The organism is Rhodococcus sp. NPDC047139 (assembly GCF_040643435.1).
Lineage (GTDB): Bacteria > Actinomycetota > Actinomycetes > Mycobacteriales > Mycobacteriaceae > Rhodococcus.
Genome location: NZ_JBEYUH010000003.1, coordinates 171,997 through 229,667, shown reverse-complemented (window position 1 = coordinate 229,667; position 57,671 = coordinate 171,997). Strand labels below are relative to the sequence as shown.

Annotated in this window: 48 protein-coding genes (2 of these 48 only partly in view); 18 read left to right on the top strand and 30 right to left on the bottom strand. The window is 66.4% G+C overall.

Translation table 11 applies throughout. The features are described 5' to 3' along the window. The 5 genes from ABZ789_RS05010 to crtI form a co-directional block, all read right to left on the bottom strand. Nucleotides 1-2,421, bottom strand: partial view of a carboxyl transferase domain-containing protein gene (locus tag ABZ789_RS05010; RefSeq protein WP_358419819.1) — the 5' portion only. It extends 780 nt beyond the left edge of the window; only the first 2,421 of its 3,201 coding nucleotides appear in the window; the start codon lies at nucleotides 2,419-2,421; its stop codon lies beyond the left edge, outside the window. 72 nt (nucleotides 2,422-2,493) lie between these two features. Then, a complete protein-coding gene (locus ABZ789_RS05005; RefSeq protein ID WP_358419816.1) occupies nucleotides 2,494-3,249 on the bottom strand; it encodes an ABC transporter permease in 756 nt (251 codons plus the stop codon). 39 nt (nucleotides 3,250-3,288) lie between these two features. Further along, the gene (gene idi / locus ABZ789_RS05000) at nucleotides 3,289-3,873 is read right to left on the bottom strand and encodes an isopentenyl-diphosphate Delta-isomerase (RefSeq protein ID WP_358419813.1); all 585 of its coding nucleotides are present in this window, start codon (nucleotides 3,871-3,873) and stop codon (nucleotides 3,289-3,291) included. 61 nt (nucleotides 3,874-3,934) lie between these two features. Then, a complete protein-coding gene (locus ABZ789_RS04995; protein ID WP_358419810.1) occupies nucleotides 3,935-4,903 on the bottom strand; it encodes a phytoene/squalene synthase family protein in 969 nt (322 codons plus the stop codon). Beyond that, nucleotides 4,896-6,530 carry a phytoene desaturase family protein gene (gene crtI, locus ABZ789_RS04990; protein WP_358419807.1) on the bottom strand — a complete coding sequence of 545 codons (1,635 nt, stop codon included), beginning with the start codon at nucleotides 6,528-6,530 and terminating at the stop codon, nucleotides 4,896-4,898. The genes ABZ789_RS04995 and crtI overlap by 8 nt, the downstream gene beginning before the upstream one ends. A 319-nt stretch (nucleotides 6,531-6,849) precedes the next feature. Here crtI and ABZ789_RS04985 point away from each other — a divergent pair, with 319 nt between their 5' ends. Next, a complete protein-coding gene (locus tag ABZ789_RS04985) occupies nucleotides 6,850-7,623 on the top strand; it encodes a DUF427 domain-containing protein (RefSeq protein WP_358419804.1) in 774 nt (257 codons plus the stop codon). A gap of 30 nt (nucleotides 7,624-7,653) precedes the next feature. Here ABZ789_RS04985 and ABZ789_RS04980 read toward each other — a convergent pair whose 3' ends face one another. Continuing rightward, on the bottom strand, nucleotides 7,654-10,173 hold the full coding sequence (locus ABZ789_RS04980) for a DUF2156 domain-containing protein (RefSeq protein WP_358419801.1): 2,520 nt from the start codon (nucleotides 10,171-10,173) through the stop codon (nucleotides 7,654-7,656). Further along, complete coding sequence (locus ABZ789_RS04975) at nucleotides 10,140-11,459, bottom strand: alpha/beta hydrolase-fold protein (protein WP_358419798.1); 1,320 nt, start codon at nucleotides 11,457-11,459, stop codon at nucleotides 10,140-10,142. The genes ABZ789_RS04980 and ABZ789_RS04975 overlap by 34 nt, the downstream gene beginning before the upstream one ends. A gap of 139 nt (nucleotides 11,460-11,598) precedes the next feature. On the opposite strand from ABZ789_RS04975, the gene ABZ789_RS04970 reads away from it, so the two are divergent. Then, nucleotides 11,599-12,228, top strand: a complete 630-nt coding sequence (locus ABZ789_RS04970; protein WP_358419795.1) for a TetR/AcrR family transcriptional regulator — start codon at nucleotides 11,599-11,601, stop codon at nucleotides 12,226-12,228. Then, nucleotides 12,225-13,784, top strand: a complete 1,560-nt coding sequence (locus ABZ789_RS04965) for an MDR family MFS transporter (protein ID WP_358419792.1) — start codon at nucleotides 12,225-12,227, stop codon at nucleotides 13,782-13,784. Before ABZ789_RS04970 ends, ABZ789_RS04965 begins: the two co-directional genes overlap by 4 nt. Here ABZ789_RS04965 and ABZ789_RS04960 read toward each other — a convergent pair. Both ABZ789_RS04960 and ABZ789_RS04955 read right to left on the bottom strand, forming a co-directional pair. Then, entirely contained in the window at nucleotides 13,753-15,306 is a 1,554-nt protein-coding gene (locus tag ABZ789_RS04960) for a succinic semialdehyde dehydrogenase (RefSeq protein WP_358419789.1), read from the bottom strand. The genes ABZ789_RS04965 and ABZ789_RS04960 overlap by 32 nt on opposite strands. Before the next feature lie 86 nt (nucleotides 15,307-15,392). After that, nucleotides 15,393-16,103, bottom strand: a complete 711-nt coding sequence (locus tag ABZ789_RS04955) for a GAF and ANTAR domain-containing protein (RefSeq protein WP_358419786.1) — start codon at nucleotides 16,101-16,103, stop codon at nucleotides 15,393-15,395. 142 nt (nucleotides 16,104-16,245) lie between these two features. On the opposite strand from ABZ789_RS04955, the gene ABZ789_RS04950 reads away from it, so the two are divergent. Next, nucleotides 16,246-17,727 carry an adenylate/guanylate cyclase domain-containing protein gene (locus ABZ789_RS04950; RefSeq protein ID WP_358419784.1) on the top strand — a complete coding sequence of 494 codons (1,482 nt, stop codon included), beginning with the start codon at nucleotides 16,246-16,248 and terminating at the stop codon, nucleotides 17,725-17,727. 64 nt (nucleotides 17,728-17,791) lie between these two features. Here the strand turns inward: ABZ789_RS04950 and ABZ789_RS04945 are convergent, their stop codons facing one another. Beyond that, on the bottom strand, nucleotides 17,792-18,418 hold the full coding sequence (locus ABZ789_RS04945; protein ID WP_358419781.1) for an SRPBCC family protein: 627 nt from the start codon (nucleotides 18,416-18,418) through the stop codon (nucleotides 17,792-17,794). Continuing rightward, the gene (locus tag ABZ789_RS04940; RefSeq protein WP_358419778.1) at nucleotides 18,415-18,798 is read right to left on the bottom strand and encodes a metalloregulator ArsR/SmtB family transcription factor; all 384 of its coding nucleotides are present in this window, start codon (nucleotides 18,796-18,798) and stop codon (nucleotides 18,415-18,417) included. Before ABZ789_RS04940 ends, ABZ789_RS04945 begins: the two co-directional genes overlap by 4 nt. A gap of 66 nt (nucleotides 18,799-18,864) precedes the next feature. Between ABZ789_RS04940 and ABZ789_RS04935 the strand changes: the two genes are divergently transcribed. Both ABZ789_RS04935 and ABZ789_RS04930 read left to right on the top strand, forming a co-directional pair. Further along, nucleotides 18,865-20,709, top strand: coding sequence for a long-chain fatty acid--CoA ligase (locus ABZ789_RS04935; protein ID WP_358419775.1), 1,845 nt, complete (start codon nucleotides 18,865-18,867; stop codon nucleotides 20,707-20,709). 18 nt (nucleotides 20,710-20,727) lie between these two features. After that, entirely contained in the window at nucleotides 20,728-21,111 is a 384-nt protein-coding gene (locus ABZ789_RS04930) for a DUF5313 family protein (protein WP_358419772.1), read from the top strand. Between the two features lie 13 nt (nucleotides 21,112-21,124). Here ABZ789_RS04930 and ABZ789_RS04925 read toward each other — a convergent pair whose 3' ends face one another. After that, nucleotides 21,125-21,874, bottom strand: a complete 750-nt coding sequence (locus ABZ789_RS04925) for a GntR family transcriptional regulator (RefSeq protein ID WP_358419769.1) — start codon at nucleotides 21,872-21,874, stop codon at nucleotides 21,125-21,127. A gap of 151 nt (nucleotides 21,875-22,025) precedes the next feature. On the opposite strand from ABZ789_RS04925, the gene rraA reads away from it, so the two are divergent. Then, nucleotides 22,026-22,514, top strand: a complete 489-nt coding sequence (gene rraA, locus ABZ789_RS04920) for a ribonuclease E activity regulator RraA (RefSeq protein ID WP_358419766.1) — start codon at nucleotides 22,026-22,028, stop codon at nucleotides 22,512-22,514. 30 nt (nucleotides 22,515-22,544) lie between these two features. On the opposite strand, the gene ABZ789_RS04915 is transcribed toward rraA, so the two are convergent. Continuing rightward, entirely contained in the window at nucleotides 22,545-22,769 is a 225-nt protein-coding gene (locus ABZ789_RS04915) for an RNA-binding S4 domain-containing protein (protein WP_358419763.1), read from the bottom strand. 28 nt (nucleotides 22,770-22,797) lie between these two features. Between ABZ789_RS04915 and ABZ789_RS04910 the strand changes: the two genes are divergently transcribed. The 3 genes from ABZ789_RS04910 to ABZ789_RS04900 all read left to right on the top strand — a co-directional run bounded on the left by ABZ789_RS04910 (nucleotide 22,798) and on the right by ABZ789_RS04900 (nucleotide 27,238). Continuing rightward, entirely contained in the window at nucleotides 22,798-24,153 is a 1,356-nt protein-coding gene (locus ABZ789_RS04910; protein ID WP_358419761.1) for a deoxyribodipyrimidine photo-lyase, read from the top strand. Between the two features lie 260 nt (nucleotides 24,154-24,413). Continuing rightward, nucleotides 24,414-25,778 (top strand): TIGR01777 family oxidoreductase, encoded by a 1,365-nt coding sequence (locus ABZ789_RS04905; RefSeq protein ID WP_358419758.1) that lies wholly within the window; start codon nucleotides 24,414-24,416, stop codon nucleotides 25,776-25,778. Then, the gene (locus tag ABZ789_RS04900) at nucleotides 25,775-27,238 is read left to right on the top strand and encodes an SDR family oxidoreductase (RefSeq protein WP_358419755.1); all 1,464 of its coding nucleotides are present in this window, start codon (nucleotides 25,775-25,777) and stop codon (nucleotides 27,236-27,238) included. Before ABZ789_RS04905 ends, ABZ789_RS04900 begins: the two co-directional genes overlap by 4 nt. A 122-nt stretch (nucleotides 27,239-27,360) precedes the next feature. Here ABZ789_RS04900 and ABZ789_RS04895 read toward each other — a convergent pair whose 3' ends face one another. After that, nucleotides 27,361-27,951 (bottom strand): lipocalin family protein, encoded by a 591-nt coding sequence (locus ABZ789_RS04895; protein WP_358419752.1) that lies wholly within the window; start codon nucleotides 27,949-27,951, stop codon nucleotides 27,361-27,363. A gap of 62 nt (nucleotides 27,952-28,013) precedes the next feature. Next, a complete protein-coding gene (locus ABZ789_RS04890; RefSeq protein ID WP_358419749.1) occupies nucleotides 28,014-28,706 on the bottom strand; it encodes a fasciclin domain-containing protein in 693 nt (230 codons plus the stop codon). Between the two features lie 162 nt (nucleotides 28,707-28,868). Here ABZ789_RS04890 and ABZ789_RS04885 point away from each other — a divergent pair, with 162 nt between their 5' ends. From ABZ789_RS04885 to ABZ789_RS04870, 4 genes are all read left to right on the top strand, one after another. Next, the gene (locus ABZ789_RS04885) at nucleotides 28,869-29,513 is read left to right on the top strand and encodes an alpha/beta hydrolase (protein WP_358419746.1); all 645 of its coding nucleotides are present in this window, start codon (nucleotides 28,869-28,871) and stop codon (nucleotides 29,511-29,513) included. Continuing rightward, nucleotides 29,503-30,126 (top strand): DUF1365 family protein, encoded by a 624-nt coding sequence (locus tag ABZ789_RS04880; RefSeq protein ID WP_358419743.1) that lies wholly within the window; start codon nucleotides 29,503-29,505, stop codon nucleotides 30,124-30,126. Before ABZ789_RS04885 ends, ABZ789_RS04880 begins: the two co-directional genes overlap by 11 nt. Nucleotides 30,127-30,203: 77 nt before the next feature. Beyond that, complete coding sequence (locus ABZ789_RS04875) at nucleotides 30,204-30,779, top strand: sigma-70 family RNA polymerase sigma factor (RefSeq protein WP_358419740.1); 576 nt, start codon at nucleotides 30,204-30,206, stop codon at nucleotides 30,777-30,779. Between the two features lies 1 nt (nucleotide 30,780). After that, nucleotides 30,781-31,566: an anti-sigma factor gene (locus ABZ789_RS04870; protein WP_358419737.1), complete on the top strand. Its 786-nt coding sequence runs from the start codon at nucleotides 30,781-30,783 to the stop codon at nucleotides 31,564-31,566. A 25-nt stretch (nucleotides 31,567-31,591) separates the two neighbouring features. Here the strand turns inward: ABZ789_RS04870 and ABZ789_RS04865 are convergent, their stop codons facing one another. Together ABZ789_RS04865 and ABZ789_RS04860 are read right to left on the bottom strand one after the other, a co-directional pair. Continuing rightward, the gene (locus ABZ789_RS04865; RefSeq protein WP_358419734.1) at nucleotides 31,592-32,365 is read right to left on the bottom strand and encodes a putative protein N(5)-glutamine methyltransferase; all 774 of its coding nucleotides are present in this window, start codon (nucleotides 32,363-32,365) and stop codon (nucleotides 31,592-31,594) included. Nucleotides 32,366-32,404: 39 nt separating this feature from the next. Continuing rightward, nucleotides 32,405-32,893 carry a MarR family transcriptional regulator gene (locus tag ABZ789_RS04860; RefSeq protein ID WP_358419731.1) on the bottom strand — a complete coding sequence of 163 codons (489 nt, stop codon included), beginning with the start codon at nucleotides 32,891-32,893 and terminating at the stop codon, nucleotides 32,405-32,407. A 109-nt stretch (nucleotides 32,894-33,002) separates the two neighbouring features. On the opposite strand from ABZ789_RS04860, the gene ABZ789_RS04855 reads away from it, so the two are divergent. From ABZ789_RS04855 to ABZ789_RS04845, 3 genes are all read left to right on the top strand, one after another. Continuing rightward, complete coding sequence (locus ABZ789_RS04855; RefSeq protein WP_358420201.1) at nucleotides 33,003-35,054, top strand: MMPL family transporter; 2,052 nt, start codon at nucleotides 33,003-33,005, stop codon at nucleotides 35,052-35,054. Between the two features lie 169 nt (nucleotides 35,055-35,223). Next, complete coding sequence (gene lysX, locus ABZ789_RS04850; protein WP_358420198.1) at nucleotides 35,224-38,481, top strand: bifunctional lysylphosphatidylglycerol synthetase/lysine--tRNA ligase LysX; 3,258 nt, start codon at nucleotides 35,224-35,226, stop codon at nucleotides 38,479-38,481. A 44-nt stretch (nucleotides 38,482-38,525) separates the two neighbouring features. After that, the gene (locus ABZ789_RS04845) at nucleotides 38,526-39,125 is read left to right on the top strand and encodes a histidine phosphatase family protein (protein WP_358419728.1); all 600 of its coding nucleotides are present in this window, start codon (nucleotides 38,526-38,528) and stop codon (nucleotides 39,123-39,125) included. Between the two features lie 24 nt (nucleotides 39,126-39,149). Here ABZ789_RS04845 and ABZ789_RS04840 read toward each other — a convergent pair whose 3' ends face one another. From ABZ789_RS04840 to ABZ789_RS04815, 6 genes are all read right to left on the bottom strand, one after another. Continuing rightward, nucleotides 39,150-40,190 carry an NAD(P)-dependent alcohol dehydrogenase gene (locus ABZ789_RS04840; RefSeq protein ID WP_358420195.1) on the bottom strand — a complete coding sequence of 347 codons (1,041 nt, stop codon included), beginning with the start codon at nucleotides 40,188-40,190 and terminating at the stop codon, nucleotides 39,150-39,152. A gap of 188 nt (nucleotides 40,191-40,378) precedes the next feature. Beyond that, complete coding sequence (locus tag ABZ789_RS04835) at nucleotides 40,379-41,233, bottom strand: cutinase family protein (RefSeq protein ID WP_358419725.1); 855 nt, start codon at nucleotides 41,231-41,233, stop codon at nucleotides 40,379-40,381. A 173-nt stretch (nucleotides 41,234-41,406) separates the two neighbouring features. Beyond that, the gene (locus ABZ789_RS04830; RefSeq protein ID WP_358419722.1) at nucleotides 41,407-42,177 is read right to left on the bottom strand and encodes a hypothetical protein; all 771 of its coding nucleotides are present in this window, start codon (nucleotides 42,175-42,177) and stop codon (nucleotides 41,407-41,409) included. Between the two features lie 119 nt (nucleotides 42,178-42,296). Next, nucleotides 42,297-43,748, bottom strand: coding sequence for a glutamate synthase subunit beta (locus ABZ789_RS04825; RefSeq protein WP_358419719.1), 1,452 nt, complete (start codon nucleotides 43,746-43,748; stop codon nucleotides 42,297-42,299). Beyond that, nucleotides 43,741-48,336, bottom strand: a complete 4,596-nt coding sequence (gltB, locus tag ABZ789_RS04820; RefSeq protein WP_358419716.1) for a glutamate synthase large subunit — start codon at nucleotides 48,334-48,336, stop codon at nucleotides 43,741-43,743. The genes ABZ789_RS04825 and gltB overlap by 8 nt, the downstream gene beginning before the upstream one ends. 303 nt (nucleotides 48,337-48,639) lie before the next feature. Beyond that, complete coding sequence (locus tag ABZ789_RS04815; protein ID WP_358419713.1) at nucleotides 48,640-49,200, bottom strand: TetR family transcriptional regulator C-terminal domain-containing protein; 561 nt, start codon at nucleotides 49,198-49,200, stop codon at nucleotides 48,640-48,642. A 68-nt stretch (nucleotides 49,201-49,268) separates the two neighbouring features. On the opposite strand from ABZ789_RS04815, the gene ABZ789_RS04810 reads away from it, so the two are divergent. Continuing rightward, nucleotides 49,269-50,309, top strand: coding sequence for an FAD-dependent monooxygenase (locus ABZ789_RS04810; RefSeq protein WP_358419710.1), 1,041 nt, complete (start codon nucleotides 49,269-49,271; stop codon nucleotides 50,307-50,309). A gap of 131 nt (nucleotides 50,310-50,440) precedes the next feature. Here the strand turns inward: ABZ789_RS04810 and ABZ789_RS04805 are convergent, their stop codons facing one another. From ABZ789_RS04805 to ABZ789_RS04775, 7 genes are all read right to left on the bottom strand, one after another. Beyond that, on the bottom strand, nucleotides 50,441-52,558 hold the full coding sequence (locus ABZ789_RS04805; protein WP_358419707.1) for a catalase: 2,118 nt from the start codon (nucleotides 52,556-52,558) through the stop codon (nucleotides 50,441-50,443). Nucleotides 52,559-52,636: 78 nt separating this feature from the next. Then, a complete protein-coding gene (locus ABZ789_RS04800; RefSeq protein WP_358419704.1) occupies nucleotides 52,637-54,118 on the bottom strand; it encodes a carboxylesterase family protein in 1,482 nt (493 codons plus the stop codon). Nucleotides 54,119-54,248: 130 nt separating this feature from the next. Then, nucleotides 54,249-54,899, bottom strand: a complete 651-nt coding sequence (locus tag ABZ789_RS04795; protein ID WP_358419701.1) for a superoxide dismutase family protein — start codon at nucleotides 54,897-54,899, stop codon at nucleotides 54,249-54,251. Nucleotides 54,900-54,953: 54 nt separating this feature from the next. After that, on the bottom strand, nucleotides 54,954-55,676 hold the full coding sequence (locus ABZ789_RS04790; protein WP_358419698.1) for a Clp protease N-terminal domain-containing protein: 723 nt from the start codon (nucleotides 55,674-55,676) through the stop codon (nucleotides 54,954-54,956). A gap of 61 nt (nucleotides 55,677-55,737) precedes the next feature. Continuing rightward, a complete protein-coding gene (locus tag ABZ789_RS04785; protein ID WP_358419696.1) occupies nucleotides 55,738-56,655 on the bottom strand; it encodes a hypothetical protein in 918 nt (305 codons plus the stop codon). Continuing rightward, a complete protein-coding gene (locus ABZ789_RS04780) occupies nucleotides 56,652-56,909 on the bottom strand; it encodes a hypothetical protein (RefSeq protein WP_358419693.1) in 258 nt (85 codons plus the stop codon). Before ABZ789_RS04780 ends, ABZ789_RS04785 begins: the two co-directional genes overlap by 4 nt. A 23-nt stretch (nucleotides 56,910-56,932) precedes the next feature. Beyond that, on the bottom strand, nucleotides 56,933-57,671 hold the 3' portion of the coding sequence (locus ABZ789_RS04775; RefSeq protein WP_358419690.1) for an amidohydrolase family protein. Its footprint extends 449 nt past the window's final position; the window shows 739 of its 1,188 coding nt (coding positions 450-1,188); its start codon lies off the right edge, out of view; the stop codon is at nucleotides 56,933-56,935.

The window sequence follows — 57,671 nt, the reverse complement described above, 5'->3', positions numbered from 1 at the left end:
CGGTTCGTCGCGGGCGGCGAGGTGCACCACGCCGTTGCGGCGCTGCACGTCGATCGGCCCGATGTCCTCGGGGCGGTACACCCCGAGACCTCCGCCCTCGATCATCGCGGGACCACCCATACCGATGTTGGCATCGGGCGTCGCGATGAGCACATCGCACACCCCGGCGAGTGCGGCGTTGCCCGCGAAACACCGTCCGGAGACGATCGCGACAGTGGGCACGCGTCCGCGCAGGGACGCCATCGAGCGGAAAGTGGGCAGTTCGAGACCCGCACCGGGCCCGGCGTCGACGTCTCCGGGGCGTCCACCACCGCCCTCGGCGAACAGCACGACCGGCACTCGCCGCCGGGCCGCGAGTTCGAGCAACCGATCGGTCTTGCGGTGGTTGTTCCGCCCTTGGGTTCCCGCGAGAACCGTGTAGTCGTAGGACATCACGACGACTTCGGCGCCACCGATCCGGGCCGTTCCGCCCACCAGGCCGTCCGCAGGAGTGTTTGCGACGAGGTCCTCTTCGCTGCGCCGTCCGCGTTGCGCCGCCAGCACCAGGGGTCCGTACTCGACGAACGTCCCGTCGTCGACGAGATCGTCGATGTTCTCTCTCGCCGTACGTCTTCCCAGCCGATGCCGTTTCGCCATGGTCTCCGGCCGCGCTGCGTCGGTGGTGACCTCGTGTCGGCGACGGATCTCGTCGAGGTCGGCGCGCTCGGTGTCGAGATCGAACGGCGTTGCGGCGCCGATCGTGGCCGCACCACTCGTCGCGTCGGTCGCGTCCGGGATACGGACCACCGCGAGGACAGTGCCCGGGGCCACCGTCCGGCCCGGCCGGACGAGCACCCGCGCGATCACCGCGCGTGCAGGTGCCCGGATCTCGTGCTGCATCTTCATCGCGTCGAGCACGGCGATCGGGCCGCCGGCCACGACCGTGTCACCCTCGCGAGCGACCTCCACGACCGTGCCGACCATCTCGGTGCGGATCACCCGCTCGTCCGGGAGCAGATCCACCTCCTCCACCGGGACATCCGGTTCGGCGTCGACGAAATCGGCGAGCCTTTCCTCCAGCCAGGCCGTATTGATGTCACCGGAGCGGAAATCCTTGTCGTCGAGTATCTTCCGAAGAAGGTCGCGGTTGGTGTCGATACCTTCGACGACGAACTCCCCGAGGGCGGTCGAAGCCTTGCGCAGGACGGCTGCGCGATCACCGGAGCGCACATATGCGACGACCTTCGCGAGCAGCGAATCGTAACGGGCGGTCACCTCGAGACCGGGCCGGCCGTGGGTGTCGACGCGGACGCCCGGGCCCGTGGGTGGCGTGAACGTGGTGAGCGTACCGGTGGCGGGCGCAGCGAACCCGTCGGCACGCGGCCTCTCGGCATTGACGCGCACCTGCAGCGCCACCCCGGACGGGACAGCGGGATGCCCTTCGAGGTCACCGCCTGTGAACGTGATACCCGCGGGGAGGGCGAGTTCCTCGAATTTCGCCCCGCGAGCCACCGCAAGTTGCGTCGCCACGAGGTCGACACCTGTCACCTCCTCGGTGACGGTGTGCTCCACCTGGATTCGAGGATTGACCTCGAGAAGCACGTAACCGCCATCGTACACGAGAAACTCGACCGTCGAGAGCCCGTGACAGCGGATCGTGCCGATCGCGCGGACGGCAGCAGCATGCAGATCCCGCCGCAGGGAGTCGGGAAGGTCCGGTGCCGGCGCGATTTCCACCAGTTTCTGATGGCGGCGCTGCACACTGCAGTCGCGGTCACCCAGCGCTACCGCCCGGGTGCCGGCATCCGACTCCGCAGCCACGACCTGCACCTCGATGTGCCGGGCACGTTCGACGAGCGCCTCGGCGTACAACCCGTCGTCACCGAAGGCCGCTCGCGCTTCCGCCGCCGCGAGCCTGCAGGCCTCCTCGAGATCGCCGGCGTCGCGGACCACCCGCATGCCGCGACCACCCCCGCCCGCAAGCGCTTTGACGACGATCCCGCGGGAATGTTCGTGCAGGAAGGAACGCACTGTCTCCGGGTCGCTCACCCCAGTGGCGTCCGCAACCGGGATGCCGAGTTCTTCCGCCACCTGCCGGGTGGCCTGCTTGTCGCCGAGAACCCGCAGCGCCTGCGGAGAAGGTCCGACGAAGGTGAGTCCGGCTTCGGCGCAGGCCTGTGCGAAGTCCGGGTTCTCGCTCAGGAATCCGTAGCCCGGATGCACGAGCGTGCACCCGGTCGCGCGGGCGACGCGGATGATCGCGGCGGGATCGAGGTAGGCCGCCGGGCCGGAACCCGGAAGAGCCTCGTATCGCGTGGCCGCGCGGACGTGCGGATTGTCGGCGTCGTCCGCGGCGTGGACGGCGACGGTGTCGAGTCCGAGATCTCCCGCCGTGCGGATGATGCGCAACGCGATCTCACCCCGGTTGGCTACGAGCAGCATCGGCGCCCTTTCCTTCGGCAGCGGCTGTGTCCACTCATACTCCAGGGCTCACTCGAATCGCAGCCTCACGTCTCATGTGGTCACGACCGGGCGGTAACGCAGGATGCGGCCGAGCCCCTGTGCGGTCAGCACGGAGGTGATGGACCCGGTCGCCATGATCGCCGCGAGCACGACCACCTGGAACCGTCCGGCCTCGAGGGGTGACAGCCCGCCGAAGATCGCGCCGACGAACGCACCCGGAAGGGTGACCAGCCCCGTCGTCCTCGTCTGGTCCGTCGACGGGATCATCGCTGCGTGCACGGCGAATCGTGCCGGGGTCAGCGTCGCCTGGCGCATGGTCGCCCCCAGCGCGAGCCGGCCCTCCACCTCCGCCCAGTGATCGTCGACGGTCTCGTAGAACCGGCGGCCGGCCAAGGTCGCGACCGTCATCGTGTTGCCGATGATGATGCCGCCGAGAGCGAGAGCATATCTCGGGGTCGCTTCCACCGCGCCGATCACGAAGACGACTCCGGCCGAGACGAGAACGCCGGTCAGCATCGCACCCGCAGTCGTCGCCCACACGCCCGCGTCGCCACCGATTCGCCTGCATGCCGTCCACCATGCGACGGTGAACATCACCGCGAGCACGCCCGCGACCCAGCGGGCATCGGTGATCACGCCGGAGAGCACGACACTGATGAACGCGAGTTGCACCGCGCCACGCGCGATGGCACCGACCGGCGCGAAGTGGTGCGGGACCCGGAACGCCCAGAGCACCGCAGTCGAGATCGCGGCGAGTGCGAGGATGCCGCCGATCGTGCGGAGCAAAACTGCAGGGTCGTCGGTCACGAGAACGACGTTAGTGATCCGACCCGGCGACTGCCGCCCCTACGAGCGGTCGGGTGCGGCGTGCGGCAGAGCCGAGACGGACGCGACCGGCCACGCCAGCGGATCGGGACCGAGCTGCCGCAGTTGGAGTACCTGCTCGCGGCACCACAGCGACACCTCGCGGCGTCCTTCGACGACGTCCTCTGCGAACTCCGTCCAGTCCATCCATTCGGCGTCGTGCACTTCCGACGGATCGGGGACGGGAGCCGGCCCGTCGTACACCACCCGGAAGACCGGGCAGATCTCGTTCTCCACGATGCCGTTGTCCATCACCGCCCGGTAGCGGAAGGACGGCAGAACGACCTCGATGTCGGTGACGTCGATCCCGAGCTCCTGGCGCAGCCTGCGGCGCACGGCTTCGGTGAGCAGCTCGTCGGGCGCCGGATGACCGCAGCAGCTGTTGGTCAGGACACCGGGGAAGGTGATCTTGTCCATCGCACGGCGGGTGAGCAGGACATTTCCGTCGGGATCGAAGACGTACGACGAGAAGGCGAGGTGCAGCGGGGTGTCGGTGGTGTGGACCGTTGCCTTCGGTTCGATGCCGACCGCGCGGCCCGCATCGTCGAGAAGCACGACCTGTTCCATGTGATGTCCTGTTCTGTATTTCATTTCCGTGCGTATGCGCCGGCAGCAGCCGGAACGGGCGTCACCGGCTCTGCAGCGGGGTGAGTGCTCCCAGTCTCGACCGTGTGCGCAGCGTGGTCCAACCGGCCGACGCCAGACGCGGCGCCGCAACCGAGAGGCGCCTGCGTCTCGACACACGGGCCCGCTGGTGAAGTACCCGATAGCCGCTGTCCTCGACGGCCCGCAGGATATCGCCGTAGAGCACGAATGCCGTCCGCATCGCCGGGCGCACCGCCGGGTCGAGCAGGTCGATGCCCGGTTCGGCGACGCGGTAGATCGCACGGGTGTGTGCGATCAGGTGGGACAGAGCACGCTCGAGCCGCACGTCGTCTCGTCCCGTATTTCGGCAGTACCACAGCAGGTCCTCGTCCACTCCGAAGGCGGCGAGCACGTCGGTGGGCAGATAGATCCGGTCGCGGTCGAGGTCTTCCCCCATGTCGCGGATGAAGTTCGTGAGCTGGAACGCCTCCCCGAGCGCGGCAGCAGGTGCGGCTGCCCGCTCGCGTTCCGTCTCGATTCCCAGAATGGGCAGCATCTGCAGGCCGATGACGGCAGCCGAGCCGTACATGTATTCCGACAGTTCGGCCATGGTGCGATACCGCGAACGGAACAACTCGGTGCCGGGAATGTCCATCCGCATCGAGCGCAGGAAGGCGTAGTAGTACTCGTGGGGGATGTCGTAGCGCTCGGTGGTGTCCACCAGCGCCCGCAATACGAGGCCGAACTCGTCGTAGGTCGGTGGGCGGCCCCCGAGCGCCTCGGTGAGTCTGCGTTCGAGTGCGTCGAGGACCGGCGCCGCATCGACCGGTTCGACGTCGACGATGTCGTCGACCATCCGCGCGAAGCCGTAGAGGGCATGCACCCCGGCGCGTTTGGATGCCGGGAAGATGCGGGTCGCGAGGAAGTACGTCTTGCCGTGGCGCCTGTTGAGTTCACGACACAGCCGGTAGGCCTCATGCAGGCCGGGATCGATTCCGTCGAGTTCACCCATGAGTGATCGCACCCGCCTCCACTGCAGCTTCCGCCGGAATCGACGCCGCCCCGCCGTCACCGGTGACTTCGACCGAGATGCGTTCCGCGGCGAGGCGACCCGAGATGAGTACGGTCGGCACCCCTACGCCCGGAGTCGTACCGGATCCGGCGAGGACGAGGTTGTCGACGCCTTGCACGAGATTGGGGCGGCGGAAGGGCCCGGTCTGCCGGAACAGGTGTGCCGCCGAGAACGGGCTGCCGGCGAGCATGCCCCTGTCGGCCCAGGTCTGCGGGGTGTCGAGATGATCGACTCGCATGCCACTCGTCAGTTTCCGATATCCGCGATGTTCGAGGACCTGCTGGATCTCGCGCATGTACGGCTTGCCGAGGCGGTCCCAATCGAGCGGTGCGGAAACGAGATTCGGACAGGGTGCCAGCACCGAGACGGGCTCACACTCGACACCACCCCGCACGACCCGCAAGGACGGATCGGTCATGGCGGGGCGCGTGATGAGCAGTGACGGATCCGACATCAACCGGCCGTGGCCGCGCGGGGCCGTGATCCGTGCGAAGGTCTCCGACCATTGCGCACCGAAGTCGATGGTGTGGTGCGAGGCCGACGGCCAGGTCCGTGTCACGTCGATGGGAACCGTGCCGTGGAAGACGACGGCGGACGGCGATGCGACGGTGGCGTTCCGGCTGCGCTTGCGCGGCACGACACCGGCGCGGAGGAGCCACCGGTCGACCACCGGCAGATCCGGAGTGAGGACGAAGGCATCTGCGGTGAAGTGCCGGCCGTCGACGGTCCGCACACCGGTCGCGCGGCCGTCCTCGACGAGAAGTTCGGACACCTCGGCCCCGGTGTGCACCGTCCCGCCGTTGCGCACCAGTGCGTCCGTCATGGCAGCGGAGATGGTGGACATACCGCCCGACGGGAAGTACACGCCGAGCGAGGTGTCCATGTGCGCGATGGCACCGTAGACCGCGAGGGCTGTCGAGGGAGCCGTCCCCGCGTAGAGCGCCTGGAAGGTGAAGATCCGCCGGAGCCGGTCGTCCCGGACGTACGACGCGACACGCGATCCGAGACGGCCGAAACCGCCGAGCCGGACGAGGTTCGCGGTGTCGCGCAACGCCGAGCGCGACGACACGAGGTCGAGCGGCGAATCGAAGTTCGAGTCGATGTACCGGTCGAACTCCGCATCGAAGATCTCGGCGAGCCACCGGCGCAGTCTCCGATATCCGTCGGCTTCGTCGGGTCCGCACACCCGGGCGATCTCCTCGGTCATCGCCTCCGGATCGGAATACACGTCCAGGGCGGTGCCGTCCGCGAAGCGAGCGTGGTAACCGGGTGAGAGCCGGGTCAGGGTGAGCGCCGGGGTCGTCGAGTCGAAGGACTCACCGACGGCCGCGAGAGCATCGGCGATCAGATTCGGCATGGTCAGTACGCTGGCGCCGTTGTCGATGTCGTAGAGGTGACGACCGTCCTCGAACACCGGATACATACCGACGCGACCACCGACAGTGCTCTCGCGCTCGAGAACGACGACGCGTTTACCGGCTCCGGCCAGATGGAGCGCCGCGGACAGTCCCGCGAGACCCGCCCCGACCACGACGACCGATTCGACGGGACCACTCACGGACCTCATGCCTTTCCTCTCTGCATCCGCGGAGCCGTCTGCTCCGCGCGCGAACGCGCTTCCATGAACAACTGGAGAAAACCTACTGGTGGACGCGGACGCCGGTTCTCGTTCCGCCGGTGGTCGGAAGGGGACATGATCGGTCTCCTGTGGTCGTCGCCGGAGCTGGCGGATCGCGTATCGGGTTCTTCTCGGTCGGTTCGGGTGACGGACCTCACGCCGCCTCGTCCTGTATTCGGAGCCCGGTGGCGGGCGGATGGGTCCGGCTTCGGAAGCCCTCCCCGGCGGGTTCGGTCCCGTCGTCCGGACGACGCGATACGGTCGATATATGCCTGCCCGCAAGACCGCTGTGCTCCGTCGGCCGCCGGATACCGACGACTATGTCTACGAACCCGTCGAACGCCGCATCAGGGGTGAGTGGTTCGGCCGGCCCGTGGTCGACAGCACCCGGGCCGTGCTGGTGTGGGCACCGGGCAAGCCCGTCCCGTTCTATGCCTTCCCCCGCGAGGACGTGCGACTCGACCTGATCTCGGCCTCCGTGTCGCCGAGCCGCTCCCGGCAGGACGTCTGGCAGTGGTACGACATCGTGGTCGGCGATCAGCGGGCCTATTCGGCGGTATGCCAGTTGGACGTGGACGGACTCGACGATCGTCTCGTCTTCCAGTGGTTCCGGTACGGCGAGACCGGCCCCGGCGACGCCGTCGACGAGGGCGAACGATGGTTCGAGGAGGAGACCGAGGTGTTCACCCATCCACGCGATCCCTATCACCGTGTCGATGCGCTGCGCAGTTCACGACACGTGCGAGTGACCATCGACGACGTCGTGGTCGGCGACACCCGCAATCCCGTGCTCGTATTCGAGACGGGCCTTCCCACCCGCTACTACCTCCCACCCGAGGATGTCGATTTCGCGGTGCTGGAGGAGTCCGAGTGGCGGACGAGCTGCCCCTACAAGGGCACGGCGCGGTACTGGTCGTTCTCCGGCCCACCGCCGGCCGACAACGTCGCGTGGTCGTATCCCGAACCGTTCCCGGGCATGGAGGTCATCGAGGGATACGTGTGTTTCTACGATGACGCTGCGGAGATCACGGTCGAGGATTGAGTGCCGGCGCTTCGGCGCGACTCCTGGGAGTCATCGACGCAGCAGATGCGTGACCAGCCGTCCCCCTTCTTCGAGCGACATGTGCGGGAGATAGGCACGGCCGACCGCGAGACCGATGGCCGGCAGTGCCGCAGGGTCGGGAAAGACCATGTACAACGGCCGGTAGCGGGGTTGGAACTTCGCCTTGAACGCCAGCAACGACCGGAAGCCGTAGACCGGTTCGAGGGTGCGACCGAGCAGATCGAGCAGAGCATCGAGTGCGCCGCGATCGAGTCCCGAGGTGTCGTCCGCGCTCGCGAGCGGCGCGCCCGACAAGCTCAGAAATTCGAGTCCCTCTTCTCCGGCGGAGCGTGCCGCGGAGGCGATGAGGAATTCTATCGACGGCCGGAACCCGTCGGAACGCCGGCGCATGAAATCCAGTGTCAGGCCGACGATCTTCCCGTCCCGGTAGACCGGCATCCACGAGGTGACGGCGTGCAGGTGCTCGTCCGCGTCGACCGCGAGCAGCAGGCGGACCTCCGGGTCGCGCAGCTCGGCAAGTCCGCCGAGCGTGAATCCCATTTCGGGTAGCCCCTTGTCCGCGACCCATTCCTCGGAGATGTCGACGATCTGCTCGGTCACCGACAACGGCGCGGCGGCGAAGGTCGTCCATCTCGCCTCGATTCCCTCTTTCGCAGCGCGATTGAGGGCGGTGCGCACGTCCTGGAACTTCTTTCCCTTGAACGCGACATCATCGAGGTCGACGACCGTTTCCTCTGCCACCTGCAGGCAGGTCCAGCCATATTCCCCGGCGATCGCGGCGGTGTTCTCGTCCACCGAGTACAAGCACGGTGTCCAACCGTTACCGAAGCAGTAGCGCGCGAACTCGTCGACCGCCCCGGTGCGCGTCGCACGGTCGCCGACCGGATCCGCCGTCGTCAATGCGACGCCCGAGTACACCCGATACGCCACGGCATGCCGACCGTCGTCGCTGAACCAGTACCGGTTCCCCGCCCAGGTGGTCATCCACGACAGCGACCCCCCACCCGGATCACGCAGGAGTGCTCGGACGCGCTGCTCGTCACCGAGATCGATACCGAGGGGTGGAACGAGGAAGCTGCGCAGCATGAGAAGGCAGAAGACGAGCCAGACCGCCACACCGGTCCACTCGAACAACAGGGTCGCCGCGGTATCCAACGGCATCACAGGAGGATCGAAAAGTTGGAGATAGACGGGCGGAAGAAGCCGGCGGGGTGCGTCACGGAGCAACGTTCCGACCCCCGGATCGCGGTCGAACCCGTCGGCCACCAGCGTGCCCACCACCAGGTACACGACGAGTGCGATGCCGGCAGCGGCCGCGGTTCCGGCCCACACCCGGCGATAGATTCCCTCCGGGGCTCGGACGTCGAACAAGCGCCGCGTGGCCACCAGCACAGCGAGCACGGTGACCAGCGCGAGTAGGGGTGCCAGTTCGGTGTACACGGAACTGTGGCGGTGTGCCCCGTAGAGCAGCGAACGGGTCTCGTCCTGTTCGGTTACGCGGGCGACCGTGCTCGCGGCGGCCGCCGCGATGAGAACGACGTGCCCGGCCACCGACAGGAACCACCCCGCTCGTCGTCCGCGCCGTAGCCCTTCGGCGCCGATCAACAACACCAGGGAGGGCAGGAGGTTGGCCACGAGCGGCCCGATCCCCGACAAACGCAGGGCCTGCTGCCCCTTCCGGCACTCGTCGCGCAATGCCGGATCCGCGCACACGTCCACCAGTTCCCGGGGACTGTAGGGCACCTGGTCGAATAGTTCGCGCAGGGCGGACAGTGGACCGATCGAGTGCGGAGAGAACGCCGCGAAGATCGGGCCGAGTACACTCGCCGCGACGACCAGCGCGACGAGGGTGCGGCGCTCCCGGATGGTGCCACCGAGCACCGGACGGCGCAGACCGCGACCGAACAGCAGAGGCCCGGCGAGCAATCCGGCGAGCGCAACCGTCACCCGGTTCACGTCCTGCAGGTGCCCGGCGAACAGGGCGGCGGTCACCAGGAACACCAGCAGCAGGGCACGGATTCGGCGGCGCCACAGCGTGCGCATCGCGGCGGTGGACGCAAGCAACGTACCGAGCACCCAGGCCAGCGGGTCCTCTGTGAGGTGACTGTGCAGTTCCGCTCCCCAGAAGTTCGGCGCCAGCGACGCGGCCTGGGCCACCAGTAGCGCCAGCGCGGATCCCACCCCCTGGGAGACGACAGCGGCGATCGCGAATCGGCGACTGCCTATGCGACGTTCTACCGGCATCGCTACGCCGAGGATCGCTGCGCTTCCGAGCAGGTATTCACCGAGTCCGGATGCGAACAGTCCCGAGGTCCACAGGGTCCACAGGTGGCCGTCGGCGATGTTCGGAATCCCGAGCGACATCTGGGAAGCCGTGCCGTGCGACGGGCCGCTACGCACCGAACCGGTGACGACCGCGAGGAACCAGATCAGCACGAGCAGCCCGCACGAGACCGGCGCACGGAGGAGCGCGGTTCCGGGCCGGGATCGGGACATCAGTTGCCGAGCCCGAGCCGTTGAGCGAGCCATGACAGTTCCTTCTCGAGCGCTGCCGCCCACAGCGCGTAGTTGTGTGTTCCGGGGAGTTCGGTGAGATGGACATCCATGCCCGCGTCACGAGCCGCCGCGGCAAGGCTTTCCACCCCGGCACGGTATTCGGCATCGTCGGTCCCCACCACGAAAGCGCCCGCGGAATCCGGATAACGGTTGCGTCTCAGCAGATCGGCGGGGTTGTTGCGGGCAAAAGCTTCCGCGTCGCCCCCGAAGACGTCGCGAATCGTCTCGTCCCTGTTGCCGAGAGTGGGTTCGGCCTGCCCCGAGAAGTCGAGGAAGGTCGGATAGACGTCGGGGCGGGTGGTCGCGAGTTGCAGGGCGCACGTCCCGCCGTACGACAATCCGCCCACGGCCCACGCCTTCGGGTCGTCGTCGACCTGAAGGTGGTCCCGCACCCAGGCCGGCACGTCGACCGCAAGATAGGTGGCCGCATTACCGAGGCGCGAATCCACGCACAGCGGGTTGTCGAGCTGACCTCCCGTTCCGTCCGCGACCACGACGACCGGTGCCAGGCCTCGATGCTCGGCGGCGTAGGAATCCATGGTCTGCGTGAGGCGCCCACCCACAAGCCAGTCCTCCGGGCCACCGGGCTGTCCGGGGAGCAGGATCAGCACGGGGAGTTCGGGTCTCGGATCCGAGAAATATGCAGGCGGAAGGTAGACGCGGGCCTCCCGCGCCCGGAATCCCGAGACTGCCCCGGGGATCGTCACGGACGTGACCGCGCCGGTCGTAGGGAGGTTGCCCGGTGGCGACCATTCCGCCACCGATAGGGTCCGCGAGCTCGCGACAGAGGGGTCGTCCAGGGATACGGTGCGGTAGTCGGTGATGCCGAGGACGGCCCGCACGGTCGGATACGCGCCGTAGACCGCATCGATCCGACCGGCTGCGGCGATCACGACGACCAGCATGGCCGCAACGAGTCCACTTGCGGCCAGAGGCCGAGCCCGGTCGCGGCGGCGCGCGAACCAGCGTCCGATCAGTAGCGCTACGGCGAGCACTGCCACCCCCACCCACCCGTACACCACCCACGGCAGTCGGTCGGGGAACGGCTTCCACACCTTCTCGACCAGCAGTGCCGCGCCGGCGGTGACCACTATTGCCGCGATCACCGCAGCGGGGACGCCACGGACGAACCACGACCGCTTCCTGCGCGCGAGCAATACGATCAGGCCCGACACCACGAGAACGGCGAGCACCGCAACTGCCGCACGCGTGGTCAGAGGTAGGTCCAGCACCCACGCCGTGATCCCCGGCCAGGACATGAAGCTCAGTATGCGGACCACGGGGAACCGGCCGGGTGGAGAACTTGACTCTCTGATTCAGAAACCTGATTTGCGCGAAACGGAAATTTCGCTAATGTAAAACTTCATGACTGCAACTGCGCCCGGGGACTCTCGGAAGGTGACGAGTTCGCACCGCGAACGCAAACGCGCCCGCACGTGGACGGCGATCCATCTCGCTGCCGCAGACGCCGCAGCTCACCACACCCGCCTGGCCGACATCACCATCGACACCATTGCGGAACGAGCAGAGATCTCACCGCGAACCTTCTTCAACTACTTCAAGTCGAAGGAAGACGCCGTCCTCGGCCTGTGCTCCCCCGTCATCGACGACAGCATCGCCGACGAGTTCGACTTCGCGCCGTCCGACGACCTCGTCGAGAAGGTCGCGTTCCTGCTCCTGGCGGTGTTCCGTAGCGCGAACCGCCGTGCGATCGATTACGACGAGTACATCGCCCTGATGGATCGGCATCCCGAACTCGCGCGCAGGCGCTTCCAGCACATCGACGATGTGGAGGCGGTCGCCACCGAACTCGTCACCACCAGGTTGGCGACCACGCACCGCGTGGACGGAGCACTCGGACACGACAGCACCGTCGAGGACACCGCCGCCATGATCGTCACGGTCGCGGGTGCTCTCATGCGCTCCGCGATGCGCCCGCTGCTCACCGCACCGGCCAGAACGGAATCCGATTCCGAGTCGGTCCTGCAGCGCACCTGCGCACTCTTCCGGGAGGTCACACGGCGGTGAACGCTCACGATCCGGCCGAAAGGCCATCGGCGGCCGGGGAACAGACGACACCGCGCGTCACTTTCATCTTCGCAGGTCTCATGCTCGCGATGCTGGCCGCGTCTCTCAATCAGACGGTTCTGAATCCCGCCCTGCCGACCATCGTCGGCGAACTCCACGGTGTGGACCGGATGCTGTGGGTGATAACCGCCTACATCCTCGCCTCGACGATCATGATGCCCGTCTACGGCAAACTCGGGGATCTCTTCGGCCGCAGGCCACTGCTGCTCACCGCATTGACGATCTTCGTCCTCGGGTCCGTCCTCGGCGCGCTCGCCGGGGACATCACGTGGCTCATCATCGCCCGGGCCGTCCAGGGAGCCGGAGGCGGCGGTCTGATGGTGTTGTCCCAGGCCACCATTGCCGATGTCATTCCGGCCCGTCAGCGGGGCAGATATCTCGGAATCATGAGCAGCGTCTTCGCCGTGTCGTCGGTGGCCGGCCCCCTGCTCGGCGGATGGTTCACCGAAGGTCCCGGCTGGAGATGGGTGTTCTGGATCAACGTGCCGCTCGGTGCGATCGCCGTCGTTGCCGCGGTGGTCTTCCTGCGCCTGCCTCGCGTCTCCGGATCCGGTCGTCGGATCGACATTCTCGGCATGGCCGTACTGTCCGTTGTCACAACGCTTCTCGTACTCGTAGCGACCTGGGGCGGTTCGCAGTACCCGTGGACCTCGCCGATCATGCTCGCGTTGATCGCCGCAACTGTGGCGGGGGCGGTCCTGTTCGTCGCCGTCGAACGGCGCGCCCACGAACCTGTGATCGGTCTACATCTGTTCCGCGACCGCAACTTCGACCTCGTCACCGCTGCCGGACTCCTCATCAGCATCGCCCTCTTCGGCGTCGCCGCCTACATGCCCACCTACCTCCAGATGGTCGCGGGCAAGAGCGCCACCACCGCCGGCTTGCTGATGCTCCCCATGATGGGACCGATGTTCGTGACGTCGACGCTGGCGGGACGATTCGTGACGAGGACCGGTCGCTACAAACGGATACCCCTCGTCGGGTCGGTGCTCGTCACCGTCGGCCTGGTTCTCCTGTCCACCCTCGACGCGGAAACACCCCTGTGGATGCTGTGCTGCTGGCTCGCCGTGCTCGGAGTCGGATTCGGCACGGCGATGCAGATCCTCGTGCTGGTCGTGCAGAACTCGTTCCCCATCGAGGAAGTCGGCACCGCAACCGCGGGAAACAACTACTTCCGTCAGATCGGGGCGACCCTCGGTTCCGCCGTCGTCGGCAGCGTGTTCGCCGCACGTCTCGCCGGTGGACTGTCCGGCACCGGCGTCGGCGAGCCCGAGTCACTCACCCCCGCCACGGTTCAGGGCCTTCCCGACACCCTCCGGCAATCGGTCCTCGAGGCCTACAACGATGCACTCGTGCCGATCTACCTCTATATCGCACCACTCGTGATGGTCGCGGGGGTCCTGCTGTGTTTCGTCGTCGAGAAACCCCTCGCGACCACCATCGTGCGGAAGAACGATTCGGTCCCTACCGGCCCGGCAGCCACTGCATCGACTTGACGAGCGGGGCGAGCATCTTCGCCCACAGGCGCCGCGGGAGCCAGCGGGGACCGTCGAGGTCGAGCAGCCTGGTCGTTGCGACGGTCTGTGCCTCGGTGTATTTGTACAGGCCCTCCGCGCCGTGGCGGCGACCCATTCCGGAGATGCCCATGCCTCCCATCGGCGCACCGGTGCTGCCCCATGCCGGCGCGTATCCCTCGTCGACGTTCACGGTGCCCGCGCGCACCCGCGCCGCGATGGCCTCACCCTGCGCCTTCGTCGCGGCCCACACCGATGCGTTGAGTCCGTACTCGGTGTCGTTGGCCTGCCGGATCGCCTCCTCGACATTCTCGACCGGGTAGATCGACACCACGGGGCCGAACGTCTCGTCGCGATAGCACTCGGCGTCCTCGGGCACGTCGGTGAGCACCGTCGGTTCGAAGAACAGGGGGCCGAGATCGGGTCGGGCGTTCCCGCCCGCGACGACGGTCGCACCCTTGGCGACCGCATCCTCGACATGCCGGGTGACGGTCTTGACCTGGCTCTCGCTGATCAGGCAGCCCATCTCGGTGCCGAAGTCGTAGCCGGGGCCCAGCGACATCTCGCGCACCCGCGCCCCGAACATCCGGATGAACTCCGGGGCGATGGACTTCTCGACGTAGATTCGCTCGATCGAGATGCACAGTTGCCCCGAGTTGGAGAAGCACGCCCGCACTGCGGCATCGGTGACCTCGCGCAGATTCACACCCGCGGTGACGATCATGGGATTCTTACCGCCGAGTTCGGCGGAGAATCCGATCAGGCGGCGGCCGGCCTGCTCGGCGAGCAGACGCCCCGTCTCCGACGACCCCGTGAACATCAGGTAGTCGGCGTTCTCGGCGATTGCGCTACCCACCACGGGCCCAGGCCCGGGAACCACCGCGAAGACGTCGCGCGGCACACCCGCCTCGTAGAGCAGTTCGGCGACCGCGAGTGCACAGTACGGGGTCCGGCTGTCGGGCTTGAGCACCACGCTGTTGCCGGCGAGCAGGGCGGGAATCGCGTCCGACACCGCCAACGTCATCGGGTAGTTCCACGGCGCGATCACGCCGACGACGCCCTTGGGATGATGCAGGACGGTCGTCTTCGTCAGAACCGGCAGCATGCCCGTGGCCTTGCGCGGGCGCAGCAACTTCGGCGCTACGCGCGCGTAGAACCGCGCGGTCATCGAGATGTCGAGCACCTCTTCCTGAGCGGAGCTGCGCGACTTGCCGGTCTCGGCCTGTGCCATGTCCATGAGCTGCGCGCGACGGGCCAGCACGAGGTCGCGGTAGCGGTGCACGATCGCGGCGCGCTCGGAGACGGGCAGCCTCGCCCACGCTTCCTGTGCGGCGCGGGCCCGGGCGATTGCAGCCTTCGCGTCCTCGGCGGTGCCGACCGGCACGGTGGCCAGCTCCCGGCCCGTGAAGGCCTCGACAACGGGACGGGTGGGCCGCTCGGCGGCGTCGGGGATCGCGACGAGATCGGCAAGACGCTGGAAGGTCGCAGCGCTCGGAGCTGGCATGGTGCACCCCTACCGGTGAGTAGTACTTGCAGTTTCACCAAACCTACCCGGCGTGCGTGTGCGCTGTCACACAGGAAAGCGCCGGGTTACCTCGACCGCTCGACGGAGCGCTCCGGACCGGCATCGACGAGCCGCTGCGCGACCACCGAGAGCGTGACGTTGCTGTCCTGCGAGAGCTTGCGCAACAACTCGAACGCCGCGATGGCGTCGACGCCGAAGCGTTCCATGATCATCCCTTTGGCCTGTCCGATGATGTCGCGGGTCGCCAGAGCGGACGCGAACTGTCCCTGACTGCGCGCCGCGCTCATCGCGATCGCCGCGTGGGCGGCCAGGACCTCGGCCGTCGCCTCCCCGAGCGGGCCGAACGCCTCGGCCTCGGAGGAGAACATGTTGAGCGCTCCCATGCTCTCCTGCTCGACATAGAGCTGGAACGACAGGGCGCTGAGCACCCCGGCCTTCACGGCAGCCGCGGCGAAGCGCGGCCAACGCGACTCGGCGCGAAGATCCTCCGAGCGGACCACGAGGTACTTCAAACTCGCATCCAGACACGGCCCCTCACCGAACTGCTCCTGGATGTCGTCGAGATCCTCGGCAAGCTTCGATGTCGCAGCGAGGGATCGGAAATGTTGACGCCCGGTCACGATGAGGATGTCGGCACAATCGGCCCCGTCCACGAGCTCGACTGCCGCCGCGGTCACGCCACGCAAGGTCTCGTCGAGATCCGTCGGATGATAGAAGCCCCGCGCGAGCTGTGCCATACGGCGTCCGATATCGCCCGCTTCGGACGAAACTGTCATCGAGACATCTCCTTCTCCGGTGGGCGAGATCACGCCCGGCAGAGCCGACCGCGGGTGTCACTCGCCGCTTCGGCAAGCACTGCACGATGGCTCCACCTCTGGAACATACTTTCCGGCCGATCCGCCTCGCTAGGCTGTACGGGTGGACCCGCCGGTGACCCGGTATCTACCCCGCGACGGCCACAATCTGGCCTACGGGGTCGTCGGCACGGGCCCGTCCGACGTCGTGTGGTTCTTCGAGGTCCAGATGCACCTGGATCTGTTGTGGACCGATCCGTACATGCACTCCCTCTTCGAGCGCGTCACCACGTACTCGCGGGCCGTCTACTTCCAGCGCCGGGGCTTCGGCCTCTCCGATCCGATCGACCACGTCCCCACGATCGAGCAGCAGGCGGAAGACGTCCTCGCCGTCATGGACGCCGAGCAGATCCGGCACGCCACGCTCGTCGGAATCCACAGCACGTGCGGGGCACAGGTGCTCGTCGCGGCGACCGCCCCCGAACGCGTCGATGCATTGATGTTGATTGCTCCGTGCTGCGAACCGCTGCTCGATGCCGACCGGCCACCGCACGGCTGGACGGAGGCCGAGGCGAACGAGGCCGTCGAGCTGTGGAGGGACGCCGTTCGGCACTGGGGTGAGGGGTACACGGTGGCTCTGACCGATTCGCACATCGACAGCCCCTACAACCGCCGGCTGATGGCGATGCTCGAGCGTTGCTCCGCGTCGCCGAGCACGATGAGCGCGCACCTCGAGGCGAGCATGCGGATCGACTACTCGTACGCCCTGCGATCGGTGCAGTGCCCCACCAAGGTGGTACTGATCTCCGGAGGATCGATACCGGTGGGTCCGGCGAGATATCTTGCAGATCTGCTGCCGCACGGAGAACTGGTGATCACGCGCCCGTCACCCCGTGGTGCCGCGCTGGGCGAGGCGTGGGCGCAGGTGCAGACCATCGTCGAGGAACTCGTCCGTGGATCCGTCCCACCCGCAGAAGCCCGCCGTCGCTTCGCGGCGACCCTGTTCACCGACATCGTCGGGTCCACCAAGCTTCTTGCCCGCATCGGAGACACGTCGTATCGAGCGTTGCTCGAGCGGCACGAACGCGATATCCGGTTCGCGGTAGCCGAGGCAGGCGGGCAGCTGATGAGCACCGTCGGAGACGGCACGTTCAGCCTGTTCGACGGTCCAGTGGCCGCCGTGCAATGCGCCGCGCGGATCATCGACGATGCACGGCGTCTCGGCTTCGAAGTGCGCGCCGGGGTACACGCCGGCCCCGTCGAGCCGACGGGGACTGACGTCACAGGTCTGACCGTGCACGTCGGCGCGCGCATCGGCGCCGCCGCCCGTCCTGGAGAAGTGCTCGTCTCACGTCACGTGCGTGAACTGGCCGGCGGGTCGGGACTGCAATTCGCCGACAGGGGTACGCGCCGGCTCGCCGGCGTTCCGGGCAGGATCCAGCTCTTCGTCCTGACCGGCGGGCAATCTACGCTGCATGCGCCACGGAAACGAGCAGCTCTCAACGTTTTCGATCGCGCTTTCCTGGGGATGGCGAGACGCACGCCCGGAATGCTGCGTTCCGCTGCCGCCTACGCGAACACCCGGCAGCGGCGCTCCGCCGACTGAGGTGCCGACGGCTCACGACCCGACCTCGCTCACCCGATCGACGCTTTCGGGTCCGGCTCACGTTCTACCCACCCATATAGAACGCGCTCGTCCGGTCCGCGGCGGCGCGCGCCTGTCGGGGATCCTCGCCGCCGACGATATCGGCGTCGCACCAGGCCGCACTGCCGTCCCGGACGAACTGCAACCCCTCTTCCGACATCGACCAGGACATGAATTCGTCCGGATCCACCGCCTCTCCTGAGCCGATGTACAGTTCGAGGCCGAGAAGCGCCTGATCCCAACCGATTCCGACCGCACCCGGTCCGTACTGCTGCCAATGCTCATCGGGGTAGGCGATGTGCGAGAGTTCGAGCCGCGCGCGGCCTCCGGGCTCGGAAAGAATCGAGACCTCGATCCAGCTGACCCTGCCAGCGAATTCCCAAGTAGCGGTGAACATCCGAGGAGGATCGCAGGTGAGGATCTCACCATCCGCGTTGCCCTCGAGCTGATATCGCCCGCCGACTTCGAGGTCGCCCTCCACAGGCAGGAACCAGCGTGGGATACGCCGCGGATCGGTGCAGGCCTCCCACAGATCCTCGACACTCGTGCGATAGCTGCGGGAGACGGTGACAACCTTCGCTTCGCGCCCGTCGACGGTTCGGTGACCGACTGTGCGGCGGTTGGTCTCATTGCTCGTGATCACGTTCTTCATGAGGATTTCCTTCTGTCGTCGGAGGTACGGACCGCGGGCGGGACTGCGTCCCGGCCCCGCCGCTCACGCCGGCCGCGCACGATCTCGGTCTCCAGCGCGTCGAGCGATGTACACGTCGGCGGATGCAGACGAGCGAGCCAGTCCTCGAGCTCCACGAGGACAGCAGGGTCGAGTTCGTAGAAGCGGCGTGTGCCGTCCTTGTGGACGACCGCGAACCGCTGGTCGCGCAGGATCTTGAGGTGTTGCGAGACCGCCGGCTGGGAAATGGAGAACTCGTCGCCGATCGTCGCGACGATATCGCCGGCCGTTCGTGCGCCGTCGGTGAGCAACTCCAGAATCCGGCGTCGAACCGGGTCGGCGAGGACCTCGAACCCGTGCATGGCTCCAATATATAAGTTCGAACTTATATTCACCAGTGGAATCGCCCATATTCCTAGACTGAAACCATGACGACACCGACGCGCGTCTCCGAGGAAAAGATCGACCGAGGCGTCATCGACAACCGGTCACCTTCCGTCGCCCGTCTCCTCCTGGATCGGGTGGCCGCCACCCCCGACGCCGAATCCTTCCGCTTCCCGGACGGCGCCGACGGCTGGACGTCCGTCACATGGGCACAGACCGGTGAGCGGGTGCAGCTGCTGGCGGCCGGACTGATCTCGCTGGGTATCGAAGCCGAGGATCGAGTGGCGCTCGCGTCGTCCACCCGGTACGAATGGGTGCTCGCCGACCTCGCGGTGATGTGCGCGGGCGCGGCGACGACCACCGTTTACCCGACGACACATGCTGGGGACGTCGCATTCATCGTCTCCGATTCCGGCAGCCGGATCGTCATCGCCGAGGATGCCGGGCAGGTCGAGAAACTCGTGAGCTGCCGAGGCGATCTCCCCGACGTCATGAAGGTCGTCGTCATCGACGGCCCCGGCGACGGTGACTGGATCATCAACTTCGACGAACTCGCCGAACTGGGTCGCGGCCTGATCGCCGAGAACCCCGATGTGGTGACGAACCGCGTCCGCACCATCGGCCCCGACCACCTGGCCACCCTCATCTACACCTCGGGCACCACCGGCAAACCGAAGGGCGTTCGCCTGCCCCACTCGGCGTGGACCTACGAGGGCGCCGCCATCGATTCGCTGCGCATGCTCGGCCCCGGCGACCTGCAGTATCTGTGGCTGCCCCTGTCCCACGTCTTCGGCAAGGTCCTGCTCACACTCCCCCTGCAGATCGGCTTCCCCACCGCAGTGGACGGACGCGTCGACAAGATCGTGGAGAACCTCGCCGTCGTCCGCCCGACCTTCATGGGTGCGGCCCCGCGCATCTTCGAAAAGGCCCATGCTCGCGTCGAGGGCATGATGGAAGAGGAAGGCGGCGCCAAGAAGAAGATCTTCGACTGGGCGGTAGGTGTGGGCCGGAGGGTGTCGCAGGCACGCCAGGCCGGCAGGTCACCCGGTCTGCTCGACAATCTGCAGCACGGCCTCGCCGACAAGCTGGTCTTCTCCACCATCCGCGAACGATTCGGTGGCCGGCTGCGCTTCTTCATCTCCGGCTCGGCAGCGCTGAACCCCGAGGTCGGTGAGTGGTTCGACGCCGTGGGTATCCCCGTTCTCGAGGGTTACGGTCTCACCGAGACATCGGCGGCGTCGTTCGTCAATCGCCCCTACGCCAACCGGATCGGCACGGTGGGCTGGCCGATCCCGGGTACCGAGGTCCGCATTGCCGAGGACGGCGAGGTACTGGTCAAGGGCCCGGGTGTGATGACCGGCTATCACAACCGGCCGGATGCAACCGCGGAGTCGCTCTCCGACGACGGGTGGTTCAGCACCGGCGACATCGGGAGCCTCGACAGCGAGGGCTATCTGCGGATCACCGACCGCAAGAAGGACATGTTCAAGACATCGCAGGGCAAGTACGTCGCCCCATCGTCGATGGCAGCGACTTTCAAGGGCATATGCCCGTATGCGTCGGAAATCATCGTCTACGGCGAGGGGAAACCCTTCTGCGTGGCCCTGGTGGCCTTGGATCCGGAGTCCGTCGGCGAATGGGCACGCAAGAACGGCATGGACGCCTCCTCGCTCGGAGAGATCGCGCGGCACGAGAAGACCCACGAACTGATCGCCGGCTACATCGACGAATTGAACCTCCAGCTCAACCGGTGGGAGCAGATCAAGAAGTTCACGATCCTCGAGCGCGAACTGTCGGTCGAGTCCGGCGATCTCACACCGAGCATGAAGTTGCGCCGGAGGGTGGTCATCGACAACTTCGGGGACAGGCTCACCGCTCTGTACGCGTGACGGCCTATCCTGGTAACCATGATTAGTAGTGCACGACCGAATTTTCTCCAGCGGATCGGTTACCTGTTCGGTCGCACGCTGCCGCCCGAGATGCGGGAGTGGGTTCGCGACGACATCCTCGGTCCCGGCGGCTCACGCCGGTACCTGCTGCGATGGAACCTGCCGGTCATCCCGCTCCTCATGCTGTTCCTGCTGATTCCCGGTCCGGTGTGGATCCCCGTCTCGATGATGCTGTTGTTGCTGCTGCCGTGGACCTACTTCTCGGTCGCCCTGATGCCCGTCTGGCAGCGGCACCGGCTCCAGCAGCACGGCATCGATGCGGAACTACTCAGCGCGAAGGCACGCGCACGCGCCGCGCGCGAACGCGAGGACTACGAACGGCGTTTCGGCCGCGCGTCCTGATCCACCGGACGGTCTACGAAAGCACCTCGATGAGGGTGGTCTCGTTGTCGTCGGTCATGTAACGCTCGACACTGTCCAGGTGCTTGCGCCAGAACGCCTCTGCCGTCCCGGGCTCCCCGCGCCGAAGGATCCGGACGAGCTTCCGATTGGCACGCAGCGCCACAGCAGCGCCGGGCCCGGATGGGCGACTGCGTTGCGATATGAACAGCGCGGCATGGGCATCCATGATGTCGAGCAGCATCCCGGCGAGGACATCGAGGGTGTGGTTTCCGCCGAGTTCCATGATCGTGCGGTGCACCTCCACGTCGTATTTCGCGAAGGCATGCGGATCGTCGAGCACTTCTTCGCCCCGTTCGACGACGGCTGCGAGCCGGTCGACACAATCACCGGCCTCGGCCGCGAGCAACCCGACTGCCGCAACCTCGATCTCGGTGCGGGCGCGATAGACGTCGGCGAGCGGAACTCCCCGGTACTGCAGTAGGAGGCCGGTGTAGCGCGCCATGGTCGATCGGTCGGGCGCCTGTACGCGGGCGCCCCCGTGCGCTCCCCGCAGCACCGTGATGATGCCCTCGGATTCGAGGATGCGGAACGCCTCGCGCAGGGTCGGGCGCGACACCCCGAAGCGTTCCATCAACGTTGCCTCGTTGGGTAACGGTTCTCCGGCTTCGAGTTTGCCTGTGATGATCTGCCGGCGGAGGTCTGCGGCGATGAGTTCCCCGGCCTTGGGAACCCGAACGACCGTCGAACCTCCGGCGAGTGGCATGTCCCCATCCTGTACTTCTCGTGGCGAACCGGTCGCGTAAGGATACAAGAATCTACCGAATTCGCTTCTCCGGAAGATCACGTGGACGAACGCGAGCCATCGCCGCCGACCGCCCCCCGAGCGACGCACGACACACGCCTATCCTCACACTATGAGCGACGCAACCGCATTCACGGCCACCGCCGACCTCGCCGACGAGATCGGCCCGGACATCCGCAGCTGCGACACGCAGTTCGTCCAGTTCGGCGGACGCACCGAGTTCGCCGGGCCCATCACCACCATCCGCTGCTTCCAGGACAACCTGCTCGTCAAGCAGACCCTCTCCGAACCGGGTAACGGCGGGGTGCTCGTCGTCGACGGCGGCGGCAGCATCCACACGGCCCTCGTCGGCGACATCATCGCCGGTCGTGGTGTCGACAACGGGTGGGCCGGGGTGATCGTCAACGGCGCGGTCCGGGACTCGGCGATCCTGCGCACCCTCGACATCGGCATCAAGGCCCTCGGCACCAATCCACGCAAGAGCACCCAGACCGGTTCCGGGGAGAAGAACGTGCCTGTCGAGATCGGCGGCGTGACGTTCAACCCCGGTGAGATCGTCTACAGCGACTCCGACGGCGTGGTCGTCCGCGCCGAGAACTGACCGCCTGCACCGAGCGCGCGGGTCACGACGTCAGCCGTCGTTCGCGACCCGCGCGCTCGCCCCGGCGAGTTCCACCACGTCTCCGACCTTCAGCTGACGGCCGCGGCGCACCTCCACCTCCCCGTTGACCGACACCAGGCCGTCGGCGATCAACTCCTTGGCCTCGGCGCCCGACTCGATGAGACTTGCGAGCTTCAAGAACTGACCGAGCCGGATCGACTCGTCACGGATCGGTACATCGAATGCGTCGGACATGGCTCCCATTGTCCCCGACACTGGATCCATGGCCCGCCCCAGCATCATCTGGTTCCGACGCGACCTGCGACTGAACGATCTCCCGGCCCTGCTGTCCGCCACCGAGGACACCGACGAGGTGGTCGCCCTGTTCGTTCTCGACGACGCTCTGCTCCGTCCGTCCGGGACCCGTCGCCGGGCCTTCCTCATGGGTTGCCTTCGGACCCTCGACCGGGATCTCGCAGGACGGCTGCTCGTCGTGCACGGAGACCCTGTGACGGTGGTGCCGGCGGTCGCTCGAGAGTTCGATGCGTCCGCCGTCCACATCAGTTCCGATCACGGGCCGTACGGCACGCGGCGCGATCGGGCGGTCTCCGAGGCGCTCGGTGACGTTCCGCTGGTAGCCACCGGTTCCCCCTATGCCGTCACCCCCGGCAGGGTGACCAAGTCCGACGGAACTCCCTACAAGGTGTTCTCGGCCTTCCGGCGCGCCTGGAACGACCACGGATGGCACACGCCCGCGGCAACCGATTCGGGCACGGCCGACTGGGTCGATCCAGGAAACTTCTCCTCCCGCGTCCCGATCCCCGACGAGCAGAACGAGTCGCCACTGCCCACGGGTGAACTCGCAGCCACTACACGGTGGCGCAAATTTCTCGACGGGGCCCTCGCCCGATACGCCACCGACCGGGACCGCCCGGCGCTCGACGGCACGAGCGGACTGTCGCCCTATCTGAAGTTCGGTTGCATCCATCCGCGGACTCTGCTGCACGACCTGAGGAACCGATCGGGCGAAGATGCTGTCACCTTCCGCAGTGAACTGGCATGGCGCGACTTCTATGCCGACGTCCTGTACCACCGGCCGGAGACGGCCCGCACCAATTACAACCGCGATTTCGATGCCCTCGCTTACGATTCCGGACCGGACGCCGACGCCCTGTTCGCGGCGTGGTGTGAAGGCCGCACGGGTTTCCCGATCGTGGACGCCGGAATGCGGCAACTCCTTGCCGAGGGCGCGATGCACAACCGGGTACGCATGATCGTCGCGTCGTTCCTCACGAAGGATCTGCACCTGCCGTGGTGGCGTGGAGCTCGGCACTTCATGAGGCATCTCGTGGACGGCGATCTCGCCTCCAATCAACACAACTGGCAGTGGACCGCGGGCAGCGGAACCGATGCCGCCCCCTACTTCCGCGTGTTCAATCCGACTCGGCAGGGCGAGAAGTTCGATCCGACGGGTGAATACGTGCGGCGCTGGGTACCCGAACTGCGGAGCGTCGACGGGGTTCGCGTGCACAGCCTGCCCGACGGCCCCCCGGACGGATATCCGGAACCGGTCGTCGATCACGCACACGAACGTCGGGTCGCTCTGGGCAGATACGAGCGGATTCGCTCACCCCGATGAAGAATACGGCGAAACGACCCATCCGATCGTAGCGGCGCTCCGAACAACTTCTGGACGGACAACCTGTTCGCCGTAACCTCACGAAAGGACACCGCAATGCGAGAACTCGTCGAGACCGTGTTCATGGCAATCCACACCCCGCTCGTCGACGGTTACCTGTTCCTCCTCAGCGTTCTTCCTGCTTGAGTGGTGGCGGCGCCGGATTTTCCGTTCCGGCGCCGCGACCCACCGGAACAGTGTCGGCAAGGTGAGGAGACAGCATGGGTATCGAATTCTCGAGCGTGGTCGACGAATCACGCCGAGAAGTGTTCGATTGGCACTCCCGTCCCGGTGCCATCCTCCGACTCGTTCCCCCTTGGCAACCCATGAACGTCATCGCCGAAGCCGACTCCCTCGAGTCCGGCACCGCAGTCCTCGGCCTCCCCGGTGGGTTGCGCTGGGTCTCCCGGCATGATCCCGACCGTTACGATCCGCCCGCACTTTTCGTCGACGAGCTCTCGCACGACGGCCTCCGCTCCCGTCCCGCCACCGTGATTCGGTCGTGGCGCCACGAACACCACTTCGACGCCGTCGACAGGTTCCGTACGCGTGTCACCGACCGCGTCGACACGCCCGTACCGGGTCGCTTGCTCACACAGACCTTTCGTTACCGCCATCGTCAGCTCGCCGAGGATCTCGCCAGTCATCGGTGGTCCCACGCGCAGGGCATCCGGCCCGCGACCGTCGCCGTGACCGGCTCGAGCGGGTTGGTGGGCACCGCGCTCACGGCTTTTCTTTCCGCGGGCGGTTACCACGTGATCCGGCTGGTCCGACGACCACCGAAGCGATCGGACGAGCGACGGTGGGACCCTTTCGATCCGGCACCCGACCTGCTCGAAGGTGTCGACGCCGTCATCCATCTGGCGGGCGCGTCGATCGCGGGACGGTTCACCTCCGCACACAAGGCGGCGATCCGGGACAGCCGGATCGAACCGACACGCCGACTGGCCGAACTCGCCGCGAGGACTCCCAACGGTCCCGCTACCTTCCTCTCGGCGTCCGCGATCGGGTTGTACGGCTACGACCGGGGCGACACGCCCTTGGACGAGCAGGCCTCACGCGGAACAGGATTTCTCGCAGATGTGGTCGCCGACTGGGAAGCAGCCGCGCATCCTGCGGAGAAGAAGGGTCTACGGGTCGTGCACGTGCGCACCGGCATCGTCCAGACGCCTCGCGGAGGGACCCTGCAATTGATGCGTCCGTTGTTCGCGAGCGGTCTCGGAGGACGCCTCGGGGACGGCCGGCAATGGTTCTCGTGGATCGACATCGACGATCTCGTCGACGTCTACCACCGCGTACTCACCGACCCGAGAGTGGCGGGTCCGGTGAACGCCGTTGCACCGCAGCCTGTGCGGAACGAGGACTACACGCGAATCCTGGCGTCGGTGCTGCACCGGCCTGCCTTGCTTCCCGTTCCCGGATTCGGGCCCAGGTTGCTGCTCGGCGACGAGGGTGCGCGTGAGGTCGCGCAGGCAGACCAGTTCGTCGTTCCGAAAGCCTTGCTCGACGTCGGATACCGATTCCGGCGACCCGACCTCGAAGCATCGCTTCGTCATCAACTCGGACACATCCTGGAAGAGCCGTGAGCGACATCCGAATCCTCGTCACCGGCGCAACCGGTTACATCGGTGGCCGGCTCGCCCCGCGTCTGCTCGAAGCGGGTTACCGGGTGCGGGTGTTCGCCCGCAATCCCGACAAGCTGCGGGATGTGCCCTGGGCGAGCGATGTGGAGATCGTCCGCGGGGACCTCGACGACCCCGGCTCTCTGCGAGAGGCCTGTCGCGATATCGACGTCGTCTATTACCTGGTCCACTCGATGGGTGGTGGTGAGGAGTTCGTCGACGCGGAGAAGCGGTCCGCGCAGAACGTCGCCGATGCGGCGCGCAGCAGCGGTGTCTCACGCATCGTGTACCTCGGTGGGTTGCACCCCGATTCGGGTGATCTGTCGCCACATCTGTACTCGCGCGCCCAGGTCGGGCGCATTCTCCTCGAATCCGGTGTACCGACACTCGTGCTGCAGGCCGGTGTCGTGATCGGTTCGGGTTCCGCATCTTTCGAGATGATCCGGCATCTGAGCAACCGGCTGCCGCTGATGACGACCCCGCGATGGGTGAACAACAGGATCCAACCCATCGCGGTGCGCGACGTCCTGCACTATCTGGTCGCTGCCGCCGAGGCACCCCTCCCCCACAGCCGGGCCTACGACATCGGCGGCCCCGATGTGCTGCGGTACGGGGAAATGATGCAGGAGTACGCCCGAGTCGCGGGACTGACGAAACGGCGGATACTGGTCCTGCCCGTTCTCACACCGAGGCTCGCCGGCTTGTGGATCGGGTTGGTCACCCCGATCCCCCCGGCTCTCGGACGCGCGCTGATCGAATCACTGTCCACCGATGCGGTGATGAGAAATCACGACATCGACTCGATCATCCCACCACCGGCATCCGGCCTGACCGGCTATCCGGATGCGGTGCAGCTGGCGCTGGGCCGCCTCGAGAGCGGCGAAGTGGAGACGACCTGGACGAACGCATCCCCCGTCGGTGCGCCCGCCGATCCCCTGCCCTCCGATCCGGACTGGGCCGGAGAGGTCGTCTTCACCGACGAACGGTCACTCGAGTCCGATTCCTCCGCCGAGAAGGTGTTCGCTGTCGTCGAGAGCATAGGTGGTGAGAACGGCTGGTATTCCTTCCCCCTGGCGTGGACCGTGCGGGGCTGGCTCGATCGGCTCGTCGGCGGGGTCGGACCCGATCGGGGCAGACGTCATCCGAAGACTCTGCACACCGGTGACGCCCTGGACTTCTGGCGTGTCGAACGCATCGAACGCCCGAAATTGCTGCGTTTACGCGCGGAGATGCGCGCGCCCGGCCGGGCGTGGCTGGAATGGCGGGTCGAACCCCTCGATTCGGGTCGATCGCGGTTGCATCAGCGGGCGGTCTTCTTTCCACGCGGAATCGCCGGCAGGCTCTACTGGTACGCACTGCTTCCTTTCCACGGCATCATCTTCCGCGGAATGCTCGAGAACATCGCCGGCGCTGCCGGCAGGTGACACTCGCGGCGCTGCCGGCAGGTGACACTCGCGGCGCTGCCGGCAGGTGATCGGGGCACGAAATCGGGGGTGTGCGCGAACCTTCCTCCAATTCGCACACACCCCCGGTCACTGCCGGACGATCAGACGGTGCAGAGCGGCCTGATGTCCTGCTTCCCCTCGGTCGTCGGCGAGGTGAGCATCAGGCACGAGTTGTACCCACTCGCCTCGACGACACCCCGGATCTCGCGCCATGCCTCGTCGCTCACAACGGGAGAACGGGACAGGACGAATCCGGAAATGCGTGTCGGGTCACCGACGAATGCCCACGAGTAGTCGTCCGCGAGGTACGTGACGATGTAGTTGCTCGGACCGTCGAGGGAGTCCTGGAACGGCACACCCGGGAACGAAACATGCAGCGACGCGGTCTCGTTCACACGGGCGTTCCCTACGATCCCGCGCCGTTCCCCGGTGATCGTGGTGCACGAGTTCTCCACGCGCACATTGCGTTCGTCGATCAACGTATAGAACGCCGTCGTATCACGTACGCAATCGATGTTGAAGGGAGCGGGATTGGCGGCGAGCTGGTACCACAATCCCACGTACCGGTTCACATCCAGCTGCTGGACCGGGGTGAGGGGCGCCGCAGCGGCGGGCGCGGCGAACAGGAATGCGCTTGCGGCGGCGATGAACGCCGCCGCAAGCCCCCGAACGCCGTGTCGGGACCAACGCATACTTCTACCTTTCGTCGACCGGTTGTCTGCCACTTCGGCATGCGGAGATGGTGTGCATGCGGTTACTGCTGCGGGGTGAGGACGGTGTCGATGAGGTACACGGTGCCGTTCTCGGTCGCGATACCACCGCAGATCACATTGGCGTCGTTGACGGTCCACGTCTCGCCTTCACCGGCAACCTCGACGGTTCCGCCCTGGACAGTGGTCTGCGTGCCTGCGACGTCCTCGATGGTCAGGTTTCCGGGCACGACATGATAGGTGAGGATGTCGGTGAGCATTCCCGAATCCGTCTGGAGTGTCTGAATCGTTTCGGGAGGCAGAGCCGCGAACGCGTCGTCGACCGGCGCGAAGACGGTGAACTCGCCGCCGTTCAGGGTATCGACCAGGTTCACTTCCGGGTTGAGCTGCCCGGAGACGGCCTGGGTGAGGGTCGTCAGGATCGGCACGTTGCCGGCGGCCTCGACGATGGTCTGGTTCGCGAGTTCCTCGACCGAGGCCGGACCGGTCGGGTTCGCTGCAACGTAGTCGGCACACCCCGGGCCGACGGGAGCGGCCGCAGCAGCTGCGGATCCGGTTGTCTCCGTGGTGGTCTCCGAGGTTCCCTCCGTTTCCATCGTCTCTTCGACGGTCTCCTCGATCGTGACGTCCTCGGTGGTGGTGTCCGTTCCCGAGTCGTCGGAACACGCTGCGACACCCAGCAGGGACATCGCTCCGATTCCGACGAGGGCCAGGCTCTTACGCGCGGTGATCTTCATGATTGTGATTCCCTTCGTAGGGGCCGTGACCGGAAACGGCCACGTCGATCAGGTGTGTCATCGGTCATTCGAACCTCTGGACGGCGCGGATGGGTCGGATCGAAAGAATTTTTTCCGGATCGGTATCCGCCCGGAACCCATCCGGGTCGAGGTCTGCTCCGAATGCAGGTCATGGACAACTTCTCGGATCCCCTACCGGCGCACGTGCTCGTGCTGCCCGGTGGGTGTCCGGTCGGCACCACGCGGCCACGTCCGTGGCATCCGTCCCAAATGCGCATGCACCTGTTCGCCGACGCACTGCGTAGGCGGCTGACCCGGCACGACATCGCAGTCGATGTCGTCGACTATCGATATCGTGGGTGGAACGACGACCACATGAGCCCGGTCCGGGACGGTCTGCGGGCGATCGAGTCCGTCACGCGGCGCCGTGGAAACGTCCGGCTCGGGCTGGTCGGGCATGCGATGGGTGCGCGGGCGATCGCGCATCTCGCGACTCAATCCGGCGTGGAGTCCCTCGTCGCGCTGGCTCCGTGGTGGCCGGCCGACGACGCCGATCTGATTCCGGCCGGTCGGCACCTGCTTGTCGCACACGGCACCGAGGACACGTGGACCGATCCTCGGATGGCTCAGAGTCAGGCGATGGCAGCGCGGGACAGGGGTGTACGCGCGCGGTGGAGGCCCCTGCCCGGAGGCGGGCATTTCCTACTCAGCGATCCGCGTTGGTGGGCCGACACCACTGCCGATTTCCTGACGTGCACACTGTCGGGGAAACCGACCACGTGTCCCGGAGACGACCATGCCTTCTGACCTCCCCCGCGCCGTCGCGATGATCGGCAACGATGTCGAGTTCCTCAACGGCCAGGGCACGCCGACCCCGGCGATCTACCGCACCTTCGTCCGTCACGCGCAAGGCCCGGCCGAACGGCCGTCACTCGAATATCGCGGCTACAGCTGGGTCATCGATGTCGACCGGACACCGTCGGCACCGTGGTGGTTGCGCATGATGATGCGATTCGAGCCGTGGGATCACTTCGTCGCCAGCGATTCCGACACCTTCCGCGGGCGGGTCGAGGACCAGCTCGTGGCCGACGGAGTCCGGGTGCCGGGTGGCCGGATCACGGCGCTGCTCAATATCCGGCGTGTCGGTTTCGGGTCGGATCCGTTGAATCTGTTCTGGTGTCATGCGCGAAACGGTTCGCTGGCATGTGTGGTCGCGGAGGTGCACCCGCGCCGGGGCGGACGGCACTGCTACACCCTGCGATCCGACGAGATCGACATCGTCGCCCGCGACGGCGACATGTTCGCGGTGTCGGTCGCTGTGCGGCGGCCCGGCGTCCCGGTCTTCACCGCGACCGTCAGTGGTGAGCGGTTGCCCGTCCAATTGTCGACGGTCTTACGCGCGCGGATGTGGATGGGGTGACGCTCATGGTGGACACGGTTGCCTTGAGTGGAGGGAACGTCCCGGCTAGGCTTTCCCTCGATGAGCGGATTGAGCCGGTGACCGGCATCGGAGGCCACACCGATACCCTCGGCGAACTGCTCGAGCGGGTGGCCCGGCAGGACCCGACGGCCTTCGCCGAACTGTACGACGCGACGCGTGCCCGCGTATTCGGCATGGTGCTGCGGGTACTGCGCGATCCCGGCTACAGCGAGGAGACCACCCAGGAGGTCTACCTTCAGGTGTGGCGATCGGCGGCGAACTACGATCCGCGCCAGGGTTCCGCATTGGCGTGGATCATCACGCTTGCGCACCGGCGGGCGGTCGATCGGGTCCGAAGCGAACAATCCGGAGCCGACCGCGAGGCGCACTACGGTTCGACGAACGTCGACGCCGCCTTCGATTCGGTGAGCGAGGAGGTCGCGCAGCGCGACGATCGTCGCCGGGTGAACGAGTGCCTGGGTTCACTCACCGAGCTGCAGCGACGTTCGGTCGAGCTCGCCTACTACCGAGGCTTTACATACAACGAAGTGGCAGAAGAACTTTCGTCCCCTTTGCCGACCGTCAAGTCGCGCATCCGGGACGGTCTCAAACGATTGAAGAATTGTCTGGGGGTGACCGTCGATGGCGAATGAGATGAGCGATTCCTCCCGCGATCTACTCGACATGGCACCCGTTCTCGCATTGGATGCCGTCACGCCCCGCGAGCGCCAGGAGATCTCCGGACTGCTCGCGGACGCCGATCCCGAGGTGGCCGCGCGGTTTACCGCCGAAGTGCGCGAGATCCACGAGACTCTCGCGGCGATGTCCGTCGGTACCGCGACCGAACCACCGGCCGAACTCAGGGTGCGACTGCTCGATCTGGTCCGCGCCGAGTTGAGTGCGAAGTCGCCCACCGAGGATCGGGGGGCGCCGGATACGACGCATCCGGCACAGGACGATGCTGTTCCCCCGCCGATATCGCTCGACGAACGCCGCCGGGGTCGCCGCCGGAACTTCCTGCTCGCGGCGGCCGCCGCCGTGATCATTGCGATCGGCGGCATCGCGGTGGCCGGTCAGTGGGGGCCCCAGTCGACGCCTGCCACGAGCGAGCGTGTGTTCGCCGCCGAGGATGTGCAGACCTCGTCCGGTGTACTCGACGGTGGCGGCACCGCGACCGTGGTGTTCTCCAAGGAGGAGGACGCGGGCGTGCTGGTGATGAACAACGTCGCGCCGCCGGCCGAAGGCAGTGTCTACCAGATGTGGCTGATCGGTCCCGAAGGAATGCAACCTGCGGGAACGATGACTCCCGAGGACGTCGCACCGTCGACGACTGCGGTGCTCGAGAACATCTCCGACGCCACCGCCCTCGGATTCAGTGTCGAGCCGGCGAGCGGGTCGACTCAGCCGACGGCGATCTTCGCCGAACTTCCGCTCGGCTGACATGCCACCCGCAACGATCACGTCATCAGCGGGTGCCGATGACGACCGTCGCATCGAGTTCCTCGGAATGCCGGGTGATCGCGTGGAGCCCGGCGCGCGCCATGAGGGTCTCCACGGCGGGTGCCTGTACCGCAGCCGACTCGACGAGCAGCGATCCGGCAGCGGCCAGCCATCGGACGGCGTCCGTCACGAGCCGGCGATGGATGTCCAGCCCGTCGAGTCCACCGTCCAACGCAAGTCGCGGTTCATTGCAGCGCGCTTCACGTGGCATGGACCCGATCGCCGCGGAGGGCACGTACGGTGCGTTGGCCACGAGCACGTCGATGCGACCGCGCAGACCCTCGGGCAGCGCAGTGCACAGATCGCCTGCGAACACTCGGTCCGCCGGCAGGTTGAGGCGCGCGCAGTCGACGGCGACAGGGTCGATGTCGGCCGCGTAGACCTCGCACGGGTGTACCGCGGTGACGAGCACCGCGCCGACTGCGCCGCACCCGCAACACATGTCGACGATCACGGCGCCCGGCCCGGCGAGATCGATCGTGCAGTCCACCAGATACTCGGTACGTCGACGCGGCACGAAGACTCCCGGCCGTACCGCGATGCGCCTGCCGTGGAAGAAGACCCAGCCGAGCACGTGTTCGAGGGGTTCGCCGGCAACCCGTCTGGCGACGAGCCGCTCCAGTTCGGTGCGGGTGGAGGCGGCTTCGTCGAGGAGTTGCGCTTCCTTCTCGGCGTACACGCATCCGGCACTGCGCAGCGCGGACACGATCTCGGCTCGGGCCTGACGGGCATGGGCCATGAGGCACCCTACCGCGCAGGCACGTTCCAGATGGTCGGCTCACGTTCCGTCGCCGCCAGGGGTACTCCTCGGGGTGTCAGGAGCCGTTCTGTGGGAACGGACGATTTCGAGCAGGAGCCGACGCAGGGTTGCGGGGTCGGAAACTGCGACGGGCGAGTCGCCACCGGAGGAGTCGTCGCGCTCGATCTCGATCACACGCCGGTACGCCTCCACACCCGAGGGCGTGATCTCCACCCGCATCCGGCGCTCGTCATCGGGGTCGACCGTGCGGGTCACGAAGCCTCCTCGCACGAGATGGTCGACCGTCCGGCTCATGGTCTGGTCGGTCACCCGGCACGCACGTGCCATCTGTCGTTGCGAGCACGGAGCACGGGAGACCGCCTGCAGCGCGATCACGCCCGCATGGGTGAGTCCCTGCTGCCGCAACGACTGCTCCCAGGCCTGCTCGACCAATCGCGCCGCAGTGGACAACAGCCGGCCGGTCGGCCACTCGTCGAGATCGTCGTCTCCGCCCCTAACGTTCAGCACGCTGAATAATCTAGATTCGGAACGTCCGCTCACGCCAGGAGGAATCTTGAGCACTGCTACCGAGTCCCCCCGCAGAACCAGCCGATGGCGGTGGCTGCTCCCCGCTCTGTTGCTCATAGCGTGGCTCGTGGCCGCCGGGGGCGGCGGTCCGTTCGCCGGCAAGCTCAGCGAGGTGGCGTCGACGGACGCGAGTTCGTTCCTTCCTGCCTCCGCAGAATCGACGCGAGCCGACGAACTGTACGCGCAGTTCAACGAGAGCGAGTTCATCCCGGCGATCGTCGTCGCCGAGCGCGAAGGCGGCATCACCGACGAGGATCTCGCCTTCCTGGCCACCGAGTCCGCCGGACCCCCGCCGATCCCGTCCGACGACGGTGAAGCAGCACAGATGATCGTTCCGCTCGACGCCTCCGGCGAGATCCAGGAGTCGGTCGAAGAACTCCGGACCGCGCTCGAGGGCGCACCGGAAGGGTTGACCGTCTACGTCACCGGGCCTGCCGGGCAGGCCGCCGATCTGTCGTCGGCATTCGGTGGCATCGACGGACTGCTGCTGCTCGTCGCGGGCGGCGTCGTCCTGATCATCCTCGTGGTGGTCTACCGAAGCCCGATCCTGCCGTTCGTCGTCATCCTCTCGGCGCTGTTCGCGCTCGCGCTCGCGAGCCTGCTCGTCTATGTGCTGGCCGACGCCGGAACGATCGCACTCAACGGCCAGAGCCAGGGCATCATGTTCATCCTGGTGTTCGGTGCCGCCACCGACTACGCACTGCTCCTGGTCTCGCGGTACCGCGAGGAACTCCGCCTCCAACAGGACAAATACAACGCGATGCGCAGTGCGCTGCGCGGCTCGATCGAACCGATCGCGGCCTCGGCCGGCACCGTCATCCTCGGAGTGCTGTGCCTGCTGCTGTCGGATCTGAACTCCAACCGCGGTCTGGGTCCCGTGGCCGCCATCGGTATCGCCACGTCGTTCCTCGCGTCGGTGACCTTCCTTCCCGCAGCCCTCGTACTGCTCGGCCGTGCGGCGTTCTGGCCGACCCGTCCGGCCTACGACGCGAACGCCGATGCGAACGACATGCAGCAGTCGCACAAGGTGTGGGGCCGGGTCGCCTCTTTCGTCGGGTCGAAGCCACGCGCCATCTGGGTCGTGTGCAGTCTCGTCCTCCTCGCGTTCGCACTGCTGGCACCGCAGTTCAAGGCCAGCGGTGTCGCGTCCTCGGAAGTATTCCTGCTGCAGACCGATTCGAAGTCCGGCCAGGATGTACTCGGCGAACATTTCGACGCCGGAACCGGTTCGCCCAGCATCATCGTCGCGCGAGAGGGAGCACTCGACGGTGTCGTCCGGGCAACCGAAGGCGTCGAGGGCGTGACGACCGTCCAGCCCGTCCCCGGTCCCGACGGTGCACCCCGCGTGGTCGACGGACTGGTAGCACTGCAGGCAACCCTGTCGGATCCGGCCGATTCGCTCGCCGCAGAGCAGACGGTCGAGCGCATCCGCGATGCGGTGCACAGCGTGCCCGACGCCGAGGCCCTCGTCGGTGGACCGACCGCCGTCGACCTCGACACGAAGGACACCGCGACCCGCGACCGCACCGTCATCATCCCGGCCGTCACCCTTGTGGTGCTGCTCGTGCTCATCGTGCTGCTGCGTGCACTCGTCGCGCCGATCCTGCTGATGCTCACCGTGATCGTCTCCTTCGCGGCGACATTGGGCGTGTCGTCACTGCTGTTCAACCACGTCTTCGGATTCCCCGGCGCCGACCCGGTGGTGCCGTTGTTCGGATTCGTCTTCCTCGTGGCACTGGGCATCGACTACAACATCTTCCTCATGACCCGCGTACGTGAGGAGACGCAGAAGGTCGGTACACGTGCGGGCACGCTGCGGGCACTGACCGTCACCGGTGGTGTCATCACCTCTGCCGGTGTGGTTCTCGCGGCGACGTTCTCGGCGCTGGCAGTGATCCCGCTGCTGTTCCTGGCGCAGCTGGCGTTCATCGTCGCCTTCGGCGTCCTGCTCGACGCCCTGCTCGTGCGGTCGCTGCTGGTACCGGCCCTGTCCATCGACATCGGTAAGAAGATCTGGTGGCCGAGCCGGCTGGCACGCACCGAGCCGTCCGAGGCCGATGCCGCCGCCGATGTCGCGACCGCCGGAGCCCCGCGCACGTAGCTCTACGCACGACGGCGGCGGGACCGAGAAGTGTGATCGGTCCCGCCGCCGTTCGTCCCACGGGTGACCGGTTCGCCCGTTACCGTCAGTACTCATGTCTGCGGATCTCACCGCTCCTGCCGAGCACCCGAGCGCGACGAAGAACGATCGACCGCCCACCCGGCCGACGCTGACCGAGCGTATCGACGGACGTCTGTCCGCCGTGCCGCACATCGTCGGTCTGGCTCTGGGCATCTATGCGTTCGTGATGGCGTTGTGGTCGATCTCCCCGAGCCTGCGGTTCTGGATCCACACTCCGCGGGAGTACATCGACGAGTACTACTTCGATGCTCCCGACACGAGTCTGTCGTTCGCTCTCGTTCTGGCCCTGCTCGCCGGGGCAGTCGCCGGACGCAAACGCATTGCGTGGTGGATCCTCACGATCTACCTCGGCGGATTTGCCATCACCAATCTCGTGACGGGCATCGTCGACCGCGATCCGAACCATCTGGCCGCGTTGGTCGTCCATCTGATCGCGGTCGCGCTGTTGCTTCTGTCCTATCCCGAGTTCTACACCCGCGTACGGCGCGGAAACGTCTGGGCTGCACTCGGTGTGCTTGTCGGGGGCCTGGCCGCCGGAACCCTGATCGGCTGGGGCCTCGTCGAGTTGTTCCCAGGCAGTCTGCCCGCTCCCGACCGATTTCTGTGGGCGCTCAACCGCGTCACCGCTCTGACATTCATCGACAACGACCAGTTCGGTGGCCGGCCGCACGGGCTCGTCAACACGCTCCTCGGTCTGCTCGGCGCACTCGCGGTCCTCGCTGCCGTCGTGGTCCTGTTCCGGTCGCAGAGAGCGAGCAACGCGCTCACCGGCAGCGACGAATCCGCCATCCGGGGGCTCCTCGCGCACAGCGACGATTCACTCGGATACTTCGCGACCCGTCGCGACAAGGCCGTCGTGTTCGCCCCCAGCGGAAAGGCCGCGGTCACCTATCGCGTCGAACTCGGGGTGTGTCTCGCGAGCGGCGATCCGATCGGGAATCCCGAAGCATGGCAACACGCGATCGACGAATGGCTCGATCTCGCGCGCTCTTACGGATGGGCACCTGCCGTGATGGGCGCGAGCGAAGAGGGTGCGAGCGCGTATCACCGCGCAGGCCTGAACGCCCTCCAGCTCGGTGACGAGGCCGTACTGCACACGCGCGACTTCAGCCTCGCCGGGCGCGACATGCGGCCCGTACGGCAGGCTGTCAATCGTGCCCGCAAACATGGTGTGACAGCACGGATTCTGCGCCACCGCGAACTTTCGCCCGTCGAGATGTCGGCAATGATCCAGCGCGCCGAGACCTGGCGCTACACCGAGAACGAGCGTGGCTTCTCCATGGCTCTCGGCCGCCTCGGCGACCCGCTCGACGGAGACTGTCTCCTCGTCGAAGCACTCGCGGACGGCAAGGTGGTCGCGATGCTCTCGCTCGTGCCGTGGGGATCGGACGGGGCCTCTCTCGATCTCATGCGCCGCGACCCGCAGGCACCCAACGGAGTCGTCGAACTCATGGTGTCCGAACTCGCTTCGCGCGGATCGGAGTTCGATATCGACCGGATCTCGTTGAACTTCGCGGTCTTTCGTTCCGTGTTCGAGGAAGGTGCGCGGATCGGTGCCGGCCCGGTCCTGCGATTGTGGCGGTCGATCCTGCTGTTCTTCTCCCGGTGGTGGCAACTCGAGGCGCTGTACCGATCCAACGTCAAGTACCACCCCGAGTGGGTCCCTCGCTTCCTGTGTTTCCGCGACAATCGACTCATCCCGCGGGTGGCGCTCGCCTCGGCGATCGCCGAGGGATTTCTCACGCTCCCGACCTTCGGCCGCCGGAATGCTCAGGCGCACACCGGAACACATTCGTCATTTCCCGACGATCAGGAGGTCTCGGCGGCGCTCCACGCGGACGGCAGTGCGCCCGACGCCGAGCTCTCGGGTGGCGTTCCGGCGCTCTCGCACGGGAGACGCCGGCCGGAGCAGGTCGAGGTGCGCATGGACACCCTGCACCGGATCGTCGAGCACGGCGTGGATCCCTATCCACTCGCGCACCCCCCGAGCCACACCGCAGCCGAGGCTCGGGCCGCGAAAGCGGGCACTGCGGTGACGGTCGCGGGCCGGCTCTTGCGCATTCGCGACTTCGGCGGCGTGCTGTTCGCGGTCTTGCGCGACTGGTCGGGCGACATCCAGATCCTCGTCGACCGGCAGCGGGTCGCAGGGCGACGCTTCCTGTTCGATCTCGGCGACCTCGTCGAGGTCTCCGGCACGATGGGACGCAGTCGCAGCGGCGAGGTCTCTGTGCTCGCCGATTCGTGGCGCATCGACGGCAAGTGCCTGCATCCGCTTCCCGACAAATATCACGGCCTCGTCGACCCCGAGGCCCGCGTACGGCAACGCTATCTGCATCTCGCGATCGACTCGCGTGCGCGCGACCATCTCGCGGCGCGCAGTGCCGTCGTGCGGGCGCTCCGGGACGAGATGGGGGGCCGCGGCTATCTCGAGGTCGAGACACCCATCCTGCAGTCCGTGCACGGCGGCGCGAACGCAGCGCCGTTCGTGACCCACATCAACGCCTATGACGCCGACCTGTACCTGCGGATAGCGCCCGAGTTGTATCTGAAGCGACTGTGCGTCGCGGGCATGGAGAAGGTGTTCGAGATCGGCCGTGTGTTCCGCAACGAGGGTGCCGATTTCAAGCACAATCCGGAGTTCACGATCCTCGAGGCGTACGAGGCACACAGCGACTACGAGAAGATGCGCGTCCTCGCACGCGAACTCGTCCAGGCAGCCGCTCGTGCGGCACACGGACGCGAGATCATCCTGCGCCCAGGACCCGACGGCAGCCCGGTCGAGATCGACATCTCCGGTGAGTGGCCGGTGAAGACCTTCCACGACGCGATCTCCGAGGCGCTCGGGACGTTCGTCGACGCGCAGACCCCTGTCGCTGTGCTGCGCCGACTCTGCGACGAACACGAGATCCCCTACAACCCGGCCTGGGACGCCGGCGCGACCGCGCAGGAGATGTACGAGCACCTCGTCGAATCACGAACCGAGTTCCCGACCTTCTATACCGACTTCCCGACTTCGGTGTCACCGTTGACCCGCCCTCATCCACGCAAACCGGGGGTCGCGGCGAAATGGGATCTCGTCGCCTGGGGTATCGAACTCGGCACGGCCTACAGCGAACTTACCGACCCCCTCGACCAACGTGCCCGGCTGACGGAGCAATCATTGCTCGCAGCCGGTGGCGACGAGGAAGCGATGGAACTCGACGAGGAGTTCCTCGAAGCGCTCGAGTACGCGATGCCGCCCACGGGGGGACTCGGGATGGGCGTCGACCGGATCGTGATGCTCGTGCTGGGGGGCAGTATCCGCGAGTCGCTGGCGTTCCCGTTCACCAAGCCGCGCCGGTCGTGACAGGCGGTTTCACGTGAAACCCGCGCACCTGGCATCGTGAGGCCGTGCAGCTTCTGTTGATCCGCCATGCCGAGCCGAACAATGCCCGAGCCGAGACCGGTGTCGCCGACCCGCCGCTCACCGACACCGGTCGCCTCCAGGCAGCGCGGTTACCCGAGGCGCTCGCTCCCTACAACATCACACGCCTGTTCTCGAGCCCACAGCTACGGGCCCTGCAGACAGCAGAGCCGGTCGCGGAGCACCGGGGCCTCGAGGTGGAGAAGGTCGAAGACATCGCCGAGTACGACTACGGGTACGACCACTACTTCACGATCGACGCCGCCAAGGACGTGGCACCGGCCGCCTACCAGCGCATCCTGGCAGGTCATCTTCCTGATTTCGTCGATGCGGACGTTTTCCGCACCCGCGTGCTGAAGGGGATCGACCACGTGGTGGAGGCGTGCGAGCACGCCGAGACCGTCGCGCTCTTCGTCCACGGCGGAGTCGTGAACATCGTGCTGCAACAACTCCTCGATCTGCCCCGGCCGCTGATGTTCCCCATCGAATACGCGTCGGTCACCCGCATCCTGGTTTCCCGCAACGGGTCACGGCGGGTGGCGTCGATCAACGAGACCGGCCACGTCCGCGATACCCTGCGGGTCTGAGTTCCGCAGGATGTCGCGGCCCGATCAAGGGACGATGACGGCGCGCCCGCGCAGGGTGCCTGCCTCGAGGCGTCGATATGCCTCCACCCCGTCGTCGAGCGCGAATCGCTCCACTTCGATGTGGAGCACGCCTCGGTGGGCCATATCCACCAGTTCGATCAGCTCGTTGCGCGCACCCCAGTAAGGAACGGAGACATTCGTCTCGTAAGCACCGCGGAAGAAACCGACCTGCGCAGCTGCCTGGCCGTCGCCGAGCCCGACGATGGTCACATCCGAGCCCACACCGGCGATCGCCATCGACAGATCGAGTGTGGGTTGCACGCCCACCAGATCGAGAACCAGCGTCGCCCCGTCGGCGCCGGTGATCCTGCGGACCTCCTCGGCGGCCTTCGCATCCGACAGCAGGACCTCGTGTGCGCCCACCGATCGGGCGAGTTCGAGTTTGTCGGCGGCGGTGTCCAGAGCGACGACACGCGCCGGCGAGAGATGTCGCAGCAACTGGATGGCCACGTGGCCGAGCCCACCCACTCCGATCACCACTGCGGTCGACCCGGGACGGAGCTTGCCCAGCGACCGCTTGATCGCGTGATACGGCGTCAGCCCGGCATCCGTGAGAGGGACGGTTGTCACCGGGTCCAGGTCGCCGATCGGCACCAGGTGGCGCGCCGAATCGACGAGCATGTATTCGGCGATCGCTCCGGGCGCACCGAGACCGGGCGGCGCGATGTTCAGTTCCGCGGCGCGCGAGCAGTAGTTCTCCATCCCTTGCGAACAGTGCCAGCACAGGCCGCAGCCCCAGGGACCGTAGACGATCACGGATGTTCCGATATCCAGTCCGCGCACTCCCTCACCGAGCGCGGCGATTCTTCCGGCACCCTCGTGTCCGAGCGTCAGGGGAAGACCGAAGGTGTACTGCTCCTCCGGCAAGCTCATGACGAACGCATCGGAGTGGCACACTCCCGCGGCGGTGATCTCGAGGAGGATCTGACCCGGACCCGGTTCCGGAACCGGAATCTCGACGAGTTCGGGCTCGGCACCGATCTGCCGATACTGGATCGCCTTCATGTTCGCCATCTCGCACCTCGTTTCCCACGGAACCGGGCCGCGGTCGACTGTCTCGGACGCACAACGCCACTCATTCAGCCACATACGGTCTGCGCCCGCAGCAAAGTCGGCGACCTTCCACCACGCATCCGGCCGAGCGATGGCGCGTTGTACGTCCGGACGCGCGGTTCATCGACCGAACGGGGTGGTCACGCCTTCGAGGCGATCCAGTCGCGCAGCCAGCGAGTTGCCGTGGTCCCACGATCGTCGACGACGTAGTTCGAGTAGTCCTGGTGGACCTGTGACTGGTAGAAGCTGCGGATCTTCGTCTCGCGCAGCTCGTTCGCCTCCGGAGCGAACTGCAACTGCAGCATCGGGATACCGCCGGCGGTCACGATGTCGTTGTAGAGCCTGGTGGCCTCGTCCCGATAGTTCTCGAGTTGCTCGAAGGGACTTCCCGCCGAGATGGCGAGGAAGCCGGCCAGTCGGGTGACGAAATCCTCCGGAGGAGTGGAGCAGTACAGATCGCCGACCGCGCAGAGGGTACGAACATTGGGCGTCACCAGCCCGAAACCACCTGCACGGGCGCCTCCGGCACCACTTCCTGCGACCGGCGGTCCGACGAACGGATCGAGTTCCGAGCGGCGCGGATCCGACAGTAATCCGACCGCCACGAGACGATGAGGGCCGACGACGCCGAGCCCCGAACCGATCTCGGCTGCGAGATCGCCTGCAGCATCGGCGCCCTGGCTGTAGCCGACGAGAGCGAAGTTCGTGAGCGGGCAACGCGCGGCGACTGCTGCGATGATCCCTCGTGCGTTGTCGACGGCACGGTTACGCGAAGTGGCGTAGACGTTGCCCTCCCAGGGGAAGGCCGTGGCCGGATACGCGACGTAATCGACGTGCGCTCCCGCCGGTAACCCAGCTGTGACCTGGGCGAGCATGCCATTTCCCCGACTCGGATCGGGGGTGTTCGAGGTCTCCCAGGTGCCAGGGACCGCGACGACGTTCAGTGTCGGGCAACCCGGCGGATTCGCCTGTGCTGCAGGAGTTGCCACGAACATTGCTGCGCACGATGCCACTGCGGCGACAGCCGTCGCCCACGCTCTTCTCTTTGTCATAATCCGCCCCGGTGCTCGGACGCCATTCCTCCTTGGCAGTCTCCATCAGAAGAATGACACACTCGTGAACGGGATGTGATGTATCCGAGTTCCGAGCGTTGTGAGTGCGGCGGAGATCAGCCACGCACGACGGTCACCTGTCCACCACCGATATTGGTCACGAAGACGTTGCGCGTCCCGTAAGCGATCGCGGTCCCCGGCACAGGTCGCTCCACCACACTCGCACCAGTTGCGGTGACGGCTTCGGCGACCACGATATCGGGGCCGAAGAGGTTTGTGACGTAGATGTTTCCGGTCACCGGATCGACGATCACCGCGCCCGGCGGAGGTGGTGGCGGTGCCGGCAGTTCGCTCGGGCCCACCTTGCGGTCGACGACGGTGACGCCTCCTGTTCCGACGTTCGTCACGAACACACCGTCGGTTCCCGCGTCGAGGATCATCTCCGGCATCCCCGGCTCCGGTGCCGGTGCGGGGGCTACGGCAGGCTCAGGCGTGACCTCCGTGCGACGTACCGTCACCGCGCCGCTACCGACATTGGTTACCGCGACATTGCCGAGACCGCCGTCCACGCGCATCTCCACGAGTGCTGTGGACACCTCGGTCCGTCCGGGGATGCGACCCTCGGGATGGGTGACGGTCACCGCACCGGGGCCGACATTCGTGATGCAGGCATTGCCCACACCACCCTCGAGCCCGAGCAGCCGCAGGCCGTCGAATCCGAAAACCGGTGGGACGGGCTCGGCGCCGTCCACGGAGACCAGTCCTCCACCGTTCCGGACGCACGTCTCCACCGAGTCTGCAAGAGCAGCCGGAGCCGTCGCAACGGCAGTCGCGACCACAGCCGCACCCAACACGGCCGTCGCCAACGCCCGCCCGGTAGCCGTCATGGGCAGAACCATAACCGTTGCGATGCGGGACGGCAGCAGATCACATCGAGATATCGGCGAAACGAGGCCGGGGCCGCACACGTCGGTGTGCGGCCCCGGACTTCCGGTATCTCACCGGATCAGCGCTGCGGCATCGTGCTCGTGGTGATCGGCACCGGCAGTGCCGTAGCTCCCTCGAGGAAACTGTCCACCGCGGCGGCGCATGCGCGTCCCTCGGCGATGGCCCACACGATGAGCGACTGCCCCCGGCCCATGTCTCCGGCAACGAAGACGCCGTCGACGTTGGTGGCCCACTCCGACGAGCGGGCGACGTTGCCACGCTGGTCGAAGTCGACACCGAGGTCGGTGAGCAGGCCCGGCTTCTCGGCGCCGGTGAAGCCCATCGCGAGCAGCACGAGGTCTGCCTCGAGTTCGAAGTCGCTGCCCTCGACCTTCTGGAAGCGGCCGTCGACCATCTCCACTTCGTGTGCCTTCAGCGCGGTGACCTTGCCGTCCTTACCGACGAATTCCTCGGTGTTGACGGAGAACACGCGCTCGCCACCCTCCTCGTGGGCAGAGGAGACGCGGTACATGAGCGGGTACGTCGGCCACGGGGTCGACTCGGCGCGCTGCTCCGGCGGGCGCGGCATGATCTCGAACTGGTGGACGCTCACCGCACCCTGACGGTGCGAGGTGCCGAGGCAGTCGGCACCGGTGTCGCCGCCGCCGATGATGACGACCTTCTTGCCCTCGGCCGTGATGGTCGGGGCCGGCAGGTCACCGAGCTGCACGCGGTTGGCAATCGGCAGGAACTCCATCGCCTGATGGATGCCGTCGAGTTCGCGTCCGGGGATCTGCAGGTCGCGCGCAACCGTTGCGCCACCGGCGAGCACCACCGCGTCGAACTGCTCGCGCAGTTCGTCGGCCGAGATGTCGACGCCGACATTCACACCCGGCTTGAAGATGGTGCCTTCGGCCTCCATCTGCGCGAGGCGGCGGTCGATGAAGCGCTTCTCCATCTTGAACTCGGGGATGCCGTAACGGAGGAGACCGCCGATGCGGTCGGCCCGCTCGAACACCGTCACCGAGTGGCCGGCGCGCGTGAGCTGCTGCGCCGCAGCGAGTCCCGCGGGTCCGGAACCGACGATCGCCACCTTGCGACCGGTGAGCTTCGACGGCGGAACCGGCTTGACGCGACCGTCGTCGAACGCCTTCTCGATCAGCTCGACCTCGACCTGCTTGATCGTCACCGGATCCTGGTTGATGCCGAGCACGCACGACGCCTCACAGGGCGCCGGGCAGAGGCGGCCGGTGAACTCGGGGAAGTTGTTCGTGGCGTGCAGACGCTCGATGCCGTCCTCCCACTTGCCCTTGTAGGCGAGGTCGTTCCACTCGGGGATGAGATTCCCCAGCGGGCAACCGTTGTGGCAGAAAGGAATACCGCAGTCCATGCAGCGGCTGGCCTGGTCCTGGAGGGTCTCGAGCGGGAACGGCTCGTAGACCTCCTTCCAGTCGAGCAACCGGAGCGGAACCGGCCGGCGAACCGGCGTCTCACGAGAACCGTGCTTGAGGAAACCGGTGGGATCAGCCACGAGCAGCCTCCATGATCGCCTCGTCCACGTTCGCACCACGAATGGTGGCGTCCTTGATTGCCATGAGCACCTTCTTGTAATCGCGAGGCATGACCTTCGCGAAATGGCTGACCTGTTGCGACCAGTCGGCCAGGATGCGGGCTGCGACCTCGGAGCCCGTTTCGTCACGATGCCGTTCCACCGCGCCCTTGAGCCAGGCGAAGTCCTCACCCTCGAGATCCTCGAGGTCGACCAACTCGGTGTTCAGGTTGTTCTCGAAGTCCTTGTCCGGGTTGTACACGAACGCGACACCACCGGACATGCCCGCACCGAAGTTGCGGCCGGTCTTGCCGAGGATGACGACCTTGCCACCCGTCATGTACTCGCAGCCGTGGTCGCCGACGCCCTCGACGACGGCCGTGGCTCCGGAATTACGGACCGCGAAGCGTTCACCTGCGATGCCCCGGATGAGTACCTCACCCGAGGTGGCACCGAACAGGATCACGTTGCCGGCGATGATGTTGTCCTCGGGCACGAAGCCGTCGGCCGCGTTGTGCGGCGGGCGCACGATGATGCGACCGCCCGACAGTCCCTTACCCACGAAGTCGTTCGCGTCACCGTTCAGACGCATCGTGATGCCGCGGGGAACGAACGCACCGAAGCTGTTACCGGCAGAACCGGTGAACGTGATGTCGATGGTGTCGTCCGGCAACCCTTCGGCACCGCACTTCTTGGTGAGCTCGTGACCGAGCATCGTGCCGACCGTGCGGTTGACGTTGGTGATCGGGGTGTCGAACGAGACGGGCGTACCCGATTCGAGGGCAGGCTGTGCCTTCGCGATGAGCTCGTTGTCGAGCGCCTTGTCGAGGGCGTGGTACTGCTCCTTGGTGCAGTACATGTCCTGCTCGCCGAAGATCGGGGAGGTGACCTTCTCGAGCAGCGGCGACAGATCGAGCTTCGACGCGCGGTAATGCTCGACGGCCTTGCGGGTGTCGAGGACGTCCACCTGGCCGATCGCCTCGTCGAGGGTGCGGAAACCGAGCTCCGCCAGGTACTCCCGCACTTCCTCGGCGATGTAGAGCATGAAGTTCTCGACGAACTCCGGTTTACCGGTGAACCGCTTGCGCAGCACCGGATTCTGCGTCGCCACACCCACGGGGCAGGTGTCGAGATGGCACACGCGCATCATGATGCAACCCGAGACCACCAGAGGTGCGGTCGCGAATCCGAACTCCTCGGCACCGAGGAGCGCGGCGACGACCACGTCGCGCCCGGTCTTCATCTGTCCGTCGACCTGCACGACGATGCGGTCGCGCAGCCCGTTGAGCATGAGGGTCTGCTGGGTCTCGGCCAGGCCGATCTCCCAGGGGGCGCCCGCGTGCTTGAGGGAGGTCAACGGCGAGGCACCGGTGCCACCGTCGTGACCGGAGATGAGCACGACGTCGGCATGCGCCTTCGACACACCCGCGGCGACCGTGCCGACACCGAGTTCGGAGACCAGCTTCACGTGGATGCGGGCCTTCGGGTTGGCGTTCTTCAGGTCGTGGATCAGCTGCGCGAGATCCTCGATCGAGTAGATGTCGTGGTGCGGCGGCGGGGAGATCAGGCCCACACCCGGCGTCGAACCACGCACCTCGGCGACCCACGGGTACACCTTGTGCGGCGGGAGCTGACCGCCCTCGCCGGGCTTCGCGCCCTGAGCCATCTTGATCTGGATGTCGGTGCAGTTGCTCAGGTAATGCGCGGTCACACCGAAGCGACCCGACGCGACCTGCTTGATGGCCGAGCGCCGCCAGTCGCCGTTCTCGTCCGGGGTGAAGCGGCTCGGATGCTCGCCGCCCTCACCGGAGTTCGAGCGGCCGCCGAGGCGGTTCATCGCGATCGCGAGGGTCTCGTGGGCCTCGGCCGAGATGGAGCCGTAGCTCATGGCGCCGGTGGAGAACCGCTTGACGATCTCGCTCGCCGGCTCGACCTCGTCGAGCGGCACCGGCGGACGCACACCCTTCTTGAACTCGAACAAACCGCGCAGCGATGCGAGTCGCTCCGACTGGTCGTCGACGAGCTTGGTGTACTCCTTGAAGATCGAGTACTGGCCGGTGCGGGTGGCGTGCTGGAGCTTGAACACCGTGTCCGGGTTGAAGAGGTGGTACTCGCCCTCACGACGCCACTGGTACTCGCCGCCGACCTCGAGTTCGCGGTGCGCGCGCTCCGACTGACGATCGAGGAAGGCCGTGCGGTGCCGGGCCGCGACGTCCGCGGCGATCTCGTCGAGACCCACACCACCGAGCTGCGACTGCAGACCGGTGAAGTACTCGTCGACGAGTTCCTGCGACAGGCCGATGACCTGGAACAGCTGCGCACCCGTGTAGGAAGCGAGCGTGGAGATGCCCATCTTGGACATCACCTTCAGCACGCCCTTCGAGGCCGCCTTGATGTAGTTGGCGATGGCCTTCTCGAGGGTCATGCCCTCGGGAAGATCGCCGTTCTGCAGCAGCTCGTCGATGCTCTCGAACGCCATGTAGGGGTTGACCACGGCCGCACCGAAACCGCACAGGGCGGCGATGTGGTGGACCTCGCGGGCGTCGCCCGCCTCGACGAGCAGACCGACCTTGGTGCGGGTCTTCTCACGGACGAGATGGTGGTGCACCGCGGAGGTGAGCAGCAACGAGGGGATCGGCGCGAGCTTCTCGTCCGACTCTCGGTCGGAGAGCACGATCAGGCGTGCACCCTTGTCGATGGCCAGCGAGACCTGCTCGCGAATCGTCTCGAGAGCACGACGCAGGCCGTCACCGCCCTCCGCGACCGGGTACAGGCCGCGGATGATGACGCTGTTGAAGCCCGGGAACTGCTTCTCGTCGTTGACGTGGATGAGCTTCTGCAGGTCGTCGTTGTCGATGACCGGCGCCGAGATCAGAATCTGCCGGCAGGACGCCTCGGTCGGGTTCAGCAGGTCGCCCTCGGGGCCGAGCATGCCACCCATGCTGGTGACGATCTCCTCGCGGATCGCGTCGAGAGGCGGGTTCGTCACCTGAGCGAACAGCTGCGAGAAGAAGTCGAAGAGCTGACGCGGACGCGAGGAGAGCACGGCGATGGGCGTGTCGGTGCCCATCGATCCGAGCGCTTCTGCGCCGGAGGCTGCCATCGGCTTGACGAGCAGATCCACTTCTTCGCGGGTGTAGCCGAAGACCTGCTGACGCAGCACCACACGCTCGTGCGACATGTAGGTGTACTTGCTCTCGGGCAGGTCCTCGAGGCGGGTCACGCCGTTGGCGACCCACTCCTCGTAGGGATGCTCGGCGGCGAGTTCGCGCTTGATCTCCTCGTCCTCGACGATGCGACCCTTCGCAGTGTCGACGAGGAACATGCGGCCCGGCTGCAGGCGGCGCTTGCTGATGATCTTCTCGGTGGGGATGTCGAGCACGCCCACCTCGGAGGCCATGACCACGAGCCCGTCGTCGGTCACCCAGGCGCGCGAGGGACGCAGACCGTTGCGGTCGAGCACGGCGCCGATGACGGTGCCGTCGGTGAAGCACACCGAAGCCGGTCCGTCCCAGGGCTCCATCAGGGCAGCGTGATACTCGTAGAACGCACGGCGCGCCGGGTCCATGGACTCGTGCCGCTCCCACGCCTCGGGAATCATCATCAGCACGGCGTGCGGCAGACTGCGACCACCGAGGTGCAGCAGTTCGAGCACCTCGTCGAAGCGTGCGGTGTCCGAAGCACCCGGCGTGCAGACCGGGAAGATCTTCTCGAGCTTGTCGCGGCCGCCGAAGACGTCGGTGTCGATGAGCGCCTCGCGGGCACGCATCCAGTTGGCATTGCCGGTGACGGTGTTGATCTCGCCGTTGTGCGCCACGCGACGGAAGGGATGCGCGAGCGGCCACGACGGGAACGTGTTCGTGGAGAACCGGGAGTGCACGAGGCCGAGAGCGGAGACGACACGCTCGTCCTGCAGGTCGCGGTAGAAGCCCTTCATCTGGGGCGTGGTGAGCATGCCCTTGTAGACGAAGGTCGACGTCGACAGGCTCGGGAAGTAGACGGTCTCGCTGCCTGGGCCGTCCTCACCCGCACCGTGGTGACCGAGTTCGTGCTCGGTGCGCTTGCGCACGACGTACGCGCGGCGCTCGAGGTCCAGGCCGGTCAGGGCGCGGGCACCCGAGGCGATGAAGATCTGCCGGAAGGTGGGCATGGCGTCCTTGGCCATGGAACCCAACTCGGACTCGTCGACGGGAACCTCGCGCCAGCCGAGGACCTGCAGGCCCTCTTCCTCGACGATGCGGTTCACTTCGGCGGCAGCTGCGTCAGCGGCCTCGGTGCCCTTGGGAAGGAACGCGATGCCGGTCGCGTAGGCGCCTTCGGGAGGAAGGTCGAAGTCGACCACTTCACGGAAGTACGCGTCCGGGATCTGGATCAGGATGCCGGCGCCGTCGCCGGTGTTCTGCTCCGCTCCCGCCGCACCGCGGTGTTCGAGATTCACCAGGGCGGTGATCGCCTTCTCGACGATGTCGCGACTGCGACGACCGTGCATATCGACGACGAACGCGACACCACAGGAGTCGTGCTCGTTCGCCGGGTGGTAGAGCCCTCGAGGCCCGGGAAGATGAGTCATACCTAGCCTTCGTTGATGCGATAGCACCGACGACCAGCAGCACTGATGGCCATCTACTGCCGTAGACCGGGTATCGGCCGGGTGCCCGATACCTTCGACATCGCCAGTATCCGCTCATCCGCGACGGTGCGGGTGCCTTTTTTCGGCAGCGCGAGCGTAGACCCGGCGACCGGTGGGACGTCGTGGTCCCACCGTCTTCGAAATGAACGATATGCCAGGTTATGGGGGGTAACGCAAGCAAGCCTGCCCTATTCTCCCGTTCACCTGCGGAAACACCGCCGTAACGCGCGCGAAGCGCGGGCGTCACGCCACCGAGGCGACCAGCATGCGCACCATCCGGGCTATCCCTTCGCGCGGGTCCTGCGGTTCGTCGGGCGAGGTACACCGGTGCAGGATGAGTCCGTCCAGGTAGTCGATGAGAACACGCGCGGCGCCGGCAGGATCTTTCACGCCGAGGCCGGCCAGCACTGTGGCGATCCACGCGCGCAGTTCGGCACGTCGGGCATCGACTCCCGCGCGCAGTTCGGGTGCGGCCATCGCTTCGACGAACATCGCGAAGCGTGCGCGGGTCCGCACGAGATCGGGTCCGGTAGCGGACATCACATATTCGTGCGCAATGTCTTCGAGCTCACGTGCATTGCCGGGCGTCGCGCTCCCGATCGCCGAGATCTCGGCGCGATCCCTCTCGAGCAGCCTGTCGAGCACACCCTCGACGAGAGCCTGCCGGGTACGGAAGTAGTTGGACGTCGAGCCGGCAGGCACACCCGCGACCGCATCGACGCGGCGGTGGGTGAGTGCTCGTAAGCCCTCGGTGCCCACCAGGGTGATTGCCGCGTCGACGACCTGCATGCGTTTGTCGGTCACGCGCCCGATCCTACGACTCTCACTACGTATGTAGTGACAGGACACTACATACGTAGTAGAGTGGCGTCATGGCGACGCGGCAGGGCAAGGCAGCGATAGTCGGCGGCGGAATCGGCGGACTCACCGCAGCCAACGCTCTCGTCCGCCACGGATGGCACGTCGACGTGTTCGAACGCGCGCGATCCCTCCCCGAAACCGGTACCGCACTCGGCATGTGGCCCGAGGCACTCGACGCCCTGACGGTCGCGGGCCGCGGCACCGTACTGGGCCGGCGCGTCGAGAAGCTCGGCGTGCGCCAGAGCTCTGCCGCCTTCCTCCGATGGGACGGCAGGACGATCGGACGCATCCACGATCTCGCGCGCTCCGCGCTCCTGCTCTCCCGCCCCGCCCTGCTCTCGATCCTCGCCCACGGCCTACCACCCGGAATCGTGCAGTTCGGAACCACGCGCCGGGATCTCACGGATCTCAATGCCTACGACGTGGTGGTGGGAGCGGACGGAATCAACAGCGCCGTACGCGACAAGCTGTTCGGCCCTGCCTTCCGTCCGGCGTACACCGGATACGCGGCATGGCGCGGGTGGGTGCCCGGCACTGTCACGACCATGAGCGAGTCCTGGGGACCGGATGCGCTGTTCGGCATCACCCCGCGCGACGGGAATCTGACCAATTGGTTCGCGGCCGTGCGCACACCCGCAGGGGGCACGGGAAGCGTCGACGAACTGCGTGAGCGATACCGCGATTGGCATCCGGCCGTGCGTGAGGTCCTCGACCGGGTCGAGCCTGCCGCAAGCCTGTACCACGACCTGTACGAGTCTCCCCCGCTGCCGTCGTTCGTCCAGGGAAAAGTCGCACTGATCGGCGATGCGGCCCACGCCATGGCACCCAATCTCGGCCGGGGCGCCTGCGAGGCGATGGTCGATGCCGCGAAGCTCTCGGAACTGCTGGCGGAGTATCCGGTGCGGGAGGCTCTGCAGCGCTACGACCGCGCCCGTCGACGGCGCACACAGCGACTCGTCCGCGCCTCCAGGGCACTTGCCGGCCTCGCGACCGCGCGCCGGTTCACGGCTCTGCGCGACCCACTGGTGGGTGCCGCGCTGCACTTCACCTGAGGGGCATCCGAGTACTGAACTACCCCATGATCAACAGCTGGCCGCAGCGATGAAGATCAGCTGCGGCCAGCGGTGTCGAAAGAATAACTTGGGGTGCCCGAACTCCGTAAGCAGAGTTCAGGTGAGGTCTGTCACACCGCGTTTCGCTCCCAGACGCGGTGGGTAGCGAGCAGCTCCAGAACCTGCGTGACGGCGGTTTCCGGTCCGTCCACGATCTCGATCCCCGGTGCCTTCAGGTCTTCGAGAGCCTCGGCTCCCGGCCCCCAGGCTGCCAGCGCCTTGTGATGCCGGAACATCTCGTCGACGAGAATGCGAAGCCGGGTGTCCGGCGCGGACGTCGCCATGATCACGGCGTCGAACTCGATCGAACGCGCGGTGAGGAAGGTGCGCGAGATCGGCACGACTCCCCCGAGCATGCCGCCGTGCGGGGCGACGACCAACGGGACGCAGTCGGCCGCATCCACTGCCTGCACGGCTGCGAGTACCTGATCGACATCGGTGGTGTCGTCGACGACGATGCCGATCTGGCGACCCTTCACCGGCCACGTCTTCCCGACCTGCGCCAGTGCAGGGCTCGGCGGGAGATCCGACACCTTCACGGCCGGCTTCGGAGCCGGGAGCCCGAGACCCGCAGCCACCTTCTCGCACAGGCCGGTGTCGATGTTCGCGAGGATCTGCAGTTGGCGTTCCTTGATCGACTGCTCGTAGCACTTGCCCAGCTCGAACGTGTAGGCGTAGGCGACGTGATCCTTCTCGACGTCCGACAGGCTCAGGTAGAACTGCCGGACCTGCGTGTAATGGTCGTCGAAGGAACGGGAGACCTCACGCTCCTTCTTCGCCGCCGGCACCTCTACCGGTAGGTCGACGAACGCGCCCTCGGCAGCCCCCGCCATGAACGGGCATCCCGCATCGAGCGAATTCGGCTTGTAGGGAGCGACACCGGTGTGAACGGCGTGCTGGTGGAAGCCGTCCCGGAACATGTCGTTGACGGGAGCATGCGGACGATTGATCGGGATCTGAGCGAAGTTCGGACCGCCGAGTCGCGTGATCTGCGTGTCGAGATAGGAGAACAGGCGACCCTGCAACAGCGGGTCGTCGGTGACGTCGATGCCGGGGACGAGATGACCGGGATGGAAGGCGACCTGCTCGGTCTCGGCGAAGAAGTTGGTCGGATTCGCGTTGAGAACCATCGTGCCGATGATCTGGACGGGGGCGAGTTCCTCCGGAACGATCTTGGTGGGATCCAGCAGGTCGATCCCTTCGAAGGTCTGTTCCGGAGTGTCCGGGAAGACCTGCACGCCGAGATCCCATTCGGGATAGGCGCCGGCCTCGATCGCATCGGCCAGATCGCGACGGTGGAAATCGGGATCGAAGCCGTTGATCAACTGGGCTTCCTCCCACACCAGCGAGTGCACGCCGAGCCGCGGCTTCCAGTGGAACTTCACCAGTGCCGTTTCACCGTCGGCGTTGACCATCCGGAAGGTGTGGACGCCGAAGCCCTCCATCATCCGGTACGAGCGCGGGATACCGCGATCCGACATGTTCCACATCGTGTGGGCGGTGGCCTCGGTGTGGAGCGAGACGAAATCCCAGAAGGTGTCGTGGGCGCTCTGGGCCTGCGGGATCTCCCGATCCGGATGCGGCTTGCCCGCATGGATGACGTCGGGGAACTTGATGGAGTCCTGGATGAAGAAGACCGGAATGTTGTTGCCTACGAGGTCGAAGGTGCCTTCCTCGGTGTAGAACTTCGTCGCGAAGCCGCGGGTGTCGCGCACGGCGTCGGCCGAACCGCGGGATCCGAGCACCGTGGAGAACCGCACGAACACCGGTGTCTCGACATCCTTCTGGAGGAAATGGGCGCGGGTGATCGAACTCGCGGCACCCGTAGCGCGGAAGACGCCGTGAGCACCGGCTCCACGGGCATGCACCACTCGTTCCGGAATACGCTCGTGGTCGAAGTGGGTGATCTTCTCCCGGAAGTGGTGATCCTGCAGAAGGATCGGACCCCGACGTCCGGCCTTGAGCGAGTGATCTGTGTCGGTCAGCCGGGCACCCTGCGCTGTGGTCAGATACTCCCCCTGCTGAGCACGGCCGTGCGGCAGATCCGCAGGAGTGCCGGTGGCCGTGACCACTGCGGGCTCTTCCTGATCGGGCTTCGGCTCCGGCGGCGTCGTCGGCGTCGTGGGTTCGTCCACGGGCGGCACGATCGAGGAAGGGGTACCTGGAATCTTGGGGGTGGCTCCGGACATACGAGAACTCCGATCCATGGTTGTCGTCGGGTGGACGTCTCATCCACGACTACCCAGGGAATCCGAGGTCAAACGTGTTCAGCGGATTCCGTCCCACAGCCTCCGCAGTTCGGCTTCGTCGTCGTCGACGGTTTCGCAGGTGTTCCCGAAGTGCATCTCTGCACGCTTGTCCCCGTACGACGGCCAGCCCGGTGAACCCGTGGTCACGAAACTCACCCATGCTCGATGCATGTGCCGTGCCAACTCCTGCGGGGGTTCGGAACCCGCCAGCGCCGCGGCCTGAGGCAGATGAAGATTGTCGAACACGAATCCGATGTCGAGCGCATGGGTCGCGCCCAACCGGCCGTCGAATACCGGTGACTGCCAATCGAACCGGTAGATGTAGCTTTCGGCCGCCCGAGCGGCACGTGCTTCCGCGAGACGTACGGCCGGGATCCGGTACATCCAATCGCGCAAGATGTGCATCGCCGTCTGCCCGGGAGACGCATCGCACCCGACTCGCCGATACGCGTCGAAGGCCGCCGGATCGGTGAGGCCGTATGCGGCGGCGAGACGGCGCGCGGCATCGTCGTCGAGCGCCCGATCGATCCCGAAGGGGACGAAGAACAACGTCATCTCGTCACGGTTGTAGCCGATGAGGAGGTCGACATCGGATCCTGCGCCCTGCCCGAGCAGGTCGATCGGCCGGGCCGGCAACACATTCCCGTCCGCGCTCGGCTCGAATACCATTGCGTCGGTGGTGATCTCACCCCACACCGAAGCGTCGGACCCACTGCGGATTCGGGCGATGAGGAGTTCCTGGGCGTCGACGAGTTCTTTCGGATCGATATCGGCGAAAGCCGTGCGCGTCGGGGCGACGCCGAGCGTTTCACCCAACGCAGCAGCGACCTTTCGAGCCGTGGCGGCGGTCATCACCGAGTGCCCGGCACCGCTCTGGGCGATCGCGCGCCGGAAGAGTCCGCGTGCGCGCGGCATCGCCATCAGTGAGACCACGCTCATCGCTCCTGCAGATTCACCGGCGATCGTCACGAGATCGGAGTTGCCGCCGAAGGCAGCGATGTTGTCGCGTATCCACTCGAGGGCGGCGACCTGGTCGAGAAGGCCGCGGTCGGCCGGTGCGTCGTCGAGAAGAGCGAAGCCTTCGGCGCCGAGCCGATAGTTGACGCTGACGAACACGACACCGTCACGTGCGAAGCTCGCGCCGTCGTACAGCGCCACCGCACTACTGCCATGCTCGAACGCACCACCGTGAATCCACACCAGCACAGGCAGCGAGGCCGAAAGATCCGGTGTCCACACGTTGAGATTGAGGATCTCCTCGCCCGGTATCGACGGTTCGTGCAGGAGTCGGTCGAGTGGAGGGACATAGGGAGCCTTCGGTGCGGTGGGCCCGAATTCGGTCGCGGGACGTACACCCTCCCACGCCGGGGCAGGTGCGGGTGCGGCGAATCTCAGGTCGCCGAACGGCGCAGCCGCATAAGGGATACCTTTGAACACGGCTGTGCTGCCGACGGTCGTACCGCGCACTCGTCCGCTGGTGGTGTCGACGACAGGATCCATCCCCGCTCCTCGTGACGTTGGAGGCATCAGCATGGCACGAACCACCCTCACGCGCTGACGGTTTACCACGTGAGAGCGTTCCGGCGGGCGAGCTCACCCGCCGGAACGTGACGTCGTCCGGCCGTCGGGGTCAGAAGTCCTCGTCGATACAGGCGAGCCGGTCGCCGGCCTGCCCGGCCTCACCGGGTTCCGTCATGGTGTGCTCGGAGTGAAGCACCACCGAATTGGCCTCGTCGTCACGGAATTCCCAGTCGACGGTCGTCGATGCCTCGGCGTTGCCCTGCGCGTCGGTGGTGAAATCGAGCCAGATCTCGTTCTGCGGATTCGCGTAGGCCGGATCGGTGGACGGGGATTCGGGGTTCGCGGCGGGGTCGACCTCGTTCTGGTAGTGCGGCCCCGAATCGGACGGGTTCGGGCCACACGTCCGGGTGTGAACGTGCGCTCCGAAATCCCGATCGGGTTGCAGGCCCATCACCCTCAGCCGAATCGTGGTCCGACCGCCTTCTTCCTCGGATTCGACGTCGAAGGTCGAACCGACGGGCACGGCCGCTTCGTCGTAAGTGAAGGCGTTGTCGTCGTCGCTGCCCTCGCTCGGGAGACCGAAGGCGTCTCCGCTCATCCCCGGGAACGGAGTGGGCATCGGGTCGGTGGTCGTGAGAGAGGCGGGCGGAGTCTCGGCAGTGTTCTCGTTGTCCGTGGAGGAGTCGTCACTGCTGCAACCCGCGGCCACGAGTGTGGCGACGGAGAAACCGGCGACGAGACATGCGTGGCGTGTGTTCATATCTCGGACGTACCCCGCGCTGCCGTCCGTGAACCCGGCTGTTGCCGGGTTGCTCTACTCTTGTCCCGCGATGATCGCCGCGAGCTCCTCCGCAACCTTCTGCTCCACGTCACCCTTGCTCACACCGGCCCGCGACAGCACGCCGTCCCCGTTCTCGAGTTCGAGCAAGGCGAGGAGGATGTGTTCGGTACCGATGTAGTTGTGTCCGAGTCGCAATGCCTCGCGGAAGGTCAGTTCGAGTGCCTTACGGGCCCCGGCGTCGTAGGGGATCAGATCCGGGACCTCGGTGGCCGCCTCGGGGAGCGTCGCCTCGGCGGCCGCCCGTAGGACTGCGAAGTCCACCCCTTGCGATCGGAGCGCCCGCGCGGCGAGCGAATCGGTGTCGGCAAGCAGACCGAGAAGCAGGTGCACGGGCGTGATCTCCGGATTGCCCGCAGTGCGCGCCTCGTTCATCGACGCCATCACGCTGTTCTTCGCCCGCGGCGTGAATCGCGAGAATCCCTGCTCGGGGTCGAGGTCGTTGTCGCTCTTCGAGACGAACCGCTTCTGGGCGGCCTGTTTGGACACCCCCATGCTCCGCCCGATCTCGGACCAGGATCTGCCGGATCGTCGTGCCTGGTCCACGAAGTGGCCGATCAGGTGATCGGCGACCTCGCCGAGATGGTCGGCCGCGATGACGGCATCGGAGAGTTGCTCGAGTGGGTCGTCGTGGACGTTCTCGATCGCCTCGATGAGGTCGTCGAGCCGGACAGGACGGGAAGGTCGGATAGCGTCCATGCGTCAACCCTAAGTTGACGCATGGCTCTCGTCAACCCTTGGTTGACGCAGCTTCGGTGGTTCAGCGTGCGTGTACGGTCGCCCGAAACTCTGCGATGGGCCACACGTCCTGGTCCTCGCCGTAGACGACGCGGCCGTCCACCTCGAACTCGAGCAGGGTGTTGATGCAGATGCTCGTCGATCCCGGGAGGATCAGCCGACTGCGTGCCCGGCCGCCCACGGTGATCTCGGTGCCGGTCTCGTCGACCGCCACGAGGTCCAGCGAGTCGATCCACCCATGCTCGGGATCGCGAACGGCCTTTCGATGCCCGCCCCGCACCTCGACGACATCCTCTCCGCGACGTACATAGCCCGAATGGATGTCGTCACCGGTGTCGGTGGGTGCCGAATAGGTGAGCAAACTGACCTGCGGATCGGCCAACCACGTGTATCCGACACGGCGATAACCACGTTCCGTCCTCGGCCCCCACGATCGGTCGCGCATCGCATGACAATCGACGTCGATACGTTCGCCGTCGAGCACCACAGTTCCGGTGACGTGCCCGGTCTGGTCGTAATGCGATGCCGACGGATAGGGCGGTGATCCGCTCCGCAGCGGCACCGGCCGCTCGAGCCCCACGAAATGCAGATCCGCGACGATACGGCTGCGATCGTCGTAGCGGACCGAATACTCCATGCCCGGTTCGAGGACCGTGATCGTCGCCCCCGTGGGGCTGGTCAGCACCCCGCTCTCGAACTTCGGAGGCTTGAGGTACGAAAAACCCTCGAAGAAAGGAACGTCCCACGGGGTTGTGCCGGTGTGGTCCCACAGCCACAGTCCTCCACCGGTGGTGCCGGCGTTCTGCCGGACACTCACATACACCCACGCCCCGATGTTGCGCTCGGGCACGAAGAACGAGAACCAGAAGGTCTCCGTCTCGTAGAAGTTGTCGGACACCCGATGCAGTCCGTCGTCGTCCGGCGTGAATCCCGACATCATGGAAGTCCTCTCAAAGGGGCCGGACGGCCCTCACCACGCACGCGGTCACGCACGGCGATCATCCCGGCGAGCCTGCGCTCCATGTCTTCCCGCGACATCACGATGTCGTCTCCCCCCTCTCCGCGATCGAGTCTCGCGAGGCGGTCGCGTTCGGCCTCGATCTCCTCGTCGAGGAGAGACCCCGCCAGATCGCGGGTCAGCAGATCCTGGTCGGCCCAGTCGTCCTGCGGAATCCGCGTGATCGGCTCTTCCATGACGCACTCTCCGTCCGTTCCTGTCACGCCCGCGGGAACTGGAAGAGTCGTCGAGCGTTGAGTTCGACGATCTTGTGCACGTCCTCGTCGGGCACCAGACGCATCTGTTCCCGCACCACCTTGCGGCTGTTGGGCCAGTTCGAGTCGGAGTGCGGGTAATCGCCCTCCCAGGTGATGTTGTCGACTCCGACGGCCTCACGGTTGTCCACACCGAACTGGTCGTCGATGAAGCAGCCGTAGATGTGCTTCGCAAACAGCTCCGACGGCCGGACGCTCTGATCGATGTTCTGGTAGAAGCGATGCTTCTGCCATGTCTGATCCATCCGCTCGAGCAGATAGGGCACCCATCCGATTCCGCCCTCGGAGAGCATGAACTTCAGGCCCGGATGCTTGTGGAACACAGGTGAGAACAGCAGGTCGGCGGTCGCATACATCGAATTGCAGCCGAACAGGGCGATCATCACCGCCATCGGTGCTTCGGGCGCGGTGATCGGCGCCTGACCCGACGTGCCGAAGTGCACGCACAAGGGCTGCCCGGTCTCCTCCACCGCAGAGAACAACGGATCCCAGTGGTCGGTGTGGAAGGACGGCAATCCGAGCGGGACCGGATTCTCCACGAACGAGATCGCCCGTGACCCCTTCGCGGCCGTTCGCCGAACCTCCGCCACAGCCTCCTCCACCGACCACAACGGCAGGATGGTCAGTGGGATCAGGCGGTCCGGCGCCGTGGGGCACCACTCGTCCAGGATGTAATCGTTCCAG

Bases quoted from the DNA above. Each gene is read 5' to 3' on its own strand.
- idi (WP_358419813.1), bottom strand. From the start codon at position 3,873: ATGGAACAGGTCGTGCTTCTCGACGATGCGGGCCGCGCGGTCGGCATC.
- ABZ789_RS04995 (WP_358419810.1), bottom strand. From the start codon at position 4,903: ATGGGTGAACTCGACGGAATCGATCCCGGCCTGCATGAGGCCTACCGG.
- crtI (WP_358419807.1), bottom strand. From the start codon at position 6,530: ATGAGGTCCGTGAGTGGTCCCGTCGAATCGGTCGTCGTGGTCGGGGCG.
- ABZ789_RS04985 (WP_358419804.1), top strand. From the start codon at position 6,850: ATGCCTGCCCGCAAGACCGCTGTGCTCCGTCGGCCGCCGGATACCGAC.
- ABZ789_RS04980 (WP_358419801.1), bottom strand. From the start codon at position 10,173: ATGGCTCGCTCAACGGCTCGGGCTCGGCAACTGATGTCCCGATCCCGG.
- ABZ789_RS04975 (WP_358419798.1), bottom strand. From the start codon at position 11,459: ATGTCCTGGCCGGGGATCACGGCGTGGGTGCTGGACCTACCTCTGACC.
- ABZ789_RS04960 (WP_358419789.1), bottom strand. From the start codon at position 15,306: ATGCCAGCTCCGAGCGCTGCGACCTTCCAGCGTCTTGCCGATCTCGTC.
- ABZ789_RS04955 (WP_358419786.1), bottom strand. From the start codon at position 16,103: ATGACAGTTTCGTCCGAAGCGGGCGATATCGGACGCCGTATGGCACAG.
- ABZ789_RS04945 (WP_358419781.1), bottom strand. From the start codon at position 18,418: ATGAAGAACGTGATCACGAGCAATGAGACCAACCGCCGCACAGTCGGT.
- ABZ789_RS04940 (WP_358419778.1), bottom strand. From the start codon at position 18,798: ATGCACGGGTTCGAGGTCCTCGCCGACCCGGTTCGACGCCGGATTCTG.
- ABZ789_RS04935 (WP_358419775.1), top strand. From the start codon at position 18,865: ATGACGACACCGACGCGCGTCTCCGAGGAAAAGATCGACCGAGGCGTC.
- ABZ789_RS04930 (WP_358419772.1), top strand. From the start codon at position 20,728: ATGATTAGTAGTGCACGACCGAATTTTCTCCAGCGGATCGGTTACCTG.
- ABZ789_RS04925 (WP_358419769.1), bottom strand. From the start codon at position 21,874: ATGCCACTCGCCGGAGGTTCGACGGTCGTTCGGGTTCCCAAGGCCGGG.
- rraA (WP_358419766.1), top strand. From the start codon at position 22,026: ATGAGCGACGCAACCGCATTCACGGCCACCGCCGACCTCGCCGACGAG.
- ABZ789_RS04915 (WP_358419763.1), bottom strand. From the start codon at position 22,769: ATGTCCGACGCATTCGATGTACCGATCCGTGACGAGTCGATCCGGCTC.
- ABZ789_RS04910 (WP_358419761.1), top strand. From the start codon at position 22,798: ATGGCCCGCCCCAGCATCATCTGGTTCCGACGCGACCTGCGACTGAAC.
- ABZ789_RS04905 (WP_358419758.1), top strand. From the start codon at position 24,414: ATGGGTATCGAATTCTCGAGCGTGGTCGACGAATCACGCCGAGAAGTG.
- ABZ789_RS04895 (WP_358419752.1), bottom strand. From the start codon at position 27,951: ATGCGTTGGTCCCGACACGGCGTTCGGGGGCTTGCGGCGGCGTTCATC.
- ABZ789_RS04890 (WP_358419749.1), bottom strand. From the start codon at position 28,706: ATGAAGATCACCGCGCGTAAGAGCCTGGCCCTCGTCGGAATCGGAGCG.
- ABZ789_RS04885 (WP_358419746.1), top strand. From the start codon at position 28,869: ATGCAGGTCATGGACAACTTCTCGGATCCCCTACCGGCGCACGTGCTC.
- ABZ789_RS04880 (WP_358419743.1), top strand. From the start codon at position 29,503: ATGCCTTCTGACCTCCCCCGCGCCGTCGCGATGATCGGCAACGATGTC.
- ABZ789_RS04870 (WP_358419737.1), top strand. From the start codon at position 30,781: ATGAGCGATTCCTCCCGCGATCTACTCGACATGGCACCCGTTCTCGCA.
- ABZ789_RS04865 (WP_358419734.1), bottom strand. From the start codon at position 32,365: ATGGCCCATGCCCGTCAGGCCCGAGCCGAGATCGTGTCCGCGCTGCGC.
- ABZ789_RS04840 (WP_358420195.1), bottom strand. From the start codon at position 40,190: ATGAAGGCGATCCAGTATCGGCAGATCGGTGCCGAGCCCGAACTCGTC.
- ABZ789_RS04835 (WP_358419725.1), bottom strand. From the start codon at position 41,233: ATGTTCGTGGCAACTCCTGCAGCACAGGCGAATCCGCCGGGTTGCCCG.
- ABZ789_RS04830 (WP_358419722.1), bottom strand. From the start codon at position 42,177: ATGACGGCTACCGGGCGGGCGTTGGCGACGGCCGTGTTGGGTGCGGCT.
- gltB (WP_358419716.1), bottom strand. From the start codon at position 48,336: ATGACTCATCTTCCCGGGCCTCGAGGGCTCTACCACCCGGCGAACGAG.
- ABZ789_RS04810 (WP_358419710.1), top strand. From the start codon at position 49,269: ATGGCGACGCGGCAGGGCAAGGCAGCGATAGTCGGCGGCGGAATCGGC.
- ABZ789_RS04805 (WP_358419707.1), bottom strand. From the start codon at position 52,558: ATGTCCGGAGCCACCCCCAAGATTCCAGGTACCCCTTCCTCGATCGTG.
- ABZ789_RS04800 (WP_358419704.1), bottom strand. From the start codon at position 54,118: ATGGATCCTGTCGTCGACACCACCAGCGGACGAGTGCGCGGTACGACC.
- ABZ789_RS04795 (WP_358419701.1), bottom strand. From the start codon at position 54,899: ATGAACACACGCCACGCATGTCTCGTCGCCGGTTTCTCCGTCGCCACA.
- ABZ789_RS04790 (WP_358419698.1), bottom strand. From the start codon at position 55,676: ATGGACGCTATCCGACCTTCCCGTCCTGTCCGGCTCGACGACCTCATC.
- ABZ789_RS04785 (WP_358419696.1), bottom strand. From the start codon at position 56,655: ATGATGTCGGGATTCACGCCGGACGACGACGGACTGCATCGGGTGTCC.
- ABZ789_RS04780 (WP_358419693.1), bottom strand. From the start codon at position 56,909: ATGGAAGAGCCGATCACGCGGATTCCGCAGGACGACTGGGCCGACCAG.